37 protein-coding genes (2 of these 37 running past the window's edge) are annotated in these 57,671 nt (G+C 47.5%); 9 read left to right on the top strand and 28 right to left on the bottom strand.

The window, feature by feature from the left end; all coding sequences use genetic code 11:
• The 3 genes from ACJJIY_RS06735 to ACJJIY_RS06725 form a co-directional block, all read right to left on the bottom strand.
• A protein-coding gene (locus ACJJIY_RS06735; protein ID WP_445359329.1) for a beta strand repeat-containing protein crosses the window boundary here: on the bottom strand, window positions 1–8,642 show its 5' portion. Its footprint begins 14,188 nt before the window's first position; only the first 8,642 of its 22,830 coding nucleotides appear in the window; the start codon lies at window positions 8,640–8,642; its stop codon lies beyond the left edge, outside the window.
• Between the two features lie 111 nt (window positions 8,643–8,753).
• Complete coding sequence (locus tag ACJJIY_RS06730; protein WP_444895413.1) at window positions 8,754–10,739, bottom strand: ShlB/FhaC/HecB family hemolysin secretion/activation protein; 1,986 nt, start codon at window positions 10,737–10,739, stop codon at window positions 8,754–8,756.
• Window positions 10,740–10,822: 83 nt separating this feature from the next.
• Window positions 10,823–13,444: a bifunctional serine/threonine-protein kinase/formylglycine-generating enzyme family protein gene (locus ACJJIY_RS06725; protein ID WP_445359328.1), complete on the bottom strand. Its 2,622-nt coding sequence runs from the start codon at window positions 13,442–13,444 to the stop codon at window positions 10,823–10,825.
• A 589-nt stretch (window positions 13,445–14,033) separates the two neighbouring features.
• On the opposite strand from ACJJIY_RS06725, the gene ACJJIY_RS06720 reads away from it, so the two are divergent.
• The 6 genes from ACJJIY_RS06720 to ACJJIY_RS06695 all read left to right on the top strand — a co-directional run bounded on the left by ACJJIY_RS06720 (window position 14,034) and on the right by ACJJIY_RS06695 (window position 19,353).
• Window positions 14,034–14,522, top strand: coding sequence for an Hcp family type VI secretion system effector (locus ACJJIY_RS06720; RefSeq protein ID WP_413664127.1), 489 nt, complete (start codon window positions 14,034–14,036; stop codon window positions 14,520–14,522).
• A gap of 164 nt (window positions 14,523–14,686) precedes the next feature.
• Window positions 14,687–16,594 (top strand): type VI secretion system Vgr family protein, encoded by a 1,908-nt coding sequence (locus tag ACJJIY_RS06715; protein ID WP_445359327.1) that lies wholly within the window; start codon window positions 14,687–14,689, stop codon window positions 16,592–16,594.
• 13 nt (window positions 16,595–16,607) lie between these two features.
• Entirely contained in the window at window positions 16,608–17,186 is a 579-nt protein-coding gene (locus ACJJIY_RS06710) for a DUF6931 family protein (protein ID WP_413664125.1), read from the top strand.
• A gap of 3 nt (window positions 17,187–17,189) precedes the next feature.
• A complete protein-coding gene (locus ACJJIY_RS06705; protein ID WP_413664124.1) occupies window positions 17,190–17,483 on the top strand; it encodes a PAAR domain-containing contractile injection system baseplate protein in 294 nt (97 codons plus the stop codon).
• Between the two features lie 59 nt (window positions 17,484–17,542).
• Complete coding sequence (locus ACJJIY_RS06700) at window positions 17,543–17,959, top strand: DUF6795 domain-containing protein (RefSeq protein ID WP_444895416.1); 417 nt, start codon at window positions 17,543–17,545, stop codon at window positions 17,957–17,959.
• Window positions 17,960–18,183: 224 nt separating this feature from the next.
• The gene (locus tag ACJJIY_RS06695; protein ID WP_444895417.1) at window positions 18,184–19,353 is read left to right on the top strand and encodes a lipase family protein; all 1,170 of its coding nucleotides are present in this window, start codon (window positions 18,184–18,186) and stop codon (window positions 19,351–19,353) included.
• A gap of 119 nt (window positions 19,354–19,472) precedes the next feature.
• Here ACJJIY_RS06695 and tssH read toward each other — a convergent pair whose 3' ends face one another.
• From tssH to ACJJIY_RS06605, 18 genes are all read right to left on the bottom strand, one after another.
• Window positions 19,473–22,142, bottom strand: coding sequence for a type VI secretion system ATPase TssH (tssH, locus tag ACJJIY_RS06690; RefSeq protein WP_445355217.1), 2,670 nt, complete (start codon window positions 22,140–22,142; stop codon window positions 19,473–19,475).
• A gap of 41 nt (window positions 22,143–22,183) precedes the next feature.
• Window positions 22,184–23,314 carry a type VI secretion system baseplate subunit TssG gene (tssG, locus tag ACJJIY_RS06685; protein WP_444895419.1) on the bottom strand — a complete coding sequence of 377 codons (1,131 nt, stop codon included), beginning with the start codon at window positions 23,312–23,314 and terminating at the stop codon, window positions 22,184–22,186.
• Window positions 23,278–25,107 (bottom strand): type VI secretion system baseplate subunit TssF, encoded by a 1,830-nt coding sequence (gene tssF / locus ACJJIY_RS06680; RefSeq protein WP_444895420.1) that lies wholly within the window; start codon window positions 25,105–25,107, stop codon window positions 23,278–23,280. The genes tssG and tssF overlap by 37 nt, the downstream gene beginning before the upstream one ends.
• Window positions 25,107–25,580, bottom strand: coding sequence for a type VI secretion system baseplate subunit TssE (gene tssE, locus ACJJIY_RS06675; RefSeq protein ID WP_444895421.1), 474 nt, complete (start codon window positions 25,578–25,580; stop codon window positions 25,107–25,109). Before tssE ends, tssF begins: the two co-directional genes overlap by 1 nt.
• Window positions 25,581–25,585: 5 nt before the next feature.
• Entirely contained in the window at window positions 25,586–27,100 is a 1,515-nt protein-coding gene (gene tssC, locus ACJJIY_RS06670) for a type VI secretion system contractile sheath large subunit (protein WP_444895422.1), read from the bottom strand.
• A gap of 107 nt (window positions 27,101–27,207) precedes the next feature.
• On the bottom strand, window positions 27,208–28,695 hold the full coding sequence (gene tssC, locus ACJJIY_RS06665) for a type VI secretion system contractile sheath large subunit (protein WP_444895423.1): 1,488 nt from the start codon (window positions 28,693–28,695) through the stop codon (window positions 27,208–27,210).
• Complete coding sequence (gene tssB / locus ACJJIY_RS06660) at window positions 28,692–29,213, bottom strand: type VI secretion system contractile sheath small subunit (RefSeq protein ID WP_413664115.1); 522 nt, start codon at window positions 29,211–29,213, stop codon at window positions 28,692–28,694. The genes tssC (ACJJIY_RS06665) and tssB overlap by 4 nt, the downstream gene beginning before the upstream one ends.
• Window positions 29,214–29,257: 44 nt before the next feature.
• Window positions 29,258–30,562, bottom strand: coding sequence for a type VI secretion system protein TssA (tssA, locus tag ACJJIY_RS06655; RefSeq protein ID WP_444895424.1), 1,305 nt, complete (start codon window positions 30,560–30,562; stop codon window positions 29,258–29,260).
• A 178-nt stretch (window positions 30,563–30,740) separates the two neighbouring features.
• Window positions 30,741–31,511, bottom strand: a complete 771-nt coding sequence (locus ACJJIY_RS06650; protein ID WP_444895425.1) for a hypothetical protein — start codon at window positions 31,509–31,511, stop codon at window positions 30,741–30,743.
• 149 nt (window positions 31,512–31,660) lie between these two features.
• Window positions 31,661–32,386 carry a SapC family protein gene (locus tag ACJJIY_RS06645; protein ID WP_444895426.1) on the bottom strand — a complete coding sequence of 242 codons (726 nt, stop codon included), beginning with the start codon at window positions 32,384–32,386 and terminating at the stop codon, window positions 31,661–31,663.
• A 16-nt stretch (window positions 32,387–32,402) separates the two neighbouring features.
• Window positions 32,403–33,080 carry a type VI secretion system-associated protein TagF gene (gene tagF / locus ACJJIY_RS06640; protein ID WP_444895427.1) on the bottom strand — a complete coding sequence of 226 codons (678 nt, stop codon included), beginning with the start codon at window positions 33,078–33,080 and terminating at the stop codon, window positions 32,403–32,405.
• Window positions 33,081–33,094: 14 nt separating this feature from the next.
• The gene (tssM, locus tag ACJJIY_RS06635) at window positions 33,095–36,637 is read right to left on the bottom strand and encodes a type VI secretion system membrane subunit TssM (RefSeq protein WP_444895428.1); all 3,543 of its coding nucleotides are present in this window, start codon (window positions 36,635–36,637) and stop codon (window positions 33,095–33,097) included.
• A 57-nt stretch (window positions 36,638–36,694) separates the two neighbouring features.
• Complete coding sequence (gene icmH, locus ACJJIY_RS06630) at window positions 36,695–37,564, bottom strand: type IVB secretion system protein IcmH/DotU (protein ID WP_445359326.1); 870 nt, start codon at window positions 37,562–37,564, stop codon at window positions 36,695–36,697.
• Between the two features lies 1 nt (window position 37,565).
• Window positions 37,566–38,903 (bottom strand): type VI secretion system baseplate subunit TssK, encoded by a 1,338-nt coding sequence (gene tssK / locus ACJJIY_RS06625; RefSeq protein WP_413664108.1) that lies wholly within the window; start codon window positions 38,901–38,903, stop codon window positions 37,566–37,568.
• A gap of 72 nt (window positions 38,904–38,975) precedes the next feature.
• A complete protein-coding gene (tssJ, locus tag ACJJIY_RS06620; protein ID WP_444895429.1) occupies window positions 38,976–39,635 on the bottom strand; it encodes a type VI secretion system lipoprotein TssJ in 660 nt (219 codons plus the stop codon).
• Window positions 39,613–41,466: a type VI secretion system-associated FHA domain protein TagH gene (gene tagH, locus ACJJIY_RS06615; RefSeq protein ID WP_445359325.1), complete on the bottom strand. Its 1,854-nt coding sequence runs from the start codon at window positions 41,464–41,466 to the stop codon at window positions 39,613–39,615. The genes tssJ and tagH overlap by 23 nt, the downstream gene beginning before the upstream one ends.
• An 86-nt stretch (window positions 41,467–41,552) precedes the next feature.
• Window positions 41,553–43,049, bottom strand: a complete 1,497-nt coding sequence (locus tag ACJJIY_RS06610; RefSeq protein WP_445359324.1) for a type VI secretion system contractile sheath domain-containing protein — start codon at window positions 43,047–43,049, stop codon at window positions 41,553–41,555.
• 80 nt (window positions 43,050–43,129) lie between these two features.
• On the bottom strand, window positions 43,130–43,849 hold the full coding sequence (locus ACJJIY_RS06605; protein WP_444895432.1) for a transposase: 720 nt from the start codon (window positions 43,847–43,849) through the stop codon (window positions 43,130–43,132).
• 190 nt (window positions 43,850–44,039) lie between these two features.
• Between ACJJIY_RS06605 and ACJJIY_RS06600 the strand changes: the two genes are divergently transcribed.
• The 3 genes from ACJJIY_RS06600 to ACJJIY_RS06590 all read left to right on the top strand — a co-directional run bounded on the left by ACJJIY_RS06600 (window position 44,040) and on the right by ACJJIY_RS06590 (window position 49,126).
• Window positions 44,040–44,903, top strand: coding sequence for a Stp1/IreP family PP2C-type Ser/Thr phosphatase (locus ACJJIY_RS06600; RefSeq protein ID WP_444895433.1), 864 nt, complete (start codon window positions 44,040–44,042; stop codon window positions 44,901–44,903).
• A gap of 23 nt (window positions 44,904–44,926) precedes the next feature.
• A complete protein-coding gene (locus ACJJIY_RS06595; RefSeq protein WP_445359323.1) occupies window positions 44,927–48,010 on the top strand; it encodes a DUF6531 domain-containing protein in 3,084 nt (1,027 codons plus the stop codon).
• A 93-nt stretch (window positions 48,011–48,103) separates the two neighbouring features.
• The gene (locus tag ACJJIY_RS06590; RefSeq protein ID WP_445359322.1) at window positions 48,104–49,126 is read left to right on the top strand and encodes a succinylglutamate desuccinylase/aspartoacylase family protein; all 1,023 of its coding nucleotides are present in this window, start codon (window positions 48,104–48,106) and stop codon (window positions 49,124–49,126) included.
• 7 nt (window positions 49,127–49,133) lie between these two features.
• Here ACJJIY_RS06590 and ACJJIY_RS06585 read toward each other — a convergent pair whose 3' ends face one another.
• From ACJJIY_RS06585 to hflX, 7 genes are all read right to left on the bottom strand, one after another.
• Entirely contained in the window at window positions 49,134–50,354 is a 1,221-nt protein-coding gene (locus tag ACJJIY_RS06585) for a lytic murein transglycosylase (protein ID WP_445359321.1), read from the bottom strand.
• Window positions 50,355–50,531: 177 nt separating this feature from the next.
• Entirely contained in the window at window positions 50,532–51,185 is a 654-nt protein-coding gene (gene trhA / locus ACJJIY_RS06580) for a PAQR family membrane homeostasis protein TrhA (protein WP_282930278.1), read from the bottom strand.
• A gap of 141 nt (window positions 51,186–51,326) precedes the next feature.
• The gene (locus ACJJIY_RS06575; RefSeq protein WP_413664100.1) at window positions 51,327–52,649 is read right to left on the bottom strand and encodes an adenylosuccinate synthase; all 1,323 of its coding nucleotides are present in this window, start codon (window positions 52,647–52,649) and stop codon (window positions 51,327–51,329) included.
• 112 nt (window positions 52,650–52,761) lie between these two features.
• Complete coding sequence (locus ACJJIY_RS06570) at window positions 52,762–53,955, bottom strand: ATP phosphoribosyltransferase regulatory subunit (protein WP_445359320.1); 1,194 nt, start codon at window positions 53,953–53,955, stop codon at window positions 52,762–52,764.
• 199 nt (window positions 53,956–54,154) lie between these two features.
• A complete protein-coding gene (gene hflC, locus ACJJIY_RS06565) occupies window positions 54,155–55,027 on the bottom strand; it encodes a protease modulator HflC (protein WP_282930281.1) in 873 nt (290 codons plus the stop codon).
• A gap of 11 nt (window positions 55,028–55,038) precedes the next feature.
• Window positions 55,039–56,193 carry an FtsH protease activity modulator HflK gene (hflK, locus tag ACJJIY_RS06560; RefSeq protein WP_282930282.1) on the bottom strand — a complete coding sequence of 385 codons (1,155 nt, stop codon included), beginning with the start codon at window positions 56,191–56,193 and terminating at the stop codon, window positions 55,039–55,041.
• A 186-nt stretch (window positions 56,194–56,379) separates the two neighbouring features.
• Window positions 56,380–57,671 carry the 3' portion of a ribosome rescue GTPase HflX gene (gene hflX, locus ACJJIY_RS06555; RefSeq protein ID WP_413664097.1) on the bottom strand. Its footprint extends 19 nt past the window's final position, so 1,292 of the gene's 1,311 nt are visible here — the last part of the coding sequence; the start codon falls outside the window, past its right edge; the stop codon is at window positions 56,380–56,382.

Raw genomic sequence — 57,671 nt, 5'->3', positions numbered from 1 at the left:
GTGAGATCTACTTGTGTTGCAGTAGTTAAAGTATCTATAACACCGCTATCAGCACCGGCATCAACAATTTCCAGGTTGCTAAAGACAAGGCTGCCACCAACTTCTAGATCACCGCTATCAGTAATGGCAAACTCATCTACGCCATCGGTACCCAGTAGGATATCGGTATCTGAACCATCCCCTTTGCTATTAGCATCAATAGTGCGATTAAAGCCGGTAAATGCAATCTCATTCGCAGTGATTTCACTGTCACTCACCAGAGCAAAGGTATCACTCTCCTCAGAACCAACGATTACCCCTGTTGTGCTATCAGTAAACGTCACACTATCCATATTCTGGAAAGTGATACCGGTATTAATCAGCTCTTTAGCAGTACCGGTGAGATCTACCTGAGAAGCGGTAATCAGGGTATCCGCATCACTGGCATCGGACTCGATACCCGCGTCGATGGTGCTGTTAAAGCCCGTAAAGCTAATCTCGTTTGCAGTGATTTCCGAGCTGCTGACGATCTCGAAAGTATCACTGTTACTGGAGCCCGCAATAATGCCCGTTGTGGCATCGCTAAACGCCACACTGTCCATATTTTGGAAAGTGATGCCGGTATTAATTAGCTCTTTGGCAGTACCGGTGAGATCAACTTGTGTTGCAGTAGTTAAAGTATCTATAACACCGCTATCAGCACCGGCATCAACAATTTCCAGGTTGCTAAAGACAAGGCTGCCACCAACTTCTAGATCACCGCTATCAGTAATGGCAAACTCATCTACTCCATCGGTGCCCAGTAAGATATCGGTATCTGAACCATCCCCTTTGCTATTAGCATCAATAGTGCGATTAAAGCCGGTAAATGCAATCTCATTCGCAGTGATTTCACTGTCACTCACCAGAGCAAAGGTATCACTCTCCTCAGAACCAACGATTACCCCTGTTGTGCTATCAGTAAACGTCACACTATCCATATTCTGGAAAGTGATGCCGGTATTAATTAGTTCTTTGGCAGTACCGGTGAGATCTACTTGTGTTGCGGTAATCAGGGTATCCGCATCACTGGCATCCGACTCGATACCCGCGTCGATGGTGCTGTTAAAGCCCGTAAAGCTAATCTCGTTTGCAGTGATTTCCGAGCTGCTGACGATCTCGAAAGTATCACTGTTACTGGAGCCCGCAATTGTGCCGGTTGTGGCATCGCTAAACGCCACACTGTCCATATTTTGGAAAGTGATGCCGGTATTAATCAGCTCTTTGGCAGTACCGGTGAGATCTACTTGTGTTGCGGTAATCAGGGTATCCGCATCACTGGCATTCGACTCGACGCCCGCGTCGATGGTGCTGTTAAAGCCCGTAAAGCTAATCTCGTTTGCGGTAATTTCCGAGCTACTGACGATCTCGAAAGTATCACTGTTACTGGAGCCCGCAATAATGCCGGTTGTGGCATCACTAAACGCCACACTGTCCATATTCTGGAAAGTGATGCCGGTATTAATTAGTTCTTTGGCAGTACCGGTGAGATCTACTTGTGTTGCGGTAATCAGGGTATCCGCATCACTGGCATCCGACTCGATACCCGCGTCGATGGTGCTGTTAAAGCCCGTAAAGCTAATCTCGTTTGCGGTAATTTCCGAGCTGCTGACGATCTCGAAAGTATCACTGTTACTGGAGCCCGCAATTATGCCGGTTGTGGCATCGCTAAACGCCACACTGTCCATATTTTGGAAAGTGATGCCGGTATTAATTAGCTCTTTGGCAGTACCGGTGAGATCTACTTGTGTTGCGGTAATCAGGGTATCCGCATCACTGGCATCGGACTCGACGCCCGCGTCGATGGTGCTGTTAAAGCCCGTAAAGCTAATCTCGTTTGCAGTGATTTCCGAGCTGCTGACGATCTCGAAAGTATCACTGTTACTGGAGCCCGCAATAATGCCGGTTGTGGCATCACTAAACGCCACACTGTCCATATTCTGGAAAGTGATGCCGGTATTAATTAGCTCTTTGGCAGTACCGGTGAGATCTACTTGTGTTGCGGTAATCAGGGTATCCGCATCACTGGCATCGGACTCGACGCCCGCGTCGATGGTGCTGTTAAAGCCCGTAAAGCTAATCTCGTTTGCAGTGATTTCCGAGCTACTGACGATCTCGAAAATATCACTGTTACTGGAGCCCGCAATTATGCCGGTTGTGGCATCGCTAAACGCCACACTGTCCATATTTTGGAAAGTGATGCCGGTATTAATTAGCTCTTTGGCAGTACCGGTGAGATCTACTTGTGTTGCGGTAATCAGGGTATCCGCATCACTGGCATCGGACTCGACGCCCGCGTCGATGGTGCTGTTAAAGCCCGTAAAGCTAATCTCGTTTGCAGTGATTTCCGAGCTGCTGACGATCTCGAAAGTATCACTGTTACTGGAGCCCGCAATAATGCCGGTTGTGGCATCACTAAACGCCACACTGTCCATATTCTGGAAAGTGATGCCGGTATTAATTAGTTCTTTGGCAGTACCGGTGAGATCTACTTGTGTTGCGGTAATCAGGGTATCCGCATCACTGGCATCCGACTCGACGCCCGCGTCGATGGTGCTGTTAAAGCCCGTAAAGCTAATCTCGTTTGCGGTAATTTCCGAGCTACTGACGATCTCGAAAGTATCACTGTTACTGGAGCCCGCAATAATGCCGGTTGTGGCATCACTAAACGCCACACTGTCCATATTCTGGAAAGTGATGCCGGTATTAATTAGTTCTTTGGCAGTACCGGTGAGATCTACTTGTGTTGCGGTAATCAGGGTATCCGCATCACTGGCATCCGACTCGATACCCGCGTCGATGGTGCTGTTAAAGCCCGTAAAGCTAATCTCGTTTGCGGTAATTTCCGAGCTGCTGACGATCTCGAAAGTATCACTGTTACTGGAGCCCGCAATTATGCCGGTTGTGGCATCGCTAAACGCCACACTGTCCATATTTTGGAAAGTGATGCCGGTATTAATTAGCTCTTTGGCAGTACCGGTGAGATCTACTTGTGTTGCGGTAATCAGGGTATCCGCATCACTGGCATCGGACTCGACGCCCGCGTCGATGGTGCTGTTAAAGCCCGTAAAGCTAATCTCGTTTGCAGTGATTTCCGAGCTGCTGACGATCTCGAAAGTATCACTGTTACTGGAGCCCGCAATAATGCCGGTTGTGGCATCACTAAACGCCACACTGTCCATATTCTGGAAAGTGATGCCGGTATTAATTAGCTCTTTGGCAGTACCGGTGAGATCTACTTGTGTTGCGGTAATCAGGGTATCCGCATCACTGGCATCGGACTCGACGCCCGCGTCGATGGTGCTGTTAAAGCCCGTAAAGCTAATCTCGTTTGCAGTGATTTCCGAGCTGCTGACGATCTCGAAAGTATCACTGTTACTGGAGCCCGCAATAATGCCGGTTGTGGCATCGCTAAACGCCACACTGTCCATATTTTGGAAAGTGATGCCGGTATTAATTAGCTCTTTGGCAGTACCGGTGAGATCTACTTGTGTTGCAGTAGTTAAAGTATCTATAACACCGCTATCAGCACCGGCATCAACAATTTCCAGGTTGCTAAAGACAAGGCTGCCACCAACTTCTAGATCACCGCTATCAGTAATGGCAAACTCATCTACGCCATCGGTACCCAGTAGGATATCGGTATCTGAACCATCCCCTTTGCTATTAGCATCAATAGTGCGATTAAAGCCGGTAAATGCAATCTCATTCGCAGTGATTTCACTGTCACTCACCAGAGCAAAGGTATCACTCTCCTCAGAACCAACGATTACCCCTGTTGTGCTATCAGTAAACGTCACACTATCCATATTCTGGAAAGTGATACCGGTATTAATCAGCTCTTTAGCAGTACCGGTGAGATCTACTTGTGTTGCGGTAATCAGGGTATCCGCATCACTGACATCGGACTCGATACCCGCGTCGATGGTGCTGTTAAAGCCCGTAAAGCTAATCTCATTTGCGGTAATTTTCGAGCTGCTGACGATCTCGAAAGTATCACTGTTACTGGAGCCCGCAATTGTGCCGGTTGTGGCATCGCTAAACGCCACACTGTCCATATTTTGGAAAGTGATGCCGGTATTAATTAGCTCTTTGGCAGTACCGGTGAGATCTACTTGTGTTGCGGTAATCAGGGTATCCGCATCACTGGCATCCGACTCGACGCCCGCGTCGATAGTGCTGTTAAAGCCCGTAAAGCTAATCTCGTTTGCGGTAATTTCCGAGCTGCTGACGATCTCGAAAGTATCACTGTTACTGGAGCCCGCAATAATGCCGGTTGTGGCATCACTAAACGCCACACTGTCCATATTCTGGAAAGTGATGCCGGTATTAATTAGTTCTTTGGCAGTACCGGTGAGATCTACTTGTGTTGCGGTAATCAGGGTATCCGCATCACTGGCATCCGACTCGATACCCGCGTCGATGGTGCTGTTAAAGCCCGTAAAGCTAATCTCGTTTGCGGTAATTTCCGAGCTGCTGACGATCTCGAAAGTATCACTGTTACTGGAGCCCGCAATTATGCCGGTTGTGGCATCGCTAAACGCCACACTGTCCATATTTTGGAAAGTGATGCCGGTATTAATTAGCTCCTTGGCAGTACCGGTGAGATCAACTTGTGTTGCGGTAGTTAAAGTATCTATAACACCGCTATCAGCACCGGCATCAACAATTTCCAGGTTGCTAAAGACAAGGCTGCCACCAACTTCTAGATCACCGCTATCAGTAATGGCAAACTCATCTACTCCATCGGTGCCCAGTAAGACATCGATATCTGAACCATCCCCTTTGCTATTAGCATCAATAGTGCGATTAAAGCCGGTAAATGCAATCTCATTCGCAGTGATTTCACTGTCACTCACCAGAGCAAAGGTATCACTCTCCTCAGAACCAACGATTACCCCTGTTGTGCTATCAGTAAACGTCACACTATCCATATTCTGGAAAGTGATACCGGTATTAATTAGCTCTTTGGCAGTACCGGTGAGATCTACTTGTGTTGCGGTAATCAAGGTGTCCGCATCACTGGCATCGGATTCGGTACCCGCATCGATAGTGCTGTTAAAGTCAGTAAAAGTGATGTCGTTAGCAATAAGTTCCGAGCTGCTGACGACCTCAAAAGTATCACTGTTGCTGGAACCTGCAATAATGCCGGTTGTGGCATCGCTAAACGCCACACTGTCCATATTCTGGAAAGTGATGCCGGTATTAATTAGCTCTTTGGCAGTACCGGTAAGATCTACCTGAGAAGCGGTAATCAGGGTATCCGCATCACTGGCATCGGACTCGATGCCCGCGTCGATGGTGCTGTTAAAGCCCGTAAAGCTAATCTCGTTTGCAGTGATTTCCGAGCTGCTGACGATCTCGAAAGTATCACTGTTACTGGAGCCCGCAATAATGCCGGTTGTGGCATCGCTAAACGCCACACTGTCCAAGTTTTGGAAAGTAATGCCGGTATTAATTAGCTCTTTGGCGGTACCGGTGAGATCAACTTGTGTTGCAGTAGTTAAAGTATCTATAACACCGCTATCAGCACCGGCATCAACAATTTCCAGGTTGCTAAAGACAAGGCTGCCACCAACTTCTAGATCACCACTATCAGTAATGGCAAACTCATCTACTCCATCGGTGCCCAGTAAGACATCAGTATCTGAACCATCCCCTTTGCTATTAGCATCAATAGTGCGATTAAAGCCGGTAAATGCAATCTCATTCGCAGTGATTTCACTGTAACTCACCAGAGCAAAGGTATCACTCTCCTCAGAACCAACGATTACCCCTGTTGTGCTATCAGTAAACGTCACACTATCCATATTCTGGAAAGTGATACCGGTATTAATTAGCTCTTTGGCAGTACCGGTGAGATCTACTTGTGTTGCGGTAGTCAGGATATCCGCATCACTAGCATCCGACTCGACGCCCGCGTCGATGGTGCTATTAAAGTCGGTAAAAGTGATGTCGTTAGCAATAAGTTCCGAGCTGCTGACGACCTCGAAAGTATCACTGTTACTGGAACCTGCAATAATGCCCGTTGTGGCATCGCTAAACGCCACACTGTCCAAGTTTTGGAAAGTAATGCCGGTATTAATCAACTCTTTGGCGGTGCCGGTGAGATCTACTTGTGTTGCGGTAGTTAAAGTATCTATAACACCGCTATCAGCACCGGCATCAACAATTTCCAGGTTGCTAAAGACAAGGTTGCCACCAACTTCTAGATCACCGCTATCGGTAATGGCAAACTCATCTACTCCATCGGTGCCCAGTAGGATATCGGTATCTGAACCATCCCCTTTGCTATTAGCATCAATAGCGCGATTAAAGCCGGTAAACGCAATCTCATTCGCAGTGATTTCACTGTCACTCACCAGAGTAAAGGTATCACTCTCCTCAGAACCAACAATTACCCCTGTTATGCTATCAGTAAACGTCACACTATCCATATTTTGGAAAGTGATACCGGTATTAATTAGTTCTTTGGCAGTACCGGTGAGATCTACTTGTGTTGCGGTAGCCAGGATATCCGCATCACTGGCATCCGACTCGACGCCCGCATCGATGGTGCTATTAAAGTCGGTAAAAGTGATGTCGTTAGCAATAAGTTCCGAGCTGCTGACGATTTCGAAAGTGTCACTGTTACTGGAGCCCGCAATAATGCCCGTTGTGGCATCGCTAAACGCCACACTGTCCAAGTTTTGGAAAGTAATGCCGGTATTAATCAACTCTTTGGCGGTGCCGGTGAGGTCCACTTGTGTTGCGGTAGTTAAAGTATCTATAACACCGCTATCAGCACCGGCATCAACAATTTCCAGGTTGCTAAAGACAAGGTTGCCACCAACTTCTAGATCACCGCTATCGGTAATGGCAAACTCATCTACTCCATCGGTGCCCAGTAGGATATCGGTATCTGAACCATCCCCTTTGCTATTAGCATCAATAGCGCGATTAAAGCCGGTAAACGCAATCTCATTCGCAGTGATTTCACTGTCACTCACCAGAGTAAAGGTATCACTCTCCTCAGAACCAACGATTACCCCTGTTATGCTATCAGTAAACGTCACACTATCCATATTTTGGAAAGTGATACCGGTATTAATTAGTTCTTTGGCAGTACCGGTGAGATTTACTTGTGTTGCGGTAGTCAGGATATCCGCATCACTGGCATCCGACTCGACGCCCGCATCGATGGTGCTTTTAAAGTCGGTAAAAGTGATATCGTTAGCAATAAGTTCCGAGCTGCTGACGATCTCGAAAGTATCACTACTGCTGGAACCCGCAATAATGCCGGTTGTGGTATTACTAAAATCTACCGCATCCAAATTCTGAAAAGTAGTCCCATTATTAACAAGCTCTTTTTCAGCACCGGTTAAATCTGCCTGGGTGGCGGTAATTAACTTATCAGTAACGCCACTATTAGAGCCGGCATCTACTACTTCTATATCGCTAAAAGATATACTAGTGGCGGAATCATCCTCACTCTTGGAAACACTAAAACTATGCTCTACAGCCCCGGAGCTAATATATTCAGCTTCGGATGAAAGCGTATATTTATCTTCTCCTTCACCACCGGTGATTACCGCAGTTCCAGAAAATTCTATATCACCAAGTTCGTTTTCTGAGCCCTCGCCAGACTGCCCCACTAAGAATGAAAAATTAGTAGCCTCGATAGAACCAGTATTAACAAATGAATCTGTCGTGTTAACCTCAAGTTGCGCATTGACATCTTCAATTACTCCGTCAGATAGAAGAGAAACCTCTAGATCTCCACTGTTAATAACACTCCCACCAGAACCAAAAAGACGAATTTTTCCATCACTGGTATCAATACCTCTAGCCTGAATAGAGCCTTCATTATTTACGGCAGCAGTGAATAAATCACTAGATACATTCGCTTCCATTAAGACAGTTGCAGACTCAATAGAACCACTATTAAGCACCGCACTTTCAACACCTAGCGTATTTTCCGCTACAGCAGATGTCACCTCAACTCCGATCAACCCATCGGAGTCAAAGGTTAAAGCAGCTGCATCCCCTGCTGCTAAAACCACTAACTCAGCTTGAATCAGTCCGGTTGTGTCAGCGAGAGAGGTATCTCCAAGGCTGTTCTCTACGTACTTACCTACGAGGACTGCACTAGATGCGTTAATAACGCCTCTATTAATAACAAAGCCCGCTTGACCATCAACGCCGGCACTTTCAAGTACGAAGTCCGAGTTTAAAAATTCATCATCCGAGTATTCACTCGGGTCAATAGCAAGCCCAGAAACAGTGAGTGCGCCTACATTTACTGTCGCTGTTTCCGTGAAGAGAACCCCCCGAGGGTTCACCAAAATAACATGACCATCTGCCTGTATTGACCCGTGAATCGTACTTGCGCTTTCGTCAAGAATTCTATTGATAGCAATATCGCTTTCTGACTGCAGAAAACTAACTATCTCATCTTCCTCAACATCAAACGAATCCCAATCAATCGCTAAAAGATCTTGGCCTTGAGTAATGGTGGTTACATTACCAACCGTAGTTATACTGCTATCTTCAGCGCCGACGGTAATTACACCATTCTGTGGCGCAGCATGAACCAAAGGGCTTAGTATTCCAGCTACCATTCCAAAACATGTCAGATTTGACATTCTGATTGCTGAGGCCAGCTTAGTTAACTTCAGAGAATGTTTATTGCTTTTCATACCAGCACCTTTCGTAGAGCTCCTGCTCGACTTCAGCTAATAAATAATTTTAACTAATTAGTTATAAAATACAGAAAAATCCGCATATACCGTCGGCTCATCCATATCGAGCCCCGTGCCTTCAATTGATGAGGCAGTCTTAATCGGCCAGGCTACCGATAGTTTACTGGCAAAAAATTCATTCCAATTAAACTTAAAGAGTAAACCTCCACCGGCAAATCTCGCCCAATCATCTTGTTTGCCTTCTTTATAGTTATTTACGATGCCATAGCCAAAATCAGTAAATAACGCCATTTGAAACATATCATTTAGACGCTGATCAAATAGGATCGGATTTATCATATCTGGAAAAGTCATATACCATTCAGCAGATAATAGTCCTGCGGTATCAGCTGAAAAATCCCTTACATCAAACGCCCGCACCCCATTGGCCCCACCGAGCGACAACTGTTCAAAAGCTGGTAAAGCACTATCACTATATTGTGCTCGGGCCTTGAGTATCAGACGTGATTGATCATCGCTAAATGGCATAGGTAAAAACAGGAGGGAACTGCCACTCAAAGAAAACTTAGCAAAATTATCACCGCGGTCCTCTTGCAGAGACTCCTCTAGCTCTCTTCGATGCTCTCCATATTGAACATTTGTACTCAATATATTAAGCATGGGAATCACACCACTAGAGAGATGATCAAAGTAAAGGCCCAGCTCTCCACCATATACGTGATCGCCCGGCTCATCAAAAGAAGTGATGGCCAAAAGATTAGACTTTTTCTCTGTTAAACTGAAAGAACCGGTAAGGTTAAAATCCCTAGATCTTCGGAATTTATGATCTAAAGTAATCGCATAACTTTTGTTATCACCATGTATATCCAGCTTATTTACTGTATTATCTGGGTCTTCTACGTCTTTTAAAATAAATTCATTGTGAGCAGCCGAGAATTGAACTCGAGTGCGGGGACCAAAAATTGGAAAACTATACTTAAACTGCCCCAAATCTGAACCAAAATTTGATTCATAATTAGTTAAGCTAGTCGATTTTAAATATCCAACGGAAAGAGCATCACCGATCCCTAAGGGATTTAGCCAGTCAATGGTTGTATAGAAACGTTGGTCGCCTGTGTAAGCTGAGCCATGGTTATCGGTTCTGAAGGTGGCTTTCCAACCTTTTGCATCTCGAACCTTTAAGTTAAGCCGTGTTTCGCCTGGATTTTCTCCTGCACTAAAATAGCCAGTAACATTTAAGCCCGGCAAGTCATTTAGTAGATAAAGCCCCTCCTCAATACTCTCATGATTAACTAATTTTCCACGCTGCCCCTCAAAAGGCTCTGCTAACTGCTCTAATGCATATCCCTTATTGTCTTCCGCAACAACCTGCCCTAACAAACCTTCTTGAACCGTGAGAGTAACCACACCGTTTTCAACTTCCTGTGCAGGAATTTGAACTTGCGCAAGAAATAAGCCTTGGCGACGATAGAAATTAGTGAGTTCCGCGGCTATTTCTTCAAGGTCCGCATAACTAATACCACGTTCTTTATTTTGCTTTTCGATAACACTAATTAATTTTCGCAATTCCGAAGGACCCAATCCGCCTGGATTGAACTGGGCATCCATACCATCCAGCAATACTGCTAGTTCTTCCAGATTCTCCACTGTATAGCCACTAGAAAGGATTTTGTCCTCCTTCATGAACTTAATACGCAGATCCTCAGCCATCTTCTCGACCGTTTCACGATCAATACCAAATTCTGGGTACTCTTCCAGACGGTGGAAATGAAATTTTTTGATTGTAATTCGCGGTCCTTGATTCCTTTGAGATACTTCTGGAATTTCAGTATCCAGATTAGGGGCTTTTGCTTCGTAAGTGCGCTGCAAAAAATCCTTAGTTACATCAGCCTCATTAACTGTGGCTGTATCTTGATCAAAAGCCTCTCTAACCTGACTTCTAAAACTCGAACCTTCATCCTGAGCATAACCAGGACATTGAAACAGTAAAAAGCTAGCAGCCACCGCGAATGCCAGCTTATTTTTTTTAAGCCCGAGCATTTTTCCCCCAGACAATTAATTTAAGAAATTTCAGTATGCCAAGCTGTTGTGTACTTATTTCAGTCTCGGTCAAAAACAGATTATTAATTTACATCCCTAACAATACGAAACCCTGTTAATCGATCTGGCTCGCCAGTATGGTGCTTCTTGGTTATTGCCAAACAACGACTCATAGGGTCCTCTCGGCTACCGCCAAGTGCCATTATCTCTTCGCCAGTGCCACGAACCCACTCTTGAACATTCCCCACAGGGTTTACCAGACCAAACCCGTTTGCGGAACCAGAGCTCACCGGTACTAGCTCAGCACCTTTTTCAATACCCCCATACTTCAAGTGACAGTTGCGGTCTGCAACTTCACCCTGCCCATTAGCACTCGCAGCCGCGAACCATTCCTGCTCAGTGGGCAAGCGGTATTCATACCCGGTTTCATCGCTCAACCAGTTCAGATAAGCCTCAGCTATCTCAATGGGTAAATTATTTGCTGGCAACGCTGATAAACCCAGCTGCAATGTCCCACAACCGCCAATGGTGTCACAATAAATTTGGAGGTCTCCATTACTCACCTCATATTTCCCTACAGCCAAATGGCGCCCACCTTCTCCCTTGATAACGACCATCGCCGGGCCTTGAGTTCCATCTGCCAAGCGATCACGACAACTGTATCGCTCACCTCGCCCACCACTGCCCGGCGGGAGGTGGCCGCAGAAATCCAAGCGAAACTCCTTCAAAGGTTGATAAGTAGGTACAAGAGCTCTGAACTGATCGACTAAGGACTCCGTTTGAACTGGGTCCCTCGCACCCAAGGTTGACGCACATTTCGCCAACTCAGCGCCGACGACAGGTCTAATTTTTCTCGCTTTTACCGCATCAAGGCGCGCAAGCCGGGAAAGCTGTGCACCAACACCTGGAACGCTCATTTCAAAGCTGCAAGTCAGTGCAACCTCCATATCATCGAGCACCGCATCAATTTCTTTTTGCTTAGCGGCGGCTACACGACGGCGCTCGGCCCTCTCCTCAGCCAGACGAAGTTGCTCAGCCTCTCGTTCTGCTGCTACTCGCTCAGCTTCTAGCCTCTCCCGCAAGCTTTCTCTATCTGCAGCTAGCTGCGACTTGATCGCCGCCGCTTCACTGGAATCACCATACCAATTAGCCACGCCCTTGAGCATCACATCTGCCTGATCAAGATTGCCTAGATTCAATTGACCTGTAGCGGCTGCCAAAAATAGCTCTGATATCTGGCGACGCGAAGTATCTTGAAACTCTTTATCAGCAGGGTTCAACTCAGCGTACTCTGCCAATTCAAGCCTGAGATCCTCCTCCCAGGCAGGAGTCAGAATACTCAGTGCGATTAGCCTAGATATTGCCTCTTTTTTGTCCGCAGTACGGCGCTCCAACAACTCCTGCTCATGTTTGTGTTCAAGCTCTATCCTGACCCGCTCCTGCTCTACTGCATTCTGCTGCTGCAAGTGGCTATAGCCCACTACAGCTCCACCTAAGACCAACACAAACGCGCTTCCCAGGGCCCACTTCCACGTATGGCTAACAAAGAACGCCTGTACAAACTTCTCTACGGTACTAGTGCGGTTTTCGCGCTTTAGTTCGAGTGCTGACTCAAGTGCGCGCCACTGCCTGCGATTAAGCCCTTTGATCCGCTTGGGGCGTAGGCCCTGCTCCATGGCTTTATCGGCGGGGGTCTTGTCATAAGGATGACGCCCGCAGAAGAGCTCATAGGCAACACACCCCAACGCAAACACATCGTCACTCGGTGCCGGTTCAGCTCCCTTGAGCATCTCAAGGCTCGCATATGCCGGAGTCAGGGCTCCAAGAGTGCCCGCGTCAAATACTGTCGTTTCGCCAGCTTTATTTGCGATCCCCCCTTCAGAAACAGCTCGGGCAATACCAAAGTCAAATACTTTTGCACCTTTCTTATTGGTGACAAAGATATTGCCTGGCTTAAAGTCCGAGTGAACAATTTTGTGGGAGTGGGCATATATCAGGGCTTGGGAGATATCCCAAAATACCGAGCGGGCACGCTCGGGCTCCAACCCAACATCGGCATGGTCACGCAACAACTTGTCCAATGGAGCACCCTCAAGGAACTCCATTGTCATAAATACGCGATCACCATCACGGTCAAAATCGTATACCGTTACGATATTAGGGTGTGCAAGCGTTTGTGACTTGCGCGCTTCCCGCTGGAGGGAAATAAAAGCATCGGGATGCTTTTGAAAATCATCATTAAGCAGCTTGATAGCGACATAGGGCTCGCTGTCACTGGCTTCCAATTTACGGCGGTCAAGAGCTTTGTAAACTGCCCCCATCCCCCCAACGCCCAGGAGCTTGTCAAGCTCAAATCGACCTTTGATTACAGTTTTAGTCACTGCATTTGAGCCGGAAGCTTCAAAGGGCTCAGGCATTACTGCCGAATCGGCGGAAACCCCACCCAAAACCTCATTGCCCCCAGCCCCACTTCCCACCCGATTGGGATTAGGGGAAGGCGCAAAGACAGTAGCATCTGAGCTAAAGCTGGCAGCAGCTGAAGGGATTACCGGTTGGGCACCTTTAACCGGGGGGTGATCATTTGCTCCAGTCTTATCCTGCTGTACAACAACGGTGATATCACCATCTTCTGTCAGCCCGCTGGTTGATTGGCCTGAGCCCGGCGGAGTGCCACTCGGCCGAACAATACGCGTCTTATCGTTCAATTCCGCCTCCATGGGAAACCATTACGACACATCCAAATCCGCAAAAACTTTGTTATTGATCTAATGGGCAAGGCAATAAAGTAGGGTGCGAAGTATATCGAACAGCCTATGTGGCAACAATGAATCAATATTCAAATAAATTTGCCTTAACACGCCATCAAACTATTATTTTGATCCAGCCCCCGAAAACACTGAGTATCGCTCCGATATAAGGCTGAATTACATATTATTACAAAGCAAGCTTATCAAAAAAATACCAGTAAATGCTTTCAAATAGATATTTAACTGTCAATCAATATCCATGACTCAAACCACTTATTTATCCCCGTTAGAGATTTATTACTTTTTAGCAATATTAAATTAGTGTCAGAGTCAATTAGGGCAAACAGGCATAAATCGTAACAGCATAAAATTGCCTCTCGAAATTAGTGCCAGAGTCGATTAAATAACTCGAAAATTAGTTTGTTTTTAGCTTTCTCTTTGTTTAAATCATCACAGTTGCCACCGCGACGACCACCTGAACTACTGCGAATCGCGGTGGTAAGGGATTAACCACCAACATCACACGCCAACTAATGAGGGACATCCCATGGCTATCTACATGAACTACAACAACAAAGCCATCAAAGGCAATGTTACTGCTTCCGGCTACGAGGACTGGATCGAAATTGACAGCTTCAACTTCGGCGTTGGCCGCGGCATTACCATGGAAGCTGGCGCCATGTCAAACCGCGAAGCTTCTCGTCCAAGCCTGAGCGAAGTAAGCTTCACCAAGCGCATCGACGCTGCTTCCGGCGGTCTGTTCAAATCTTCTGTAACCGGTGACGAAGGTGTTACCGTTGAGATCCACGTAGTACAAACCGGTGCTAACTCTGTAGAGAAGTACGCTGTTTACAAACTGGAAAACACCCTGATTTCCTCCTACAGCATCGGGGCTTCCGCTGGTGGCGCTCCGGCTGAGTCTGTATCCCTGAGCTACGCTAAAATCGAAGCAGATCTCAACCACGCAGACAAGACCAATAAGAACCCCAAAAATATGCGTGTTGGATACGACCTGGAAACAGCCAAGCCGCTGTAAGCCAGCAGAATCTGATCTGCATATACAATGGTCTGCAGGAATTTCTGCAGACCATTATTTTGCAGTTATTTAGCTGAGCGCTTATTGAGTTTTCAGCTAAATAACTGAATGTATAATAACTAGTACTATTCTCCAAGGCACCGTAGGGATAGTAGGGGCTGCCCATGACTACATTAAATCAAGATAGAAGACTGATTAAAGTCGACAGCCCGCTCGGCACGGATGCGGTAATCGCTACCAGCCTGCAAGGCGAAGAGCACATATCCAAACTCTTCCGCTATGAACTTCAGCTCCTGTCCGATGACCATGCAATAAGCCAGAAAGATATCGTCGGCAAGGCTGTTACCGTTTCTGTACACCACTCAGAAACTCCTCGCTATATCAATGGTTACGTTACTCAACTGTCTCTGCGCGATGTTAACGCTGAGGGAGTGCGAAGTTATAGCGCCACAATTCAACCTGGCCTTTGGTTTACCAGCCTCGGGGGCTCCAACAGAATTTTTGAAAAGAAATCTGCTAAACAGATTCTTGAAGAAGTTTTGGGCGAGTACAGCAAAGTTGTAAAGCTAAGCGTTAAATTAAATGCTGAATATATAACTCGTGAATATTGTGTGCAGTTTGATGAAAGTGATTTTGAATTCATCAATCGCCTTATGGCTGAAGAGGGTATCTCCTATTACTTCAAGCACTCAAATGGGCAACACGAACTTGTACTTTGTGATGATAGCCAGGATTTCTATGACTGCGAAAGCGAACAGATAGAATACGATGGGAGCGGCAGTTATCCGACAAAAAATACCGTAAGTAGCTGGCAGCGAAATTTCAATTATCATGGTGGCGGCTTTGAACTGAAAGATTATTGTGAGTTCACCGCAACAAAAGATAATAAGCAGCAAGTTAAAACCACCAGCGAACTAAATGATGTCAGCAATTACATGCGCGGCCTTTATGGGCTAAATCATTTCCAGGCTGACGGTGAAAATAAGCATAAATTTACAGATAGCTACCACAAGGCACTAGCCGAGCGCTCAATGGAAGCACAAGAAGCTTTATTTGATGTGAGCCATGGGCGCAGTGACTGCCCCTCATTCACAGCTGGCGGCCGTTTTAATTTTGACCACACATTATCGTCAGAGAAAGGGAAGTACCTGATTACTTCCGTACATATCTCTGCTACAGACGGCAATAGTGCGGAAACACATTTCCACAATACTTTCAGTTGTATCCCATCATCAGTAACTCCAAGACCTGAGCCAAATATTTTTGCGAAGAAAGTACACTCTCCGCAAGTCGCACGCGTTCTTGAAGTTAAAGCAACCACTTCTGATAGTTCACAAGACCCCTACACCCAAATCAAAGTGAAATTCCCATGGAATTCGCAACAGAACAGCTGTTGGGTACGGGTGATGCAGTCATTTGCCGGAAAAAACTGGGGTGCGAACTTTGTCCCCAGAGTCAATCAAGAAGTTATTGTTACTTATATTAATGGTGATCCGGATAGACCGCTGATAACCGGAGCCGTATATAACGGTGATAATCCGGGCCCCAATTACACTGCGACCCAAAGTGGCTGGAAAACTGAATATGAAGGTAGCGCCTTTAACGAACTTCGGTTTGATGATAAAGGCGGAAGCGAAGAGCTTTATATGGAAGCCGGCAAAGACCATAACTTTGTCGTCCATAATGATCAAACAGGAAAGATAGAAAACAAACAAACCCTTGAGGTTAAACAAGACCGGACTATTACGGTTACCGATGGCAGTGAAGTTGTCACCATCTCAAAAGGTGATCAGAAACTCAATGTCAGTAAAGGCAATCAAGTTGTCACTATCGGGTCAGGAAATCACACACTCAAGGTCAGTAAAGGTTCTCAAACTACTGATGCAATGGGCGCAATTAAGATTTCCTCCAAAGCATCCATTGAATTAAAAGTCGGCGGTAGCAGTATTAAACTGACTCCAGCTGGTATCACCATCAAAGGAACAATGCTTTCCTGTAAGGGCGACGCTACTGCAGAAGTTAAAGGTGGCGGAATGCTGACCCTGAAAGGCGGCGTAACCATGATTAACTGATGGGGATATATCAATGACAGACCTCATTAAAGTAGAAGCTCTCACCGCAGATGAGCTACTTAAGAATTTTGAAGTTAGTGACGAGGCAGAAGATCATCTGGTACCGGATACAGCACCAGAAGTCAGCATAAACCGCCTTGTGGAAGCAGGCCTATTTCCAGATGCGATCAAGTTGCTTGCTCATGGCCTACCAAAGCGGGAAGCCGTGTGGTGGGCTTGCCTCGCGGCCCGAGATATCCAAGGCCCTCAAACTGACGATGACAATGTGAATGCGCTTAATGCAGCTGAGACTTGGGCAAAAAAGCCCAGTGAGGAAGCCCGCTTACGCTGCAAACTATTCGGCGATAAAACAAAACATAAAACTCCAGCGAGCTGGGCGGCTACGGCAGCGAGTTGGTGTCATGGGAGCTTAGCAGCCGAAGGCGAGCCGGTAGTAGAGCCGCCAGAACACCTTTATGCTCATGCAGTCGCAGGCAGTGTTACCCTTGCTGCCGTGCTATCTGACCCAGTCGATCCAAATAAAAGGTTCATGCGCTATATGGAGCAAGGTCTCGATCTAGCACGAGGCGGAAACGGTAGGGTTGAGGGATAAACTATGGGTAAGCCAGCTTCCCGTATTGGTGATATGCATGTATGCCCAATGGTCACCGGCACAGTACCTCATGTGGGTGGCCCAGTAGTAAGCCCAGGAGCACCCACCGTTATCATCGGTGGGATGCCTTCAGCAACCGTTGGTAGCACTTGTACCTGTGTTGGACCGCCCGATACGGTCGCCATGGGAAGTACAACGGTAATGTTGCAAAAGAAACCCGCAGCAAGAATGGGAGACACCACAGGGCATGGTGGAAAAATAGTTATTGGTTGCCCGACGGTATTAATTGGCGGCTGAAAATGTCTAGATTTCTTTTATTTATTGTAATAATACTTTCATCCACTAGCGGAGTATCTATGTCAATTTTCACAAAAGATGAGGTTTTCCTTTTTTCTCCCGTTAATGGCTATTTAACATATGAAAACTCCCCAACTCAAAATACATCAGTAAAAAGAGTAGTGGAATGTGATGGAAAAACTTATGAAGATATTACTATAACTGATAGTTACGGCCACTTTTCTTTTGAACCACTCACAAAACTAGAGAGAAATTTGCTTCCCAAAGAGTTCGTTTCTCATCAAAAAATAATAGTTAACCATAATGGAAAAGATTATTTAATTTGGGAAACAGTAAAGAGAAGCGAAGAACTGAACTCTGAACTTGAGGGTAAAAAACTAGATTTCCAATGCGAAATAACAGATGAATACAAATTTATTCATTTGACATTCAATTCTGTGGGCACCAACTGCAAACTTAAAACACAAGACAGTTAACAACCCTAAAGTATTAATCAATTACCCACATAACATCTACCACTCATAAAAATAATAAGCCTTTAACAATAAAGGCCTAATAATCAGCACGTGTGCTACGTATTAACACTTAATCATGATCAGAAAACCATCTGGTTAAGATATGTTGTATTTCATACTTATTTATCGGAGTTAATTAGCAACAAACCACCGAGGTATTTCATATCACGGTTAGGAGGATTAGGATGGGAAGTACAATTACGCATAAAGATGCTGCATTATTAGCAAGCTCAGTTTACGAAATTCAAAGCGATAAATTCACCCCGCCAACTATTGATCGTTTTAAAAACCAATGGGATTTTTCAAATCACGACGATGTCATTGACGGCAATTCAGGGACATTATGGGTTATAAAGAAAAGAACCGGTTTTGGTATCGTAGCAAACGGCAAGGGAGAGTTTGAAAATGATGTACTCGTCCTCCTGAGAGGAACAGACAATTACTTTGACTGGGCAACGGATGCAACTGTTGGATTTTCTCCTTCAGAAACAAATAGGCTTGTGCATACTGGCTTCAATAAATGCTTTGGTAGCATCTTGCCAGAGTTAAAAGAAAAAATCTCTTCCCTAGGTCATAATGTTAGAACAATCCACTGTGTTGGACACAGCCTTGGAGGGGCTCTAGCAACACTTACCAGTGAATGGTTAAAAAAATCAGGGCTATCTCCGACTAACAACATAAAACTATATACTTTCGGCAGCCCAAGAGTTGGGGCTTTAAGTTTTGTTAAACTTGTTACCAGCGAATTAAATAAAGGTAAAGATATATATCGGGTGTATCATAAAACTGATGTTGTTCCTATGGTGCCAATGTGGCCCTTTTATCATTTACCATATGGGGAGAAAGTATATTGTCTGAACAGCCCGGGTAACTCACCTTCAGGTGAATATCATAAAATGTTTAGATATATAGAGAGTGTAAATAAAGCTAGCTCTTGGGATACCATGTATGAACTAGAGCCACCCACCTCTCCATCAGAAATTGAAAATTGGCTAAAATCTGATAGTCCAATAAGCTTCACAATTAACACAATGGAAATGATCAATAAGGCCATATCTTATGTGATCTTGAAAATTCTTAAGCTAACCGGAATAGCTATACAATTCGGCATAGCCACCGGTGTAACACTGTTAGACATGCTAGCTTATGTTTTACAACAAGGGATTGATTTCTCTAAAAGTCTATCTTCTTGGGTTTATAACTTGATCAAGAAGATAATGATTATGCTAGGAATGAAGGTTAAAAAAGATATCAATCTAACATATCAGTTTATTCGATACATTCTGACCTCATTAAAGCAAAAAATTGATCTTCTTGTCGAAAAAGCAGCAAGATCAATATTTAGAGACGAATAAACTTATAAGTCACTAGAGCGAAAACTTACAATATATTTTTATTTAAAAATAAAGAATTTAATCAACACTTATACTAGTGAAGGCTTGGTGGCTTTTACACCACCTAGCCTTCACTATTATTAAACTACGCTATATGCAAACCCCCCATCCTCAGCAGCGGAGACTTTAATTGCTTTCACCTCTTCACCGCGCGCCATTTTATCCAAACATTCACTAGCCAACTCCGGCAATAATGTTTTGTTCAGAATAACTTCAATATTACGAGCACCTGTATCAGCTTCGTGACAACGAGCAACGATATTAATCAAAACATCCTCGTCATAGCTAAAGGAAGCTCCGTAATGCTCGTGAACGCGCTTTTCAATCTTACGCATATTGATTCTGCAAATCTCTACCAGATTCTCATCATCGAGAGGGTAATAAGCAATCACATTTGCTCGACCGAGGAAAGCAGGCTTGAATTTTTGTAGCAGATGTGGGCGGATATTATCCATCAATACGTCTGGCTCAGGCTTTTCTTCTACTTGACTGAAGATAGCTCTAATTGCATCCTCCCCTGCATTGGAGGTCATAATTATTACGGTGTTCTTGAAGTCGATATCCCTTCCTTCACCGTCTTTAATGGTCCCCTTGTCAAACAGGTTATAGAAAACATCTTGTACACCTGGGTGAGCTTTTTCCATCTCATCCAATAAGATTACCGAATAAGGCTTACGGCGTGCAGCTTCGGTAAGAACACCGCCCTCTCCGTAGCCTACATAGCCGGGAGGAGAGCCCAACAGCATAGATACTTTATGCTCTTCCTTGAATTCAGCCATATTGATGGTCGTGATATTTTGCTCACCACCAAACAGCTCATCAGCCAAGGCAAGGGCAGTCTCTGTTTTACCTACACCGCTAGTACCACAGAACATAAACACACCCACCGGTTTACGCGGGTCTGTCAAGCCTGCTCGAGAAGTGCGAATTGCCTGAGCTACAGCCTCGATAGCATGGGGCTGACCAATAACACGTTTATTCAGGCGCTCTGCCAAAGTTTTCACAGCAATAATTTCATCGCTAACCATCTTGCCGACAGGAATTCCAGTCCAGTTGGCAACTACTGCGGCAATAGCCTGTTCATCAACAGCTGGCTGCATTAACGGGGTATCCCCCTGGATAACCTCCAAGTCCGCAGTTAATGTTTTGAGCTGTTGCTGATAGTCGGCTAATAAGGCCTCGTCGGGTGTATCTTCACCTTCACCACCTTGGGCCTTCATAAACTCTACATCGATCTGATCGCGGAGTTGTTGAATCTGTCCGATTAGCTCATTTTCTTTAAGCAATTGCTGTTCGAGCACTTCCAAACGCTTTTCTTCGGAAGCTTTAAACTCTTTTAGCTCTGCCAGTTGCTCCTCATGCTCACCCATTGCTGCGTTTTCACGTTCAAGTTTAGCCAGGGTAGTATTAGTGCGATCAATATTGATACGAGCATCTTCAATCGCCCCAGGAGTAGCAGACTGGCTAAGAGCGACGCGCGCGCAGGCCGTATCCAGTAAGCTAACAGACTTATCTGGCAATTGGCGCCCGGGAATATAACGATGAGATAACTTGACCGAAGCTATGATAGCTTCATCCAGAATGCGTACTTTATGGTGCTCCTCCAGCGAGGTTGCGATACCACGCATCATATCAATCGCGTTGCTCTCATCAGGCTCTTCCACTTTTACTACCTGGAATCTACGGGTCAAAGCAGGATCGCGTTCAAAATACTTCTTATATTCCGCCCAGGTTGTGGCAGCTAAAGTACGCAATTCACCACGAGCCAGTGCAGGTTTCAGGAGATTAGCCGCATCCCCCTGCCCCTCTTTACCGCCCGCGCCAATCATGGTGTGCGCTTCATCAATAAATAGAATAATTGGCGTTGCAGATGCTCGCACTTCTGAAATTACAGACTTTAAGCGGTTTTCAAACTCACCTTTTACACTGGCGCCAGCCTGAAGAAGTCCCAAGTCAAGCGTGCGTACGGCTACACCGCGCAATGGCTCAGGTACATCACCACTAGCTATTCGAAGAGCAAAGCCTTCAACGACGGCAGTTTTACCAACACCTGCTTCACCAGTCAGGATCGGATTATTTTGACGCCGGCGAGTTAAGATATCGATACATTGGCGTATTTCCTCATCACGACCAAGTACAGGGTCAATCTCTCCCTTCTTCGCTCTTTCAGTTAGGTTGATTGTATATTTGTCCAAAGCTGGAGCTTTAGAAGCAGCTGCAGCAACTGCAGCTGCGCCATCATCCATATCCGCCGTAGCGCTAATATGGCTAGACTCTCCACTTTGTCCAAACATTGCACGAGCAGTTTCGCGAATCGATTCTGGAGCTATCTCTTTCAGTTCTGGGCAGGATTCTAAAATCTGGCGACGAGAAGTTTCTTCCAGTAAAAGCGCAGCCAAAAAGTGTCCGGAACTGATTGCTCTATGTCCATAATCAATAGAAGCCAGCATCCAAGCATTCTTCGCTGCTTCTACGATAGTTGGGGACAGGGCTGGTGGACGGCTGCTGCCGGCCCGAAATCCAGCAATCGCTGTAGCCAGCTGCTTGGCAAAATTTGCTGGATTACAGTCGTGTTTTTCCAACAGATGGTAAAGGTCAGTATCAGACTGATCCAAAAGTTTCAGTAACCAATGCTCTAATTCAACATTGTACTGGTTCTGTGACAGACAAAGCCCAGCAGCGCCCTCTAGTGAGTCACGCATATGCGGAGTCATGGTATCAACCAATCGCTTCAAATCGATATTGATCACGTTGAATATCCTTTCCTAAATAATAATGTTGTTAATTTTACTTATGCAGCAGGTAAAGCTTCATCAGGTGAAATATTGTCCGCACTTAAAGTTATTTGTACTAACCTTTCACCATCTTGTTCACTAGCCATGTGAGTATTCCATCCCAGTAAAGGTTCATTCTCAGCTTTTCTATTTAGCTGGATAGGTACCACCTGGCTGGTTGAAAGTGTCACCGACAACTCAAAATCCAATTCAATACCAGCACTAAAGCGAATAAACTCCTTAAGCGATTCCAACTTTTTCGTACCCGGAGCAATAGTCATAAATTGCTCATAAGGCATTGACTCAATAATTACCTGAAATTTATTCTGGGCTTGGAAGCAGTGCGTACCCAGAATGGTATTTACTCCCAAGCAATTATTAATACCCTTCGGCACCTGAGCACTGGGCAGTCGGCACAAGATATCATCCGGTAACTCATCCCACTGTCCCTGGAATTGTTCAATACTTACCGTTAAATCAAAATAATGCTTGATCATGCTGGATAAAGCGGTAGCAGAACAACGTCCACTGGAAAGGTGCCCTCCCATTCCAACTAGTGCTTCATCCGGTATCGGCATTCGATAGCGCATTTCATTTGTACCAAGCCCTGCAAGGGATGCAAGAGCCTGGGTAAACTTGTCTGGCTCTCGAGAATTCTGCAGGCGTTGCCGCTCATAATTCACAGGCAACTGGTATTTATGCCAAGCTTGATAAAAAAGGGAAATACTTCGGTGATTAAACATATCCAGAAAATCACGCAGTGCCGTATTGTTCTCCCTAAGCTCCCTCTGCACTAACTCTGTCAGGTAATAGGGCATCACCCCCTGACTACCGATTAACCCTGTAAAACCCACCTCCATATGCCACTGATGAGTCTCATTTTCATCGGGCTCTTCATGTTCAACGCTTTTCTTCTCTAGACGTAAAACATCCGAGCTGACAAAAGACAACCCAGATTGAGCACTAAACCGAATCAGCTCTTTAGTCGGAGGGGCAGCGCTCGCTATAGGTTCTTTACTGAAACCTGTACCTGCCAGATGTACTGCACGCTCTACCAGCCTTACCGCTTGAAAAAAATCAAAGTTATAAGGCTCTCGGCGTAAACGCTCAATTACAGTAAAGCTTTTTCGCCGGCGCGAGGTGGCCATCGCTTCAACTCCCCATCTCGACCACTCATAGTGGCAATCAGTTTTGTAAATGAATTAATTGAACAGTATAAGCCCAGGAAACGCTCTATGATGCTAGCAAATAACAATGGACTTGTTCCTGTTAACATCATGGAATCAAGCTCAATCTCAACTTCTGTGCCGCGACATAAAACTACACTTTGATCAATCTGAATCGGAGCAGTAACCGGTTTAGTATTAAGCTTTAATAATGACTCGATTAAATTACGCGTACTAGCAGAGTCACGGAAGTCATAAAGCCTAAAAATTTCTTTTAACGCATTACATCCCTCTGCACCTGATAGAGAAAGATGATTTAAGTTAAGGTGGGAAATTAACCTCCAATACCCTCGCTCTCGTCGAGGCGGTCGTATAGTTGCCGTTGGGGAAACCACACAACTAATTCGGCTAACTGGCAAATCACCGTCAACAACCTCTAAATAAGGCTGGGCGCTACCACTAGGTAATTTTTTGGCTAGATTTCGATTACAGCAGGTTAACTTAATATCTAATGTCTGATCACTAATTCTATGCGGGTTAAAGTCCAGATCGACTAAGCTTATATCAATCTCAGATGCTTGTTCATTCCGATGCTCTCCTTCGATCACATCTCTGCGACGACTAAACCAAAATGCAGATTGATCAGCATGATGTTGACTGTGTCGAATTCCATAGAAAGGCCGGTAACTGGTTGTCTCTCCATCACCATTAGTTGCCGCAACTTCATCCACTGAGTATATTTCCAAGCCATCACTTCTACGAGCATCAGGGACCACATGGTAACTATACTGCGAGTGATTAAGTGGAATAGGATCTGCACTTTGCTTAAATAAATTAACGACCGGAGCACAGCCCAGAGCAAACATACTTGGAGAAATCTGTTTTTCTAACTCTTCATGAGTTTCGGATAAATAAAAATACAGATTTAACGTGTCGTCAAAGCTCTCGTTTAACGCTTCACCAACTTTTAATATATCCAAGAAAAGGAACTTTTCCGGAAAAGCAAAATATTCAGTTAGGAGTCGATATCCTACGAATGCGGTATCAGGATATGGCAATAAACCCTCATCTGGACTTAGCCCCACTTGACATATTTCATCCGGAGAGAGAAAAGTTGGCTTTGGATCACTCTCCCCATTGGCAACAACCAACCTGACACACTTACTTAGTAGCAAGTCATATAAACTATAGATATGAGATGGTTGGCCACGAAGGAAAAAGCGGAGACTCTCAGGGTTTAGCTCAGAAAATTTTATGCTTGGGCTAAAAGTTTTAAGGGATAATTTTAAAACTGCATTAGCGCCCTGAATGTCATTACAGCCCGGAGCGATAAATGGCCTTGGCATCAGGGTGGCACTCACCGCCTGAAATGGGCAAATTTCTGCTGGATAACAAGTTGTAAAGCGGCAGGTTTGCCCTTGAAAGCTGTCACTTTCGAGTAAAGTCTTCGTTTCTACCCGGGTTATCGCATCCAAATCCTTTTCCGGTTCAAACTGAACAATGGCACAAGAGGGAATTGGACGAAGATAATGAGGATACAGAGTTTCCAGCATTGCATCCGTTAACTCCGGAAAATCATCACTCAGCTTTTGCTGCACCCGAGCATTCATGTAAGCGAAGCCGGACAACAGTCGCCCTACTAAAGGATCATCAACTGTGTCTGCATCCAGCTGAAGTCGGGATGCGGCAGCTGGGTGCATCTTTGCAAATTCAGCAGAAGTTTGCTGAATGAATGCGAGCTCGCGCTCGTAGAGATCTATTAACTTTTCACTCATCACATAATCTCAGAGACATCCACCAGCTGGGTAACTGGGTTGAGTGCCGAATCAAATACAATAACTTCCGATGCTGGATTTACATGTAATACAGCTTCTACACGAAAGCGTATACTAGGATCTTCGACATCCACTTTGTCTTGGGTGGTTACTTTTACCGAACGTATTCTGGGCTCAAAATTTAAAATTGTTTTTTCAATATCTCGACAAAACTGTTTTCGGCTAGCGGCAGAAGAAAGATTGACTGTTGATAGGTCTGGCAACCCATAGTTAATATTCGACTGTTCTAAACTTTCATGAGTTGAAGGTGCGGAAATACATTTGAATCTTGTATTGAACAAGTATTCCAAATCACGACGCACCCCTTCACGCAACTGTCTCAACACTTGATGGGATTGATGTACATCCAATTTACTAGATGATTGTAATAATCGATCCAATACCGGTGCCAATAGTCGCTTTTCTCTAACCATAATAATTAGGTAGCTCCGACGCCGATTGTTGCCAATGCGGTTGTAAGTTTTAGCTCGGATACAAGATGGTCAACGGTGTAATGACTCTTGAGATGAATCACACTTTGATAGCTACCCGCTTTACCTGGCTCATCCGTTACTTGCACCCGGGACTCCCGTAGAGGGTATCGAGCCTGCATTTCCCAGGAAAGGTCATCCCTTCCCGTTGTATATTCATCCAGCCAATGCTGCAACTGCCGCTCGCAATCTGCAGCATTCATATAAGCACCCACCTTATCCCTTATCATTACCTTGATATAATGAGCAAATCGAGATGCGCAAAGTATTTGTTGTAACATGGAGCTAATACGCGCATTAGCCGTGGCTGCTTTAGAAGTGAATTGCTTCGGCCTTTGAAGTGATGGAACACTATTAAAGGCGCTGTAAGGAGTATCGTAACAATGACTCAAGCATACATACCCTAAGTCACTTAAATCCCGCTCAGCAAAATCAGTTACCAAAATTGAAGTGGCCATTCGGATCATGCCAGGAGTACTATCTGGCCTATAAGGCACCATTGGTAGCTGGGTTACCAACCCTCCCCCCAAATGATCACGAGCAACTCCTCTAATATGTGAAAACCAGCCAACTTCACTAAATTCTCTTAATAGCACGGTACCCAATGCAAAGCAGGCGTTCCCCCATAAATAATTCTGGCTATGGGGTGCCCGTACCTGTTCCTGAAACCTCAAACCACGATAGGATGAAAACTCCTGATTATAGGGTTCTCTCATTAAAACTTGAGGAAGTGTTAAAGCAATAAATCGGCTGTCTTCCAGGTCCCGAAGGCCATTCCATCGAATGTATTCCTTTTGACGGAATACTTCTGAAAAATTGATAGGCTTTGCTAGATCCGAAAAGTTGTCTACGCCAAAAAGTTGTGGGGCTGATGCACAAACAAACGGTGCAAAGGCTGCGGCTGCAGTATGTGCGATGCCCTGCAAAGTAAAGACATCATCATAAGGGTGATCAGGCAGTGGCCGATGAGATACATAGTAATCTCCAAGTAACAAACCAAATGGCTCACCGCCTGGAGTACCGAACTCTTCATTGTATATAAGATGAAACAGGCCAGATTGGTCAAAATCCGGGGCCCTCTCCATATCCTTCGCCAGCTCTTTCCAGCTGGCATCCAAGAGTTTTATTTTAATATTTTCAGCGTGGGGCGTATCAAACACTAAGAGGGATAGCCCCCGCCAGCTCGCTTCAAGTCTCTGAAACTTCTGGTGATGAATTATGCAATTCAGCTGGTCACAGATTAGTTCATCCAACTCGGCGACAATTCGACCAAGATATTGGCGAACGGAATAATTATCCCTATTTGTACGAGGGGATAATTCTGTGAGCCAATATTCAAATGCAAAAAGGTCATCCGGTTCCTGCAGAAATTTATGTAGCTCTCTCTGCTGCCCTCTCGCCAATTTCTCCGGTAGAACATCTGGTTGATCTTCCGATATTTGGTCATGTGCTGCACGGGGCACCGGTATACTCCAACAAGAATTATTATTTGAATAAATAATGGTGAAACGCTGGCCTTGAACAAGGCCATGTGAAGAGAGAACCCGCCCCTAAGAGCGGGCCCGGAGCCTTATCCCGCAGATGGGATATTTGCCACCATACGCAAGGATGTCGTCAATTCTTCCATCTGTAACCAGGGTTTCAGATAGGCAATCGCACTGTAACATCCAGGCTGACCCGGAATCTCTTTTACTTCTACACGCGCTTCAGAAAGCGGGTACTTCGCTTTCATTTCAGGGCTCGCATCAGGATTGGAGTTAGTGTACTGGGAGATCCACTTGTTCAACCAACGCTCACAATCACCGGCTTCCATAAAGGAACCCACTTTATCGCGCGCCATTACCTTGAGGTAATGTGCAATACGGGAAGTCGCCATTAAATAAGGCAAGCGGGCAGAAATAGCTGCGTTAGCAGTGGCGTCAGGGTCATCGTATGCCTTTGCCTTTTGCGCACTTTGAGCACCAAAGAATACCGAGTAATCCGTATTCTTGTAGTGACACAGAGGCAAGAAGCCTTGAGCGCTTAACTCCGCTTCACGGCGATCGGTAATACCAATCTCTGTGGGGCATTTCTGATCGAGATCCCCATCGTCACTCTTGAACACGTGAGATGGTAGCCCTTCTACTTTACCACCACCCTCAGCACCGCGAATTGCAGTACACCAGGAATTCTCAGCGAATGCTTGAGTCATGGTGGTGCCCATAACATAAGAAGCATTCATCCAGCAGTATTGATCGTGCTCTGCTGGACGGGAAACGCCGTCTTCATCCACTTCAAATTCTTCGAAGTCAAAAGCTTCAATCGGCTTGGTGTTAGCACCATAAGGGGTACGGGCCAGGGTACGCGGCATTACCAAGGTGACAAAACGGGAGTCGTCACTGTCACGGAAACTGCGCCACTTGATGTACTCGGCGGATTCAAAAATACCGCCCAGATCTCTCGGTTTGGAAAGCTCCGTGTAGTCATCAAAACCAAACATGCCGGCACCGGCAGCTGCAACAAACGGACAGAAGCCAGCCGCAGCAACATTAGACATCTTGCTCAGAAGCTCGATATCCTCAGGGTGGCTGGTGAACTCGAAATCCCCGATCATTACGCCGTAGGGCTCACCACCCGCAGTACCAAACTCTTCTTCATAGATTTTTTTGAAGGTCTGGCTCTGGTCGAACTCAACTGCCTTATCCAGGTCGCGGAAGAGCTCACGCTTGCTCAAATTGAGCATGCGGATTTTCATGGTAGCGCCAGTTTCCGAGTTCATGACCAGGTGATTCAGACCACGCCATGATCCTTCCAGTTTCTGGAATTTCTCGTCATGCAAAATCGCAGACAGCTGCTGGGACATGGCCTTATCAATCGCGCTAACAGCTTTCTTGATGGTCTGGGTCAGGTTGCGATCCCAGGTGACCGTCCCTTTCATTACTTGCTCTGTCAAATTCGCAAGCAAGTCTTGTGCTTCTTGAGGCTCAGTTTGTTTAGTTGCCGCAATCGCCTGGTCTAGGAGACTCGCCGATTGCTCTTCAGCTTCACTTCCTGCAACATTTTCTACTTCAGTGCTCATTCTGAGTCCTCTCCTTTATCCTCATTCAAGCCCAACTGGTCAGAGATAGCGCTGACGTTTTCTGTGCTCTTGAGAATATCCTCAAGTACTTTTTCAAGCTCCTCAGAGCGATCAGCTTTACTCAGCAGATCACGCAGCTTGCTACGGGCTTCAAGCAATTGCTTTAGTGGCTCAACCTGCTCAACAATCTGCTCCGGCGAGAAGGCGTCCATGTTGTTGAAGTCGAGATCAACAGCCATCTTGCTACCGTCACCAGTCAGGGTGTTTTCAACCTGCAAGTTCAACTTTGGGTTTACTTTACCCATTACGTCGTTGAAGTTATCGCGGTCAATTTGGATAAACTTACGATCTTTCAGAGCTTTGCGATTCTCGGCATTATCACCAGAGTAATCACCCATAACACCCGCCACAAAAGGAAGCTCCTTTTTGACTTCGGCTCCGTTAGTTTCAACATCGTAAGTGATATGTACACGCGGCTTACGCACGCGCTTAAGTTTGTTGTGGATGCTTTCAGACATCTAAGGTCTCCTTTCCGACTTTAGGGACTGCTGTTCTCAGTTAATTACCAACCAGTGCTGGCTTCTTCTTGCGGTTGCTCACCCCAACCTTCATCAGAGACTGGCGCGGATACACTTTCAGTAGGTGTATCTGCGGCAACCGCAGGAGCTGATGACGTGCCACTTGTAGTCACTGGTGGGGTTATATATTTTTGTGTATCCGTGCCATCGAGACGAACTCCCGTCAACTGGGAGTAAAGCGCCTTCGACTGATCATCAGGTAGCAATTCAGACATCAATTGTGAAACGGTCATTCGTCCCCAGCCTATCAGCCTCTCCAGGCCGGGCGCCAGCGGCGTATGCGGCTCATAGGTACGAAAATACTTTGCCGCCTGCTCAAGCAATTTTAAGGCATCTTCTCTGGACACTACCGGACCGGTAGGGACAGCTACAGCAGAGGCAGCCACAGAAGTAACCGCTGCTGCAGCTGCATTTCCAGCTTGAACTTCCCCAGCAGACTCTTTTGATGATTCAGACGCCACATCTTCTTGAGTCTGCTCCATAGACTCCAAGTGCGTCTTATAAATAAAGCGGCTTGTCCGCAACACCTCATCCAATAGAGATGAAATATTCGTGGATGGGGGGGCATCATGGCCGCAGCTTTGTCGCAGGCTATCATTTATGGTCTTAAAGTGCCCCAGCGCTGCCTCGATTGTCTGGACGAGGTTTTGAGCCCATTCACCGCTCGCACTGTTTACACATTGATCAATCTGCTCAAGGTTGTAACCCAGCGTTTCTATTCGAGCAGCCTTGGCATCGTCATCTGCAATTCTGTCAGCATCCCGAGCCTGTTGGAATTGGAAGAATGAATAGTCCCCATAATCCCCTTCGGGAGTAATACCGGCACTGCGAATAGGCATTAGCAAGGTGCCATCACCACCATCACCATTCAAACCTGTCAGGGGTGCTACTTTTGTCTCAAGGCCATCTTCGTCTGGTAAGGGATACAGACCTTCCCAATATTGCTCTACTAACGAGTCGATCACCTGCAGGCCATCTCTCAAGCCAATAAAGCCATGTAAGCGAATCAAGGCCTCGGTATACCAGCTGGCAACCTCCAAGTCCTTACTCTTTTTCCCTAGGATATTTTCTGCAGCTTTTGCTACATCCCTCCAAGGTGCGAGTAGGTCTGTGTCTGCATCATCGAACATTGCGGAGCGTTCAGCAGCCCTTGCACTGTTGCGAGCATCTTTGATCGAGTAATAATCAGAAGTTGGCGAACGATCCTCTCGGATATCTTCCCCTACGGGATTATCCTCTGAGATTGGAGCAACTAATTCATCGATATTTATCGTGTTTGGGAATGCCATCAAAAAAGGCCCTTATACCGAATCAAATCCTTTAATCAGAATTCTGAGAAGAGTACACGTTGTAGATATCTAATCAAGGCAAATAATGCGCTTGGTACCTATTACTTTAAAAAACATGTTCAGTTGACAATTTTACGCTATTTATTTTTGTTAGATTTTGGCTTCTTATTCCAAGCTATTACATCGGAACTAATGTTGGATCGCAACTGGCCGTATTAGCTACAAGTGTAAATGTGGTAAAAATATGCAAAAATTCAGTTCTACTTCTCTCAGAATCTTGAATAGATGACCACAAAAACACGGAATAGAAACTGTCCTGACATTGAAAAAATGTGACTAAGTAGTGAACTGGCGTTTCTGTAATATCAGCAGACATCTCATAAATATGTCCACTATGGTTACCCCCTCTCAACACTTCTGGTCCTGATATAAGAACACCATTCTCCACTCTGGTCAGGCATTGCTGTATTTGGGCTTTTCCAAAATGGTCAAGTAACAAACCTTGGGGGAGCTGACTTCGTTCCTGTCTCAATACAATCAAGTAGCGACTCAACTCTGGACTTCCCGCCTGAATTACCGCTTCCCGATTCAAGCTATCAAACTTTTGCCACCCCGAAGGAACCCCTATAGAAATCGTTCCCTCTTTATCTTCTAAGAAGGTAAGAGTCGGGGGCAAAGGAGATTCACCATAATTACTAGACTTTGCAGTACAGTGTATCAACTGATCATTCTGATAGAGCTGAGTGTGCCAGCCAGCCAACCAGAATTTATTCACTAACTGGCGGGCTTCCCCTCTATCATCCGTAGATTTGATTTGTGATTTTACACCTGTCAGAAGCCCCTTTATCTGACTAAAATTCAAGCCAAATTCGCGTCCTAATGCAGCTATTGCATAGCGTCGCTCCACAGAACTTCTTTTCTCCCCAGTAAAAATTATTCCGTAAGACATATCAGCAACCTTCGCTTCCTGCTCTGATACCTTCTTGACAAACCAGAGCCTTTGCTCCTTCCTTCTGGTTTCATTCTGCCCTTTCGCTTCATTAAACTGACGCTCTGAGGCAATAACACTTAATTAGATGTAGGTTGTTTTCTTCTAAATCAATGAAGCACTTTTACTTTATACTTCTGGTACAACGCACTTAAAGCTGATGCTTTCTGTAAGGAAAATAAATGAGAATAAATAAATGGGAGGTAACCCAACTCTCGTAACTTTAAAAATTTTTCCGCTTCAAGCTTTTGTAGCCTCGATTCAGAAATGCAATATACCCCTGTAAATTTATGTTTAAGGCCATCAGCCAAATCTATATTAATTATCTTTTCTTCTAGCAAATTGAACTTCTGCAAAATATCAACAAATTTCCAGACCTGCATCCTATTAAAGTGGCTTTTTTTTAGCCGGCGCTGTATTTCTAAGAGGTCTTTGCTTGCCTTTCCATCTACCTCAAATAAACTAACACTAGGAGAAGTGCATTTACCGGCGGATAGGAGCGAAGATTCGATACAAATATATGCACTGGAAAAATCATTTTGTTTATACTTCAAACAAAAAGGATAATTACGAACAGATTCAGGAACATATTCCCCTTGCCACTGCTCTTCTTGCCAGAAAAGATTTTCACCTGGTTTCACACCAAGCAATGCACTACTTTCAAGCTTCCCAGAGTCTTTTGACTTAGCAAATATGATAGGGCATGCATGCGCTACCGGTGTAAACTCAGTCAAAAGAATTGAACAAACATGTAAATTTTTACTGTGGGAAAGATCGCTTTTAAGTAATCTAACATTACGATGCTTTTTCTTATCCAACACGACCCACTGTTTCACATTGCGCCCCCACACCCTAATTCATATTTTGCTGCAATCGTACACCAAGCATTGAACTGTACAGTTCTGGGCTCGGCAATGACGGGCATAACAAAGTTGTCGGGGCCAAGTGCTGTGACCCCTCGCTCCACCACAGACTATATGCGGAGTAGCTACTTTTGCTCATCTGCCCTAAAAGACCTGCAAAGCCTCTTTCCAGACTATTCGATTGGCCTGTGGAGACGACAAAGTCCCCCTGTGCTGGAGGCAGAGAGATAATGCCCGCTCTGTCAGGGGGAGCACTAAACGCCTCACATAATTGGTCTGCATGTAGCATATTTTGTAGCGATGTAATTGCTAATTCCGACAAGCTCTGGAACCAGCTCTTAGCATCAGACATAAAAGCAAATGCATCCACTACCGGGGATAGAGGAGCAGCAAATGTCAACGGAAAATAGCGCCCAACACTATCCACACTAGGCACTAAAATTCCGGCCCACGCATTGGCATCAATGATGCCTTTGCTGTGGACAAACCTCCAAACAGGACTGGTCAAGTAGTAGTCCAACCACTCTTGACCTACGAGTTCACGAGAACCAAATACCGCTCGTTGTAACCAGCCATCCCATACAGTGACAAAACTACCCGGCAGCTGCCGCTGAACAAAGTCCCCGTGACCCGGCAACTTACCAAAAATACCAACTGTATTTTGCAAATCATCTACTCCGTCTACAGGGTCTCAGGGCATCGATATCCGCGCAGTAAACTGCGGTCGAACGGATTGTTTACATTAGATGCAATCAATTTAAATTGAGCCTTTCGCCCTTCCTCAGAGAAAGTGACAAAGTGCTCTGCATTACTTCGCCCGGCTTCCAAATCTGAGCTCGCTAGCAGTCTGTACCATGCCCAGTCCCCTTCAAAATGCTTGCGATGAACAGTCTCATTCAGATCTTCAAAGATAATGCGGACACGATTACTTTCACCACCACGCCAAGTCAGCTTTTTAGTGGTTTTAGGGCCATGGGAGTATGGAACTCGCTGCTCTCCAAGTTCAAGTTCAAACAAACGAACACTGGAATCCAGTTTCGTAGGCTCAATACGGAAGGAGTAAGAAGCTCCTTCGCCAGCACTGAAGAAAGTTTTGCGAATACGTTCAGCTCGACGCAACTGGGAAAGAGCTTCCCTTGAAAGGCTAATGCCCTGCCCTTCAACGTATTTGATTTTCCAATTTCTGGTATCCACAAATGGCTTCAGATACTGATTGACAAATTTCTCCTCAATACCACCTGGCTTGAAGTACTGGTTAAACTCCATCACCGGCACTTCCTGATCACGGTCGCTACGCAGTGGGTACCGGTTTGCCAGGCTATTGCTATAGCTTTGATACACCTCTTCACGCCAGACACGGTTGATATGCGCCTTAGTCTTGGCCATTACCAGCCCCCAAGCGCTGTCAGCAATATCTGTCAGCCACTGGTCAAAAGGTGCTGGCGCATTAGCAGCCTTAACCCTTAACTGTTTAATCGCATCGCTACCGCCGGCAAAACGCGCTTTGGCACGTCCAAAGGCCGCTTGATTCGAATCGGGAGCGCTGTCGATCTCGGTGAGGTATTCCTGAATTTTATTAATAGTATCCAGGTATTCTTGGATACGCGCTGGTCGCCCCTTCTCACTCTGAGTGATTCGCTGGACCTCCTCAAACCTAACATCAACAATGTTTGGCTTGTAATGATCCTGCAAGGCACTGGTTGCACTACCCAGTGCGGCTTGTCCCAACTTTCGAGTAGTACTGGATACAGGTAGCGGTACCCCAGAAGCATCGACTGGAACCTCAGGACGAAGAGTCAGACGAGTGTTATCTGAAGTTATCTCAGTAATCGCAAGCAGGGGTGAGTAAATAGGATCAGACAACTTTGACAACACATCCAATGCCTGTGAAGTGCTACCAAATCTCTGAATTTTGAACCCGCCAAGGAAACCCTGCCAACGCTGTAAGTACTCCCCAAGATAGATTCGTTTTACTTCCTCACCAAGCTTTTCACGATCGGCTTCGGTAAAGTCCTCGCCACTCAGATCTCCACCATAAATCCAGCGCTCTTCAGCCATATTTGTCATCAGCTGAGAGTCCGCTCCAAAGTCCAGTTCTTTATAACCCGCCTTTGTATAAAGGAAGGGAATCGTGAAGTTTGGATTATTGGCTCCCATACCAAAAATTTGCTGAGTGTCTCCACCAATTTCCTGGTAGAGATCTACAGGGGTCAATCCGAAGTCACTATTTTGTAGTTGAGCAAATAACCGCTGAGGTACAGGGATACGACGCAGTTGCTGTCGCGCGCGAGCTACCACCCTCTCATTCTCTTCAATTGAATTGGGGAGAGGCTGAATAAATAGTTGATCCAGGTGGTAGCGCAGCTCTTCCTGCCTCCCGGCTTCACCGGGTAACTGACGCTCCCAGCGAGCAGTGTAATAAGCCTCTATGGTTTTCAAATCCATTTTATCTGGATTAAAAAACATCAAATAGGTTTTGAGAGTACTTACCAAAGCGGGATCATTACTTCCGAGACGACTTAAGTCACTCTCTATATCACGAAGTAAAGCGGGAAGATAAATAGTTTCTAATTTATGGCGATAGAGATCATTTGCCGCAGTATCAATTCTGGTGTCATAAAGCCCCAAATTGCCAATCCACGGATGTTCCTCACGGTCGTAGACCGCACTAGCCCGCTTTAAAGGCTCTAACAAATTTAAGGCACTGATGGGCGTAATATTTTTGCCTTTCAGCTCACTCTCTGCTCCTTGGTATGCGCTGAGATTATCGCTAACCTCTCCCATGGATAATTTATTCTGTGCGAGACTGCCACTCCATAAGAAAATAGCTCCGACAAAGCCTCCCGCCAAAGTAGCAAAAACTCCCCGGCGTAACCAAAGGTTAGCTGACTCAATCCGGCGATTAACGCCCACTAATTCAGCCTCAGGGAAAACGACATCCTTCAATAGTCGATGCAAGAAAAAGCTCTTACCAACACCCTGGAATTTTGGCCCGACGCTACGCTCTAGTCCAAAATCAGCAGTTACGGAGGACATCATACGGTCAACAGGACTGCCCTCCTGAGTGCCACTAGTAAAGTAGACCCCTCTGACCATAGGGACGGTTTCGTAACGATTTGGACCGAAAGTCTGCTTTACAAAATCTGTCAAAATATCTGTAAGGCTTTCCATTCGGGCAGGAAAACCTTGCAACAACGCCCGCTTCTCTACATTCCTCTCCTGATGAACACGCCACAATACGCGTTGGTTCAAACGCTCTATCAGCTGCTCAAATTCTGCTTTGAAATTATCGAGAGGGGCCCCTACAGTGGCGTTAGCTTCACGGGGAAAACTCATTCCCCAAACTTGCTCACGCTCAGCTTGAGAGAGGTTGTCGAAAAACTCTGTAAACCCTGCAACTAAGTCACATTTTGTGAAAGTGAGATAAATCGGGAAGCGAATACCCAACTCTTGTTGCAGTTCATTTACACGCTGGCGGATAATTTTTGCCTGGTGTTGGCGCTGCTCTTCAGTTTGCACCATTAAATCTTGCAAGCTAATTGCAACCAGAGCACCATTGATCGGGCGGCGGCGGCGGTATCTTTTCAATAAGCTCAGAAAAGCTTTCCAAGCGCTATTATCGTAAACCCGGTGACTGTCCTGAGTCGTATAACGCCCTGCGGTATCAATTAAAACTGCATCATTGGTAAACCACCAATCACAGTTACGGGTGCCCCCTACCCCACCCAGGGCTTCCTTCCCATGACTCTGCGCCAGAGGAAATTCCAACCCGGAGTTCACCAGGGCTGTTGTTTTACCACAACCGGGAGGCCCAATAATGATGTACCAGGGAAGCTGATAAAGGGAAACTTGTCCCTTGTCAGATTTAAACCGAGCACTACGTAATACACCCATCGCTTCACGGAAGCGACCAGAAAGAGCATTCAACTCTTCCAGCGAGCGTTCTTCGTCTGGATCTGTAGAATCGGCTTCTTGTGATTCCTCAATGCCTTTCATTAAAGCCTGGTTTTGGCGTCTCTCTACCAACCATTGGCTGATATTCCACACAAGCCAAATAGCAAAAATAAAAACAATAATAGTTAGTCGGACAGAGTGAGAAAGCGTGGCATTATCACTACCAAACTTAATGTAATCAGCCGCAAACCAAATGAGGAGGGAAAGAGCTGAGAGCCCTATGAGCCCCAACACCCACTTATTGGTAAAAAAGTTACGCAAGCGTTTCATGAATTGCTCCGTCTTCCAGGGTATCGACCATACCCAGGATCAATATCAGCCCGAGTGTTACCCTTCTCCTTGCGGAGACTCATCATCACTTTTGGACAAATCTAAAATCTGGTCTGCGACCGGTGTCGTCGTTTCATAGAGCCACCAGCGATAACCACTATAAGTTGCAAGTAACAATCCCAGGACAACACTCATAATCACCCAGAGGGGTATATAGTGAATCAGCCGGGATTTTCGCTCTACGCATCCTTGCCAACGCGGCGAAAGATCTCGGTCCATTGGCTGCTTATGCTGTTCAATTGTTCTGTAGAGCTCATCACGAATCTGTTCTATTTGTTCGTGTCCACGCTGTACGAGCCGATACTTACCCTGAAAGCCCAAGCTCAAACACAGGTAAAAAAGCTCAAGGAGTTCCAAATGACTTGCGGGAGTTTCCAGCATGCGCTGCAAAATGACAAAACACTTCTCCCCTCCAAAAGTCTCTTTGTGAAATAGGCTAAGTAGAGAGTGCTGGCTCCAACCGCTAGCTGTACCCCAAGGCGTGGTCAAAACAACCTCGTCCACGACAGTACATAGTAAGTAACGGGCTGTTAGCACTGATTCAGGTGTTAAAGCCAGTTGCTTTGCCTCACGCTCGAAGCTTTGGATTTCCGTAGTAAGTCGCTTGTGCAAATCAGGTACGTTGGCGTGATTCATCGTTGTGCGCAATTTGATAATTACGCCTAACAATTTCGAAGCCGCAGACACCAATGGATTAAGACTGTTGCGGACTTGAGCCTCGACCGGGGCATCTTGGCTGGCAAAGAACTGTGGCTGAGCCTGAGCTGCTGCCGGTGCCGGTGCCGCTGCGGCACCGGGTGTCGGTATCAAAACCGTTCTATCCCCAGCATTAGGGGCCCGTGGAGGAGTAAAGCTGTCATTACTCATATTAATTATTCCTTATGGCCCAGAGTTCCATAGTTAATCCAGGGAACTCTGCGCCCAGATGCACTGCAAAACCACCCGAGCGAGTCATGGCCTGCCATAACTCTCCACTACGCTCCACCTCAAAGTAAGTAAACCCTGCGTGATAGGGGATTTGTCGAGGAGCCACGGGAAGGGGGCGCAGAGTCAAGCCGGGTAACTGTGCAGAGATAAGTTCTCTAATCGCCTCGACAGGGGCAACTTTTGCCTGCGTGGGGAAGCGGCTGCGCAATAGATCGCCAGGCATATCCGCTTTTGCGGCCATAATAAAACTGGCTGATTTTAATAATGAAGGATCAGTAACCGGCGCAACATATATCCCAAATTTGCGCTGCACCAATTCCATTGCAATCGCTGTTTGCTCCAGCACTGTGGAGAGCGACTGCCTAAGCGCTGAAAACAGCCCAGCAAAGCTTACTTGCAGGTCTTCATGTGCATACACTGGAATTTCTGGAGGGCGCTTAGACTGAGCAGTAAACGTCGAAAGTTCGCCTGCCAACTGCAATAATTCAAGAAATAAGTTGTGCGGATGTAATCGGGGCTGAGCCGTGATCTGCTTTAATAAGGGTTCAAAGCGGTTAATAACCTGCAGTAACAAATAATCAGCAATTTCTGCAGATCCGCTTCTTCCGCTGTCGCTCAAACGATGACCCAAAGCCGAGCCTCGATGGTCGAGCAATCCTTTTACTTCTTCAATATATGCATTGATAACTGCAGAAGTCTCCGCATTTAACAGCGGTGGGATATAGTCAGAATCAAGCTCTACCGGCTTTTCCGGTTGGCGCTCTTTAATTCGAGCAACCCCAACCGCAGCATAGCCACTCAAATCATCACTACCTAATTTGAGACAAGCTCTTAACTTTCCGACTTGGATACGCGCAGACTCACCAGAAGACGCCGCACTATTACGGGCATCAAAGTTCGAAGCCTGATAACGTGCCTGCGGGAAATCCTCTTGATCTCGAATCGACTCCTGACTACCTGGGCGCTTCATCGGCACACATAGGTAGACTATTTCATCACGAGTATTAACCGGAACATCCAGAACATCCGGCAAATGCTCATTTTCAGGGGCAAGTATCGGGGTACCATCGGGAAAAACAGCTTTCACTCTCGATAGAGAAATTTTTCCCATCGATAATGGCTCACTATCGATCGCCAGCTCTACAATCCCCCAGGTATAAGGCCCGAGCGGAGCTGTGCGCGCTTCGACAAGCTGTTCGAGATAGCGATCCTGCTGTTGAAAATGCTGAGGGCGTAAAAACATGCCCTCGCTCCAGATCACTTTATTGTTTGCCGACATAAATGTTCCTTAAAAAGCTCTCGTAATATTTCCAGGGCAGCAATTTTTAATGCCTGGGCAATAATTTCTGCCCTATTGAGACCGCTGCATATCCGGGAGCGTTTTTTTCATTCTTTCATAATCTTCTTTGGAGATTGTTACTGTTTCCCCACTATCATCTTCACTGCCACGAGTAGTCAATTTTGCTCGACGACGCTTGGCAATATCATCTGGCGAACCAATTCGCACATCGGCCAGCGATACTTCATATTCATTTTTTTTGTGGTCTGTAATTGGCAGCACCATTAGTGCCTCTGCATCCTGATACTGTACAAACTCAGCTAGAAGCCCGATATATTTTACGTCCGGCGTTAAAGCCAGCTCTTCTATACGCTGTTCCCCTGGAGCAAACTCTTTAAGGATTACAGTATCAATCAAATCCTTGCCGAGGCGGGATTGAGCATTCTCGTAAAGGTTAAGAAAATCTTCACGGGCAAACTGGCGCTCGTCCGCGAGCATAAACACTCGTATAACAACGGGAGAAGCTCGACCATCATCATCTGGGTTCACGTCATTCTGTGTCTCTACAACCAACTCGAGACTGGTATCCAGATTTAGAGTCCGCCTCGTTGTTTGACAACCAACAACTGCAACTGCCAAAACAGTGATTAAACTGACCTGAAATAATTTTTTAATCGACACAAGCAATTCCTTCTTTTCCGTCAACTTATTAATTTTTAATGCTTCGCGCATTTTTTAACTCTGATAATTGATTTTCATAAGTAACTGCAAATTCATCACCAAACAATTTGCGATAGCAATTATCCGGATCACCAACTAGCTCCCTGTAAATTGCAGTAAATCCTTCCCATTTTTTTGCATTTTTGTTTCCAAAAACGCCGGAAGTATTCCCCAGTCTGCGCTCAATATTTTCCGGGCTAAAGAATTTGAGCATGGCGTTGTAACCTGCTCTCATTCCAGCCAAAACTGCAACTTGATGATCTGACAAATCATCAAAACTATCCTTCACTGCCTCAGCGGGATTCATAAAAGCACCGGTACCCGCAAACATGGCTTCCAATGCATCCCGTTCCGTAGCACTAAATTTCAGCGGATTATTAGCTTCCGTTTGAATCATGGTTCGCTGCACACGCAGCTCATTCTTAATGCTGTTTCTTGCGCGCAAAAGGTCAATAAGACGAGCTACTGTTTCCCGGACAATTTCAGCTGCTTGCTGGTCCGCCTGTTGCAACTGGACCGGGTTCATATTCAGGCCAAGAGTAGATGCAAAAACGCTCCCCCCTGAAGAACCTGTGGGCTGAGTTACTGGGGATTGCTGTAAATGCGAAAACTGCTGAGCTTGGGCAGCCAAATCCGGTTGTGGATTTGGTTTTGGCTGTAGTTGCGGTTGCGGTTGCGGTTGCGGTTGCGGTTGCGGTTGCGGTTGCGGTTGCGAGGACGATTGCCCGGAACCAAACCCTGGAGCGCCATCAACTTGTTGCCCCTGCATAGCAGCGAAAGAGTCTGCAAAGGGGTTATCTTGAGCAGGCGGAGAAATTGGCTGCTGATTAAACCCTTGGGGCTGCCCTAAGGGCTGAGATTGCATTGCCTGTGGCTGTGGCTGTGCCTGTGGCTGTGGCTGTGGCTGTGGCTGTGGCTGCATAGCCTGAGGTTGTGGTATCGGAGTTGCGACAGGTTGCTGTGAAATCCCCTGGAAACCACCCATAGGAACTTGCGGCTGCGGAGATACCACTTGAGGTTCAGGCACCGCAACCGTCTCAACAACAGGTTCCGGTATCGGCTGGGGGTTTATTTGCATTGAGTGCTGGTCAGCTGGCACATGATCATCGTCACTACCATCTTTCCACCACTCATCATCAGACCATTGATTACTGGATTGCTGCTGACCCGTAGAACCCACTAAGCCACCGACGGGTGACATCTCAGGAATACCACCAACAAGACCAGACGGGTCAGATTGGCCAAAGGCAGCAAGTGGGTCCAGAGGGCCCGATTCCGAGGTGAGAAGACTATCGCTAGTTGGGGTATTGGCCTGATTACCCAGCCCAATCGAGCCCCACTCCCCAGTTTGAGCCACATCTGACTGCGGGCTGGAACCCGGCTCAAGCCAACTATCCAATTCTTTCGCTTCTGCCTGGCTTTGCATTTTTGCCATGGCATCCGCGCTGAATGTTGTTCGATCCGAGGTATCGAGAAAATCTGCACTTCCCAGACCTTTGGGAAGATCTCCCTCTTCCTTAGGCTGTCGCAATGAAACTTTCAATTTATATTCCCCGAGAACGATCATGTCGCCCTCTTTTAATGGGACTTGATTTCCCTTTCCTAACGGATTTTCTGAATCATTGTAATAGGTTCCATTAGTACTAGTATCTACCAGAAAAAACTGATTATCGGTAAAGGAAATCTGTGCGTGTTTTGAGGAAACCACTCGATCTGGATCGGGTAAAACCCAATAATTATCGGCAGAGCGACCCAAACTGCCACCAGCTTTCGTGAACAGTTTTGTATGTTTAAGCATATTGGCGCCAGAAGGGTCGGCCAATACTGATAGAATTAGATCCATTTATTCCTGACTCACAATAGTGGTTTATTCATAGTCTTCAGGTAGATTTTTGCCTGCATATTCCTGTAAAGATCCAACCCCTACACTTACACCCAAGGGCCTTTGAGTGTACCGCCACTCAGAGAACTAAAGCTCGGAAGAATGACTTGATCCCGCCCTTGCACCGAACGCATAGTGCTAATGCCAGCCTGCATAAATTTTGCAGCTGCCCTATCTGTCAGGAGCGCTTCTGCACAGGGCGTCAATAATTCGCCATTGGGTAACTTGCGTAAATGAAGGGGTAGGTCTTCATAGCTTGCAGACGAAGGCGGCTGTAATTTTCCAGTTTGAGAAAAACCTTGGCAAACAGCTAAACCCAACAAATAAACACTATTACCCCAAAGATAATATTCATGACCCTGCTCTGGGGTTAATTCTTCAAAATTGAAATACTCTGTTGTAGAGGTATTTTTCCCAAAGGGGAGTCTGAGCATAAATCTGGGAGCAGCCAACGCAACATGCTCACTAGCAGAGTATTCACGGACCGCCTGCCAACTTTCCGCAAACTGATCGCTCAACGGATAGTACCAATCATCAGGATCTACTGAACCTGACAAGTTTGGACAGCCTGCTAATTTTGGATCCCCACCCAATAAAAGTGCACTTCCCGCAGCTTCTGCAATCGTGGATAAATCTATCAGCAGGTGAAGGTCTCGCTCCTCATCAGTAACAAAGTAATCCCCTATGACTAAGTTATAGGGGATATTTCCAGAAGCTGTTTCACGCTCAACCAGTAACTTAAATGTCTGCGACTTTTCCAAGTCGCTTTCGGCTTCAACAAAATCAGCTAGAAGCTCTTCTTTACTAACGTCTATTAAGTAAAAATCCAGGTTCCCGTGCTCTTCGACACGTCTCAGTAAAAGTTGCAGACTCAGCCAACTAGCCTCTAACTGACGAAAATCACTGTGATGCATCAGTTTACGCATCGCATCAGACGTAGCTTCAGCCAGGGCATTTAGATATTCACCCTGGCGAGGGTCCTCACTTTTCTGCACGTAAGGAGCGACAATATCTTTGATTAGCTGGTCAACCTGGAAAGTATTTTGACCTTCCTTTGCATTACGCTCTCGACCTGCAGCCAGGATTTCATCCAATATCGACTGCTCGCTATCGCGCTGAGCCAAGCCCTGCTGAGTGGCTAACTCTGGTTTCCACTGTTGAATTTCCTCAGCAGCCTGCTGGAACTGACGCGGATCGAGCAGCCTGCGCTCCAGCTCAATAAACTTCTTAAACAGTGGCAAACGGCTATAAAGGTAATCTGGGTGCAAATCATCAAAGCATGGTAATCCCAGCGGGCGATCCAGTACGGGTAACTGCAAACTCACACCTAGATCAGAAAAAACGCCCTCAAAGGTATCGCGGTTCAACAGGTATACCCTTCGACTGGAAATCGTTTCGGGTTCACACTGGCGGCGACTCGCTCTCCCGCTGAAATCACCCAGGATCGCAACTTTCAATCTATCAGTGCCAAAATCCATAACTGGTTTTTCCTTATTGTTATCGCCAAGGATCTGAAATCCCGTTGAAATGCTGGGCCTACTCACAATTTGTCACCTGCTGACAGGGCTTAATTACCCTACTTCTTATGGCCTTTTAACGCCCTCAACCCGACATTAGGTTTTAGCTAGGCAGTTTCTTTTGGTTCTTTTTCGACTTTATTTGCTTTTTTAGGGCGACCACGCTTAAGCGGTCGCACTCTTTGGTTAACAATCTGCTCAATTTTCTCTTTAAACGCATCCCCGCCAAGCACATGGCCTAACTTAATCGTTTCAGCGATATAGTCGAGCAACTTTCGATCAAAGCTATACTGAAATAACTTCCTGTAAGATTGTGCCCTCTCCATCACGGTATTCCCTAAAGAAAGATACAAACGGTGATCCTTAATCAAATTATCTTTCTTAATGTTTGTGTGATGGTTAAAACTTGACCATTCATAGTCTTCAAGAGAATCAGCTAACCCCAAATAGAGGGGACGTAACTCCACATACCGGTAACACGTCAGTAAGTACGCATCAGAATCAATTAAGCTGGACTTATAACGCCCCCGCCATAGTGTTCCTGAGCGCTTGTAACGGTGATTAACAAATTGAACATAGCGACGTCCAAGGGATTGCATCATAGATGATATCCCATCCGGTATCGTGGGCGTAGCTATGATCTGAATCATATTGGGTAATAAAACATATGCGTGAACGTCAACGCCATATTGGTCTGACGCGTTACGCAAACTAATCAAATAATATTGGTAATCTTCCTCATCAAAGAAACAGGGCAGATTATTGTGACCTACCTGCACAATATGTTGAGGAACGTTTATCAAATTGAGCCTGGGCAAACGGGGCATTTTGCCTATGGGTCCTTTTTTAGCTGGCTAAAAGCCTTTTCTGTAGAGAGGTAAAGCTCTTATTATCGCAAATCAGTGAAAAGTATTTCAAACTTGGCATGCGAGCAAGTTAACATTACCTTCGGTGATCGGTTGTAATAATATTGCGCCGCATTGTATTGCTTTTTATTAAAGGGGAGTTGCACCAGACATGGATCAAATTAGTCTGGCGGTCAACGGGCGTACTGACATTGGTCAGGTTCGTGAGGAAAACGAAGATAGTATTCGCTGGTACGCATCTGCGGAACAGCCTTTTGCCTATATAGTGGTGGCCGACGGCATGGGCGGTTACACCGGTGGCGCAACCGCCAGTAAAATTGCAGCTGAGACGGTTCAAGCCCACCTCGATGACCTGCTGAAACACACTTTTTTCTCCTGCACGTCTGAACAGCAACAGCTTATATTGCGCGCCACCCTTATCGACGCAGTCAACAGCGCAAATACAGCTCTAATCAACACCAAAAACCTGAACCCCCAGTTTTCCAATATGGGAACAACTTTGGTTGCCGCGGTCATGTGGCGCGACTTTTTAATCGTTGCACATATTGGCGATTCTCGCGCATACCTGTGGAACAATTATGGATTGCAGCGCCTTACACGAGATCACAGCGTTGTACAGGAGATGATTGATTCAGGTCAATTAACCCCCGAGCAAGCCAAAGAGTCCAATGTTCGCAACCATATTACCCGTGCCTTGGGGGTTTCCAGCTGTGTAGAGGCGGATATAAATAGCTGGAAACTCACGCAAAACGCACTCCTTTTGTTATGTAGCGACGGGCTCACTGAATATCTTGATGATCATGCGATAGAGCGCGTACTGGCCACTCATCGTCCGGCATTAGAGTGTGTATATCGTTTTATTGACGATGCTAATCGCCTAGGAGGGCGCGACAATATTACTGCAGGAATATTGGAATATTCTTCACAATCATTGCGTCAAATTCTACCCCACGAACAAAGTGTTACCGAACGTCCCAGCTCCCCCGACGTAACAATCCGAAAGTTACACCGCTGATTTGATTTATCGGACACTACAAAATGACACCGGAACGTCTTACCCAGCTAATACCCGACTTACTCAATAAGCTTACCCCCCCAACAATTAAACTCTCTCACGAGAACCCCGCATCAGTTATACGCTGGCTTTCCCAAATTGAGCGAACACCAGAAGACATCTCTCTCAATTTACGGAGAGAAGATTTTTGGCCAAAGCTGCCAGGCATTGAAGCCAATCGATATAGTATCGATTCGGCACCTATGGTTCCCCTCTTGCATGAGGTAGACGGCAGCCCAACCCAACTGACTAACCTCCCAGGGGTCAATCCAGCAAATAAGGTAATTCCAGCTCTGGAACGCAGCCATCAGATCGCTGAACACGTCGTCAGCAATACAGGGGAAGTCGCTTTTGAGCGAACAGACGTCATTATTCCAGGGCCATTGCCATTTGAATGGAAAAGGTATTTCCGCTCTTCCCTCAACGAGGACACTGGCATTGGCGCGGGCTGGCGACACTCCTTAAGTGAAAAACTTGTTGTACACGACCACTTCGTCAAGCTATTCACTGCCGAGGGCAGATCTGTAACCTTTAATTTACCCGCTATAGGTCATGGTTGTTACAATCGTTTTGAACGGTTAATGTTATTTCGGCAAAGCCTACACAGTTATCGTTTAACGACATTCGATCAATATCATAAGATTTTTCGCGCCGACGGCGTGAACAGCGCTTTACCACTTGCAGAAATTAGGGATCAATTTGGAAACGCCTTAACTATCGATTATCAAGAAGGTTTACCTAAAAAAATAGTCAGCTCTTGGGGCCGGGTTATTGAATTTAACTGCCAAGATGGTCATATCTTCAATCTAGTGAACGGTCACGCTGTAGAAGGGCAAAATAACCTCTGCGCTTACAACTATAAGGAAGGGCAATTAGTCGAAAGCTGCTGTGGGCTTAAAAGGGAAAAATATCAATATGACAATTCTCAACTGGCTCATCTGCACAGCAGCGAGTCTGGAAGCTATCAATTTATATATGATGAACACAATCGATGCTGCTCATTAAATTCAAATGAGTTATTCACTAGCTTAAGTTGGCTTGCGAGTAACAATAGCTGCACAGTCGAATCAGAATTATCCGGCCCGATTCATATACGCTTTAACAAGTTCGGTCAGAGAGTCTCTGAACAGCAAGAATCACGTATCTGTACTTGGCTGTATGACTCCTACGGCAACCTCTGCGAAGAGATTAAGGCTGATGGCCGTAGACTTTTCTTTCGACACGATGAATTCGGCCGACTGGTTCGCACCACTTCTCACGATGTGAGTAATCGATACTTTTACGATGACCGAGGTTACCTGCGTGCGGCATCTATCAACGATGAGACTCTGTGGCAATTCCAGTTCAATGCAAAAGGCCGCCCAGAACGTATCATTGATCCAGCAAAACAAGTCTGGAAATTTCTCTATACGGATCGGGGTCAGCTCACACAGATCCGGGACCCCGAAGGTGGCAAGGTAGACTTCAGCTGGGATGGGCAGGGGCAGCTGCAATCGATATGTAGAGATAAAAAGCTCCTAGGCCTGGAATACGACCACTGGCAACGAGTCATTTCGCTGAAAATGAATGGCGAACTGTGGCGTGAATGGAGCTATGGTAGTGCCGGTGAACTACGAGAAGCTCGCCTAGGCATTCACCAATACGGCCTGGACTATTCCGAACGAGGCCTTACCAACGCTATTCACGGAGATAGCGGCCAAAGTATTCTTTGCGACCATGATAACGCCGGTAGACTCTGTCATATCAATTTTGCCGACGGCAACAATTGGGACCTCAGCTATAACCCAATCGGTGAGCTAGTCTGCCTGGAATGTCCCGCAGGAAACTACACTTGGGGATATGACTGCTTCGGGCAATTAGTTAGCCACAAGGCACCACAGGATCGAACTTGGCGTTGGCATTACAATATAGACGGCAGCCTGCATGAATATTGTGATAATGACTCTCGCTGGTACTTTAATTATAACAACAGCGGTGTATTAACCGGTATTCGCAATAACAGTGGCCAAAATAGTGAGTTCCACTACGACCAGCATAACAGGCTGGTACAGGCAGATAATGCCCTTTCCTCAGTGCGCTTTAAATACGACAGCCGCGGTCGGGTAACCGCGGAGCATCACGACAGTGCCGATATCCGGGATTTCAGTCTTCAGTATCAATATGACAAACGCGGCTGGTTAAAGAGTGCCAGCTCCGACAATCTCGACTTGTCTTATACATTCGCTCCTTGTGGAGCCCTGTATGGAATCGATGCCAATGGTGAAGCCATTGTTCGCACCGAATCCAAAGGCCAAGATATCCTCCAGGTTCAAGGAGAGGTTCGCAGTAATCACAAATATTTATTTGGGCGCCTGGTAGGCATGGAGTCCGGTCAAGCACTTTCCTGGCACTTTGATAAATCCCCTCCCCTGCAAATGACCAACCCGCTGCGGGCACAGCAAAGTCCGACTCAACCTCAAACAGAAAGTGACAAGCGCGGCAATATTATTAGTGAAAGCAACATACCAGGCCGCAAGGATTATCAATACCAGTACGACGGCTGGGGCCTGATGAGCCACGCGGAGTGCGGGGAATTTAAAACCTATTTCCGCTACGACCCCTTCGGTCGGCGGTTAAGCAAGACATGTACCCACCGAAAATCAACCCGCCAGCGCCGCGTTGTCACTATTTGGAGCAGCCTGGGTATCTGGGGGGAAATTCACAATATTGACGGCAAGTCCCGAGGTTTAAGCCATTGGATTCACCAACCTCAAACCAATGCCATTCTCTGCCAGTGGACTGCCGACAATATCGAGCATTACCTTTCCAACCCCGACGGCAAGCCACTCGCGATTTTTGATACCCAAGGTGCCGCTCAGTGGTCACAAGGTGGGGAGGCAGGAGAGAAAGGAAAAGACCCCCACAATCAAGGGCCGAGTGCCTGGCGGGGAACTAATTTGCTCGCGGATGTAGAGACTGGGCTGTGGTACCACCCCTCAGGCTACTGGAGCCCTGCCCTCGGTATCTGGCTAAACGGGGACCGCTCTCATAACCTAACGACTTCTGCCCAATCAATCGGGCAGCTGTAACGAAATACTCGGGCAGCTGCATCAACATTTGCTGCCCTGGTCAACTCTTATCTGCCTATACACTATGGGTATATCTATTTGCCCGTGAGTGTTATGGAAGAGCGCTCGGATTTTGAGATCGGAGGGGTCCATGTCGCCAGGGGCGAGTCCTGCCATATCGACCTACCTGTTGTAAGGCTGTACACAAGCACAGAAATGGCAATCCCAGTTTATGTGCAGCGCGGTAAAAAAGATGGCCCCAAGATGTTCGTTTGTGCCGCCATACACGGTGACGAACTCAACGGCATTGAAATAATAAGCCGGCTTATCCAAAGCGGCCGCCTGAAGTCATTGCGCGGGACCCTGGTTGCAGTTCCAATGGTTAATGTTTACGGGGTACTGCAGCACACTCGCTATCTACCTGACAGGCGCGACCTAAACCGCTCATTCCCAGGTTCGGCAAAGGGGTCTCTCGCCGCACGTATGGCTCACGTCTTCCTCAAGGAAATAGTCACCAAATGCGACTATGGCATCGACTTACACACAGGAGCCGTACATCGCAGTAACCTCCCCCAAATTCGCGCTAACTTGGACGATGAGCAAACCCGAAAACTCGCCAAGGCCTTTGGTGTTCCCGTGCTACTCAACGCTTCTATTCGCGATGGATCCCTGCGCCAAGCAGCCGCGGATCTTGGGGTAAGAGTATTACTTTATGAAGCTGGTGAAGCCCTGCGCTTTGATGAACTCAGCATCCGCGCCGGAGTTAAAGGTGTGATCAATATGATGAAGCACTTGGAGATGTTGCCGCAAACCCGGAAGACAAATGTGATAGAGCCATTTGTTGCTCGACGCAGCGGTTGGCTTCGCGCGGGGGATAGCGGCATCGCCAATCATCTTAAGGCACTCGGGGATCAGGTCTACCGGGGCGACCTATTGGCGACCATTGCAGATCCATACGGCCAGGAACTGGACCAACTGATCTGCAATGAGGATGGAATCATTATTGGGCGACAGAATATCCCTCTGGTCCAGGAAGGCGAGGCGATGTATCACATCGCCTACTTCCGTGAACCCGAGGGTGTTGTCGAGAATCTGGAGCTACTCCAGGATACGCTCCTACCGGATGAGAACTTTTAGGGAGTCTCTATTGTTTCTTCAACAACTCCAGGACTTCCTTGCTCGGGTAGCCCTGAACTTCAACGCCGGCACTCTTTTCAAATTCACTCACCGCTTTGCGGGTACCCGGACCTGCCTTGCCATCAATTTCTCCGGTGTAAAACCCTTTTTGTTTGAGCAACTTCTGCAACTCTTCCACTTGAACACTATCCAGTGGAGTAAATGGGCGCTTCCAATCATTTACCAAAGGCGCACCGCCGCCAATCCGGTCTGCCAACAGGCCTATAGCTATCGCATAGCGATCTGAATTGTTGTAACGCTTGAGAACAAAGAAGTTCTTGAACACTAAAAATGCCGGGCCATTGCGACCGTCTGGTAACTTTAATTCGGCAATGGCTTTCTTGCTGGGAAAGGGCTCGCCATTGGCTCGTGTGACGCCGAGCTTCTCCCATTCGGCTACCGACATCTTCCCTGCAGGCATTTTACGAGCGGGAATATTGACCTCATAGCCCCAGGGTTTTCCTCGCTGCCAACCGTTACTGGATAGCAGGTTGGCGGCAGTCGCGAGCGCATCTGGAATGGAGTTCCAGATATCCCGTTTACCATCACCATCGATATCCACCGCATAGGCTTGATAACTGGTGGGAATAAATTGGGTATGCCCCATAGCTCCGGCCCAGGAGCCCAACAAGTGCTCACCCTCGACATCACCGGCCTGCAATATTTTTAGCGCGGCCAGCAGTTGCTGACGGCCAAACTTTTTACGCTGGGGATCCGCATAGGCGAGTGTTGCCAGTGAGCGAATAACACTGCGCATTACCTTGTCATTACCGAGGATGCCGCCAAAACTGGATTCCACAGACCAGATCGCAAGCAGGATATTGGGGTCCACCCCGAAACGCTTCTGGATCTTGTCCAACCAGGGCTTCATTTTTTCTTTTTCCCGCTTGCCTCGTTCAATCGCTCTCTTTTGCACCCGATTATCAAAGTACTGCCACACCGGTGCTTTGAATTCGGGCTGATAGGCTGCACGATCCAGAACCCATTGGTCTGGAGAAGTGATCCCTTTAAAGGCTTGGTCGTAAACCTCCGCAGAGATTCCACTCTTAATCGCGGTTTTGCGGAACTCCTTTACCCATTGTTCGAAGGCCGGATCGGCTTTCTCTTGTGCATGGGTATTGGAAGCCAGGAGAACTGCGCTTATCACGAGGATGGCAGACAGATATTGAAACCATTGCAATTTGGGCATGGAGTTACCTTCGACACAACTTTTGCTCGCTCAAGGGTAGAACGAGCCACTCTTATCCGAAAGGTGGATTGGCCGGTAACCGTTGAACTTCCCACCCACTATTAAACTGGACAGTCACATGAGAGGGAAGTTCGTGCTGCTCACCTTTAGAGTGAGCTCTGCCGCAAAACGGGAAGATTAGGGAATGACGTAAAACAGCACCGCAAAGAAGTGCAATATACCGCCCGCCAGCACAAAGAGATGCCAAATTGCATGGTGGAAGCGCAGGCTGCGCCAGAGATAAAAAGCGATTCCGCCGGTGTAGCAGAGACCACCGAGAACTAACAGCCACAAACCGCCAGTTTCCAGACTGTCCGACAGCGGCTTGATCGCAGCCACCACGACCCACCCCATCAAGGCACTGAGAGTGATGGACAGGGCTCGGATCTTCTTCAGCGGGGTGAACTGAATAATCAATCCGATCAGCGCGAGCCCCCAAATAATACCGAACAGCCACCAACCCCAAGGGCCCCTCAGGGTGACCAGGGTGAAGGGAGTATAGGTTCCAGCAATCAATAGAAAGATTGACGAGTGGTCCAGGGTCCGCAGTATCGCTTTGGCGCCGATATGGCTGACTGCGTGGTACAGCGTGGAGGCTAGGAAACAGAGTATCAGGGTGGAGGCATAGACGCTGGAGCTGACAATATGCCAAGCGTCCCCGCGCAGGGCAGCAAATCCGGTCAATACACCCAGACCGGCAATCGCCAGAAGCGCTCCAACACCATGTGTCACACTGTTGGCGATCTCTTCAGCAAAACTGTAACGACTGGCAACGGAAACGGAAGATGACATAAATTAGCCCGGTTAAATTCAGGTCATAAGCCTGCGTGTAGTGCACGACCAATAACTTGGAACAGGTCTAATGATCAGAGGCCTCACTTAAAATAGCAAGGCCATCACCAGACTGCACATTCACAACCGGGCGGTCAGGGCTTAAACGCTAGCGTTGTGAATACCCATTTCGCACAAAGCGGAAGATTCGCGAACAATGGTTTCGTTGCGATCGGGACCTGTAGAAACAATGTCTACCGGAGCGCCCACCAGCTCTTCGATTCGAGCGATATAGGCGCGTGCATTGGCCGGCAAATCCGCTTCACGACGCACACCGAAAGTATTCTCTGTCCAACCGGGCATAGACTCATAAACCGGCTCGACACCTTCCCAACCTGCGGCATCAAAAGGTACTGGTACTTCTTCACCAGCGCTGTTGCGGTAGCCCACACAAACCTTTACCTCCTCGAGGCCATCGAGAACATCCAGTTTGGTCAGGCACAGGCCAGAAATACTATTGATTCGGATCGCGTGGCGCACAGCAACAGCGTCAAACCAACCGGTGCGGCGCTGGCGGCCAGTGGTAGCGCCAAACTCGTGACCTTTTTCACCCAGGTGACGACCAACTTCGCAGTCCAGCTCGGTAGGGAATGGGCCACCGCCAACGCGGGTGGTGTAGGCCTTGGTAATGCCCAATACATAATCCAGGTACAGAGGACCAAAACCAGAACCAGTAGCGGTACCGCCAGCAGTGGTATTAGAGGAAGTTACGAACGGGTAGGTACCGTGGTCAATATCCAGCAGGGAACCCTGGGCGCCTTCGAACAGGATATGCTCTCCGTTCTCGCGCGCTTTGTGCAGGTGATCGGCAACGTCGGTGATCATCGGCACCAGTTGCTCGCGCCAGATCTTGGCCTGCTCAACGGTGTCCTCATAACTGACCGGGTCAACTTTGTAGTATTCGGTCAGAGCGAAGTTGTGGTAATCAATCAGCTCTTTCAGCTGGTGGCAGAAGTTATCCCAGTTGCACAGATCACCCAGGCGAAGACCGCGACGAGCAACTTTATCTTCGTAAGCGGGACCAATACCGCGACCTGTAGTACCGATCGCTTTGGCGCCGCGTGCTTTTTCACGGGCCTGATCGAGGGCAACATGTACTGGCAAGATCAGCGGACACGCCGGGGAAAGACGCAGGCGCTCGCGCACAGGAACTTCGCGCTCTTCCAGCTCAGCCATCTCTTTCAGCAGCGCCTCCGGGGAGAGCACCACACCATTACCGATCAAGCAGGTTACGCTGGGGCGCAGGATACCGGAGGGAATCAGGTGCAGTACGGTTTTTTCGCCATCGATAACCAGGGTGTGGCCCGCATTGTGACCACCCTGGAAACGCACTACTAGCGAGACCTTCTCGGTTAGCAAATCGACAATCTTGCCCTTGCCCTCATCGCCCCACTGGGTACCCAGTACTACTACGTTCTTGCCCATCTGTATAAATCTCTAAACTCAGGTTTTTCTCTGCGGGAGCCGGGGCCCCACATAAATGGATGTCTGCGGGTAGGCCCGCGCGATAATAGGCACATCCACTGCGCCCGAAAAATCAGTCTCGTGGTTTTACTACCCACGAATCACCCTCAGCAACCAACTCGCGGTCACAGCGGGAATCCAGTTCACTATCGGCACCACCAGCGAGAGCTGTGATGACCACTTCGCCTTGAGCCCGGAGCTCGTGAATCGCCTTCCACAGTTCAGCGCCCTGGGAGCCTCTGACATCTGGCGCCAGTATCGCAGCGCCCTCTTCAACGGCGGCGCTGCCCAGATTACTCAATGCCACCAGGTCACTACTGAAGCCTGTTGCTGGGCGATCGCGCCCAAACACGGCTCCGATACCGTTGTAGCGTCCACCGTTGGCCAATGCCTGGCCGTGGCCCGGTGTGTAGGCGGCGAATACCAGACCTGTTTCATAGTCGTAGCCGCGTACTTCACTCAAATCGAAGAACAGTGTCACCTCTGGATAACGCTCATTCAGAGCCTCAGCTACCTGCCTCAAATCGGAGACTGCCGCCAACAAATTTTGCGGGGCTCCAGAAAAGAGTTCACGAGCCTTATCCAGGCATTCCCGTCCCCCAACCAGCCCCGGGAGTGCCTTCAGCCACTCGGCAGCCTTCTGGTCGCCAACATTCTCCTCGACCCACTCGCACAGATCAGCAGTCGCCTTGCTCTGTAACATTGCCAACAGGGCGCTGCGCTGCTCGTCATTGAGGCCCGCCGCTTCAACCAGATTCTGGTAAATCGCGACGTGGCCCAGGTCCAGGTGCACTTGGCTGACACCCGCTACCTGAAGGCTTTGCAGCATCAGCGAGATCACCTCGAGGTCTGCACCGAGGTTGTCCACACCAAACAGTTCGGCACCAACCTGTATCGGCGCTCGCGAACCCATCGGGGTTCGCGGCTTGGTGTACACCACCTGACCGGCATAGCAGAGGCGGTTAGCGCCTCTGCGGGGAAAGCTGTGGGCATCGATCCGGGCAGTCTGCGGAGTCATATCCGCGCGTATACCCAAAGTGCGACCAGATATCTGGTCGGTGACCTTAAAGGTGCTCAGATCTACATCATGGCCCATCCCAATCAGGAGGGACTCGGTGAATTCCAACATCGGCGGTATCACCAACTCGTACCCCCAACAGTGGTAGAGGTCCAGTAGTTGGCGGCGCAGAGTCTCCAATTGCACGGCATCCGCAGGCAGAATTTCTGCAATGCCATCCGGTAACATCCAGCGATCGGCTTGAGTCATGATGAAATGAATTCGTCAGCGAAGAAATTGCGGTGCCACAGCGCTTGCCACAAACGAGCCGCAGCACTTCCCACAAAAAAACCGGGCTGGGCCCGGTTTGCGTGATTTTAGCATCAAGTGCTAACAGGAAGGTAGGGTTATCGAATCTAACCCGGCGCCTATAGCACCAGTTGCCCAGTGCTACACAGCATTTTCAGCCCTACTCTCCTTTCGGGTCTTTCAGGTAGCGGAAGAATTCGCTATCTGGATCGACCAGCAGCATATCTGACTTGCTCCGGAAGGACTCCTTATAAGCCTGCAGACTGCGGGTAAAGCGGTAAAACTCCGGATTCTTGCTGTAGGCCGCAGCGTAAATAGCTGCCGCCTCTGCATCACCCGCACCGCGTAACTCTTCCGCCTGGCGGTAGGCCTCAGACTCAATCACCACTCTTTGGCGATTGGCATTAGCCTTGATACGCTCACTGGCCTCCTGACCCTTGGCGCGATGATCCCGCGCCTCCAGCTCACGGCCAGCGCGCATACGCTGGAACACAGACTCGGAGACTTCTGGTGGCAGGTCAATCCGCTTGACGCGCACATCAATCACATGCACTCCCAGGTCATCCTGAGCCACCTTATTCAGGTTCTTGGTGATCTCCGCCATCAACTCATCGCGCTCGCCACTGACTACCTCATGCAGATCGCGCACACCAAACTCGTTCCGGAGCTGATCATTGATCCGCTCCGACAGCAGGCGCACCGCATTGCGATCGTCACCACGAGTGGCGATATAAAACTTATCCACATCAGAGATTCGATATTTGGCATACGAATCAACCATCATGAATTTGTTTTCACTGTTGAGCATACGAACGGGGCTGGAATCCACCGTCTGAATACGCGCATCAAACTTGCGCAACCTTTCCGCAAAAGGGATTTTGAAGTAGAGACCCGGCTCGGTGTAGGTGCGCACCAGCTCACCAAAGCGCAGTAACACGGCTTTTTCAGTCTCTTTCACTACAAAGGCGCTGGAAGAAAGTACCAGTACTCCAACCAGGATGACAACAATGATACCCAGTGTTTTGTTATTCATATCATCCCCTCCTAGCGAATAGTCTGACTGCGACGGGTGCTGGCGTCATCCCGACGAAGGCGCTCAATAACACGCTGATAGACTTCCTCAATCATTACAGGCGAGGTGTCCTGGCTTTGGGCTGCTCGCGCTGCTCCAGCGCCGCCTTGTGCCAATTTATCTAGTGGCAGGTACATCATGTTATTGCCGCCCTCGACATCCACCATCACCTTGGAGGTGTTGGCCATCACGTCCTGTACCGCATCCAGGTAGAGACGCTCGCGGGTAACTTCCGGGGCACGCTCATATTCAGCCAGCAGTTTCTCAAAGCGCACAGCTTCACCTCGGGCACTCTCGATGACGCGGGCTTTGTATGCCTCGGCCTCTTCGATAATGCGCTGAGCCTGACCGCGGGCAACCGGGATTATCTGGTTAGCATCAGCCTGAGCTTCATTTTGCAGACGCACCTCGTCCTCACGGGCTTTGGTTACATCGTCAAACGCATCCTGCACTTCGCGCGGCGCCTTAGCATCAGTCAGGTTAACCACATCAATGCGTATACCGGTCTGGTACAGGTCCAGATATTCCTGTAATCGTTCCTGCGTATCGGCAGATACTTGGGTCCGGTTCTGGGAAATCACACCGTTTAAAGTGAGAGAGCCCACCACGTGACGAAGGGCGCTGTCGGTGGCTTCCTGCAAGCTCTTCACCGGATCGCGAACACGCAGTACAAAAGACTCAGCATCCCCAACCTGCCACTGCACAGTGAGTACCACTTCTACGATATTGGCGTCTTCGGTCAGCATCTGACCGGTAGTGCGCTCGGTACGCACCTCAGTCATATTGACCTTGGTGACGTTATCGATAAGCGGCGGATTCCAGTGCAGGCCAGCAGATTCCGTGGAGTGGTATTTGCCCAGGCGCAAAACAACCGCCTGTTCGTTGGCGTTGACCTGGTAAATCCCCAGGCCGCCATAAATCAATACGGCGAGACCAATAACCAGTACCCAGGGAAATTTGACAGAGTCGCCACTTGGGCTGCCGCTGCCACCACCACCAAACAGGCCACCTAGTTTCTGCTGAATTTTTCGCAGTAGTTCATCGAGATCGGGCGGGCCTCCGTTATTGCGGTTACCGCCACCACCCCAGGGGTCTTTATTGTTACCACCCGGCTCATTCCAGGCCATTTAACTTACTCCAACTATGATCACTTAATCTTTTACTTCGGCGGATTCTAGCATCCATTGCCGACAAAATATTGCCGACAGGCCCTAGCCTGAGGCAAGCGGGCAGTCTGCGGAGACCAACCCCGAACAAATTCGACTAAAGGTCGCAATATGACCTGAATTTTAAAATCAATGTTTATACGACAACTACTCAGCAATGGGTTCTTCCAAAACCCATTCCGGCGCGTCATTGCCAGCAATATGTGGCGCCAGCAGACGCTGGAAATCACTACGCGGCAATAATATTTGCAATTCGCAGTCACCATTGTCGCGATAGACTTCCGACTGTACCGCATTAATTTCAAATAGCTGCGCTCGCAGTCTGGACTGATGAGGCTTCACTACCAGTTGCCCGCGCACCATTTGCTCGCCCAGGCGCTCGGCAATAGCCTCAATTAAAAGTTCACAACCCGCGCCTGTTACCGCAGAGAGCCAAACTGCCCGGGGTACACCCTGATCATCCCGGTCTATACGCGGTTCAAAATCTGCCAGCAGGTCAATTTTGTTATAAACCACCAGTTGCGGCAGTTCTGAAGCATCAATTTCCTCCAGAACCGTTTGCACCTCTTCCATCAGGTGTAACCGATCATCTGCCGCAGCGTCCACCACATGTAGAAGCAACGTCGCACTGGCGGCTTCTTCCAGGGTTGCCCGGAATGCCTCTACCAGTTTATGCGGCAAGTGAGAGACAAATCCCACCGTATCAGCCAATACCATGGCGCCAACATTGGGTAATTCAACCCTGCGCATGGTCGGGTCGAGGGTGGCAAACAATTGGTCCCTGACATAGACATCTGCATCGGTCAGGCGATTAAACAGGGTCGACTTGCCCGCATTGGTGTAGCCAACCAGAGATACGGTGGCCATTTCTGCCCGGGAACGCGCGCGGCGCCCCTGCTCCCGCTGGCGGCGTACCTTTTCCAGCCGCTTCTCGATGGAGTCTATGCGCGCGCGCAGCAATCGCCGGTCTGTCTCCAACTGGGTTTCTCCGGGCCCACGCAAGCCGATACCACCCTTTTGCCTCTCCAGGTGGGTCCAACCTCGCACCAGCCGCGTTGCCATATGGCGCAGCTGGGCCAATTCCACCTGAAGCTTACCCTCGTGAGTTCGCGCACGCTGGGCAAAAATATCCAGAATAAGTCCTGTGCGATCCAGCACCCGGCACTTTAATTCGCGCTCAATATTGCGCTCCTGACTCGGAGACAGGATGTGATCAAAGATAACCAAGGCGGCTTCCTGATCTTTGACCACCTGGCGAATCTCCTCCAACTTACCTCGGCCAACAAAGGTCTTTGGGTCTGGAGTGGCGCGCTGGCCGAAAATAAAACTGACAGGATCTGCTCCGGCAGATAGGGCCAACTCCTCAAATTCACGAGGGTCGTCGGGACTGTCGATGGCGGAGAGTTCTAGGTGTACCAGTACTGCGAGCTCACCGGATT

The organism is Microbulbifer maximicatervae (SeqCode), from assembly GCF_052468155.1.
The sequence above is the reverse complement of the archived record's forward strand: the minus strand, read 5'-3'. Positions and strand labels throughout refer to the sequence as shown.

Excerpts from the sequence above, each read along its gene's own strand:
- ACJJIY_RS06730 (WP_444895413.1), bottom strand. The coding sequence starts at position 10,739 with ATGCTCGGGCTTAAAAAAAATAAGCTGGCATTCGCGGTGGCTGCTAGC.
- ACJJIY_RS06720 (WP_413664127.1), top strand. The coding sequence starts at position 14,034 with ATGGCTATCTACATGAACTACAACAACAAAGCCATCAAAGGCAATGTT.
- ACJJIY_RS06715 (WP_445359327.1), top strand. The coding sequence starts at position 14,687 with ATGACTACATTAAATCAAGATAGAAGACTGATTAAAGTCGACAGCCCG.
- ACJJIY_RS06710 (WP_413664125.1), top strand. The coding sequence starts at position 16,608 with ATGACAGACCTCATTAAAGTAGAAGCTCTCACCGCAGATGAGCTACTT.
- ACJJIY_RS06705 (WP_413664124.1), top strand. The coding sequence starts at position 17,190 with ATGGGTAAGCCAGCTTCCCGTATTGGTGATATGCATGTATGCCCAATG.
- ACJJIY_RS06700 (WP_444895416.1), top strand. The coding sequence starts at position 17,543 with ATGTCAATTTTCACAAAAGATGAGGTTTTCCTTTTTTCTCCCGTTAAT.
- ACJJIY_RS06695 (WP_444895417.1), top strand. The coding sequence starts at position 18,184 with ATGGGAAGTACAATTACGCATAAAGATGCTGCATTATTAGCAAGCTCA.
- tssG (WP_444895419.1), bottom strand. The coding sequence starts at position 23,314 with ATGGCCACCTCGCGCCGGCGAAAAAGCTTTACTGTAATTGAGCGTTTA.
- tssF (WP_444895420.1), bottom strand. The coding sequence starts at position 25,107 with ATGAGTGAAAAGTTAATAGATCTCTACGAGCGCGAGCTCGCATTCATT.
- tssE (WP_444895421.1), bottom strand. The coding sequence starts at position 25,580 with ATGGTTAGAGAAAAGCGACTATTGGCACCGGTATTGGATCGATTATTA.
- tssC (WP_444895423.1), bottom strand. The coding sequence starts at position 28,695 with ATGAGCACTGAAGTAGAAAATGTTGCAGGAAGTGAAGCTGAAGAGCAA.
- tssB (WP_413664115.1), bottom strand. The coding sequence starts at position 29,213 with ATGTCTGAAAGCATCCACAACAAACTTAAGCGCGTGCGTAAGCCGCGT.
- tssA (WP_444895424.1), bottom strand. The coding sequence starts at position 30,562 with ATGGCATTCCCAAACACGATAAATATCGATGAATTAGTTGCTCCAATC.
- ACJJIY_RS06650 (WP_444895425.1), bottom strand. The coding sequence starts at position 31,511 with ATGTCTTACGGAATAATTTTTACTGGGGAGAAAAGAAGTTCTGTGGAG.
- tssM (WP_444895428.1), bottom strand. The coding sequence starts at position 36,637 with ATGAAACGCTTGCGTAACTTTTTTACCAATAAGTGGGTGTTGGGGCTC.
- icmH (WP_445359326.1), bottom strand. The coding sequence starts at position 37,564 with ATGAGTAATGACAGCTTTACTCCTCCACGGGCCCCTAATGCTGGGGAT.
- tssK (WP_413664108.1), bottom strand. The coding sequence starts at position 38,903 with ATGTCGGCAAACAATAAAGTGATCTGGAGCGAGGGCATGTTTTTACGC.
- tssJ (WP_444895429.1), bottom strand. The coding sequence starts at position 39,635 with ATGCGCGAAGCATTAAAAATTAATAAGTTGACGGAAAAGAAGGAATTG.
- tagH (WP_445359325.1), bottom strand. The coding sequence starts at position 41,466 with ATGGATCTAATTCTATCAGTATTGGCCGACCCTTCTGGCGCCAATATG.
- ACJJIY_RS06605 (WP_444895432.1), bottom strand. The coding sequence starts at position 43,849 with ATGCCCCGTTTGCCCAGGCTCAATTTGATAAACGTTCCTCAACATATT.
- ACJJIY_RS06600 (WP_444895433.1), top strand. The coding sequence starts at position 44,040 with ATGGATCAAATTAGTCTGGCGGTCAACGGGCGTACTGACATTGGTCAG.
- ACJJIY_RS06595 (WP_445359323.1), top strand. The coding sequence starts at position 44,927 with ATGACACCGGAACGTCTTACCCAGCTAATACCCGACTTACTCAATAAG.
- ACJJIY_RS06590 (WP_445359322.1), top strand. The coding sequence starts at position 48,104 with ATGGAAGAGCGCTCGGATTTTGAGATCGGAGGGGTCCATGTCGCCAGG.
- ACJJIY_RS06585 (WP_445359321.1), bottom strand. The coding sequence starts at position 50,354 with ATGCCCAAATTGCAATGGTTTCAATATCTGTCTGCCATCCTCGTGATA.
- trhA (WP_282930278.1), bottom strand. The coding sequence starts at position 51,185 with ATGTCATCTTCCGTTTCCGTTGCCAGTCGTTACAGTTTTGCTGAAGAG.
- ACJJIY_RS06575 (WP_413664100.1), bottom strand. The coding sequence starts at position 52,649 with ATGGGCAAGAACGTAGTAGTACTGGGTACCCAGTGGGGCGATGAGGGC.
- ACJJIY_RS06570 (WP_445359320.1), bottom strand. The coding sequence starts at position 53,955 with ATGACTCAAGCCGATCGCTGGATGTTACCGGATGGCATTGCAGAAATT.
- hflC (WP_282930281.1), bottom strand. The coding sequence starts at position 55,027 with ATGAATAACAAAACACTGGGTATCATTGTTGTCATCCTGGTTGGAGTA.
- hflK (WP_282930282.1), bottom strand. The coding sequence starts at position 56,193 with ATGGCCTGGAATGAGCCGGGTGGTAACAATAAAGACCCCTGGGGTGGT.